The 53,995-nt window shown below is 46.2% G+C and carries 35 protein-coding genes and 2 pseudogenes; 12 read left to right on the top strand and 25 right to left on the bottom strand.

Translation table 11 applies throughout. The features are described from left to right. Positions 1–80: 80 nt before the first annotated feature. The 7 genes from AB4209_RS19240 to AB4209_RS19210 all read right to left on the bottom strand — a co-directional run bounded on the left by AB4209_RS19240 (position 81) and on the right by AB4209_RS19210 (position 7,802). Positions 81–248, bottom strand: a complete 168-nt coding sequence (locus AB4209_RS19240; RefSeq protein ID WP_017068947.1) for a hypothetical protein — start codon at positions 246–248, stop codon at positions 81–83. A gap of 165 nt (positions 249–413) precedes the next feature. After that, on the bottom strand, positions 414–1,847 hold the full coding sequence (gene menE / locus AB4209_RS19235) for an o-succinylbenzoate--CoA ligase (protein WP_372056938.1): 1,434 nt from the start codon (positions 1,845–1,847) through the stop codon (positions 414–416). A 64-nt stretch (positions 1,848–1,911) separates the two neighbouring features. Then, entirely contained in the window at positions 1,912–2,919 is a 1,008-nt protein-coding gene (gene menC / locus AB4209_RS19230) for an o-succinylbenzoate synthase (protein ID WP_017060171.1), read from the bottom strand. Between the two features lie 75 nt (positions 2,920–2,994). Next, complete coding sequence (gene menB / locus AB4209_RS19225; RefSeq protein ID WP_017064079.1) at positions 2,995–3,861, bottom strand: 1,4-dihydroxy-2-naphthoyl-CoA synthase; 867 nt, start codon at positions 3,859–3,861, stop codon at positions 2,995–2,997. Between the two features lie 105 nt (positions 3,862–3,966). Beyond that, complete coding sequence (menH, locus tag AB4209_RS19220; protein ID WP_017065885.1) at positions 3,967–4,764, bottom strand: 2-succinyl-6-hydroxy-2,4-cyclohexadiene-1-carboxylate synthase; 798 nt, start codon at positions 4,762–4,764, stop codon at positions 3,967–3,969. 9 nt (positions 4,765–4,773) lie between these two features. Beyond that, a complete protein-coding gene (menD, locus tag AB4209_RS19215) occupies positions 4,774–6,498 on the bottom strand; it encodes a 2-succinyl-5-enolpyruvyl-6-hydroxy-3-cyclohexene-1-carboxylic-acid synthase (protein WP_017065884.1) in 1,725 nt (574 codons plus the stop codon). Then, the gene (locus AB4209_RS19210) at positions 6,495–7,802 is read right to left on the bottom strand and encodes an isochorismate synthase MenF (protein WP_017060167.1); all 1,308 of its coding nucleotides are present in this window, start codon (positions 7,800–7,802) and stop codon (positions 6,495–6,497) included. Before AB4209_RS19210 ends, menD begins: the two co-directional genes overlap by 4 nt. Positions 7,803–8,098: 296 nt before the next feature. Between AB4209_RS19210 and AB4209_RS19205 the strand changes: the two genes are divergently transcribed. The 3 genes from AB4209_RS19205 to AB4209_RS19195 all read left to right on the top strand — a co-directional run bounded on the left by AB4209_RS19205 (position 8,099) and on the right by AB4209_RS19195 (position 11,646). Continuing rightward, positions 8,099–9,331 carry a pyridoxal phosphate-dependent aminotransferase gene (locus AB4209_RS19205; protein ID WP_017060166.1) on the top strand — a complete coding sequence of 411 codons (1,233 nt, stop codon included), beginning with the start codon at positions 8,099–8,101 and terminating at the stop codon, positions 9,329–9,331. A gap of 331 nt (positions 9,332–9,662) precedes the next feature. Beyond that, entirely contained in the window at positions 9,663–10,247 is a 585-nt protein-coding gene (gene yfbR, locus AB4209_RS19200) for a 5'-deoxynucleotidase (protein ID WP_017060613.1), read from the top strand. A gap of 55 nt (positions 10,248–10,302) precedes the next feature. After that, entirely contained in the window at positions 10,303–11,646 is a 1,344-nt protein-coding gene (locus AB4209_RS19195) for an anti-phage deoxyguanosine triphosphatase (RefSeq protein WP_017060614.1), read from the top strand. Positions 11,647–11,672: 26 nt separating this feature from the next. Here the strand turns inward: AB4209_RS19195 and AB4209_RS19190 are convergent, their stop codons facing one another. Next, positions 11,673–12,272 (bottom strand): tRNA-uridine aminocarboxypropyltransferase, encoded by a 600-nt coding sequence (locus tag AB4209_RS19190; protein ID WP_017060615.1) that lies wholly within the window; start codon positions 12,270–12,272, stop codon positions 11,673–11,675. 9 nt (positions 12,273–12,281) lie between these two features. Between AB4209_RS19190 and rrtA the strand changes: the two genes are divergently transcribed. Further along, positions 12,282–12,830, top strand: coding sequence for a rhombosortase (rrtA, locus tag AB4209_RS19185; RefSeq protein WP_017060616.1), 549 nt, complete (start codon positions 12,282–12,284; stop codon positions 12,828–12,830). Here the strand turns inward: rrtA and AB4209_RS19180 are convergent. The 8 genes and pseudogenes from AB4209_RS19180 to AB4209_RS19145 form a co-directional block, all read right to left on the bottom strand. Further along, positions 12,821–13,120, bottom strand: coding sequence for a helix-hairpin-helix domain-containing protein (locus AB4209_RS19180; RefSeq protein WP_017060617.1), 300 nt, complete (start codon positions 13,118–13,120; stop codon positions 12,821–12,823). The two genes, rrtA and AB4209_RS19180, sit on opposite strands and share 10 nt — an antisense overlap. A gap of 224 nt (positions 13,121–13,344) precedes the next feature. Further along, complete coding sequence (gene ppiD / locus AB4209_RS19175) at positions 13,345–15,210, bottom strand: peptidylprolyl isomerase (RefSeq protein WP_017060618.1); 1,866 nt, start codon at positions 15,208–15,210, stop codon at positions 13,345–13,347. A gap of 218 nt (positions 15,211–15,428) precedes the next feature. Continuing rightward, on the bottom strand, positions 15,429–15,722 hold the full coding sequence (locus AB4209_RS19170) for an HU family DNA-binding protein (protein WP_012604504.1): 294 nt from the start codon (positions 15,720–15,722) through the stop codon (positions 15,429–15,431). Positions 15,723–15,890: 168 nt separating this feature from the next. Then, positions 15,891–18,242 (bottom strand): endopeptidase La, encoded by a 2,352-nt coding sequence (gene lon / locus AB4209_RS19165; protein ID WP_017060619.1) that lies wholly within the window; start codon positions 18,240–18,242, stop codon positions 15,891–15,893. A 132-nt stretch (positions 18,243–18,374) separates the two neighbouring features. Then, complete coding sequence (gene clpX, locus AB4209_RS19160) at positions 18,375–19,655, bottom strand: ATP-dependent protease ATP-binding subunit ClpX (protein WP_009847283.1); 1,281 nt, start codon at positions 19,653–19,655, stop codon at positions 18,375–18,377. Positions 19,656–19,736: 81 nt separating this feature from the next. Continuing rightward, entirely contained in the window at positions 19,737–20,363 is a 627-nt protein-coding gene (gene clpP / locus AB4209_RS19155) for an ATP-dependent Clp endopeptidase proteolytic subunit ClpP (RefSeq protein ID WP_004736080.1), read from the bottom strand. A gap of 105 nt (positions 20,364–20,468) precedes the next feature. Continuing rightward, complete coding sequence (gene tig, locus AB4209_RS19150; RefSeq protein WP_017065881.1) at positions 20,469–21,767, bottom strand: trigger factor; 1,299 nt, start codon at positions 21,765–21,767, stop codon at positions 20,469–20,471. Between the two features lie 294 nt (positions 21,768–22,061). After that, positions 22,062–22,244: pseudogene (locus AB4209_RS19145) on the bottom strand (hypothetical protein); the annotation flags it as partial. Positions 22,245–22,407: 163 nt separating this feature from the next. Here AB4209_RS19145 and AB4209_RS19140 point away from each other — a divergent pair. The 3 genes from AB4209_RS19140 (at position 22,408) to AB4209_RS19130 (ending at position 25,859) form a co-directional block, all read left to right on the top strand. Next, on the top strand, positions 22,408–24,228 hold the full coding sequence (locus AB4209_RS19140; protein WP_102429105.1) for an ATP-binding protein: 1,821 nt from the start codon (positions 22,408–22,410) through the stop codon (positions 24,226–24,228). A 29-nt stretch (positions 24,229–24,257) separates the two neighbouring features. Continuing rightward, positions 24,258–25,607, top strand: a complete 1,350-nt coding sequence (locus AB4209_RS19135; protein WP_372056936.1) for a sigma-54-dependent transcriptional regulator — start codon at positions 24,258–24,260, stop codon at positions 25,605–25,607. Between the two features lie 78 nt (positions 25,608–25,685). After that, the gene (locus AB4209_RS19130) at positions 25,686–25,859 is read left to right on the top strand and encodes a hypothetical protein (RefSeq protein ID WP_017060624.1); all 174 of its coding nucleotides are present in this window, start codon (positions 25,686–25,688) and stop codon (positions 25,857–25,859) included. Between the two features lie 54 nt (positions 25,860–25,913). On the opposite strand, the gene AB4209_RS19125 is transcribed toward AB4209_RS19130, so the two are convergent. The 3 genes from AB4209_RS19125 to AB4209_RS19115 all read right to left on the bottom strand — a co-directional run bounded on the left by AB4209_RS19125 (position 25,914) and on the right by AB4209_RS19115 (position 29,093). Then, positions 25,914–27,275, bottom strand: coding sequence for a TRAP transporter large permease (locus tag AB4209_RS19125; RefSeq protein WP_004736074.1), 1,362 nt, complete (start codon positions 27,273–27,275; stop codon positions 25,914–25,916). Positions 27,276–27,277: 2 nt separating this feature from the next. Further along, entirely contained in the window at positions 27,278–28,033 is a 756-nt protein-coding gene (locus tag AB4209_RS19120) for a TRAP transporter small permease (protein WP_048607896.1), read from the bottom strand. A gap of 64 nt (positions 28,034–28,097) precedes the next feature. Then, positions 28,098–29,093: a TRAP transporter substrate-binding protein gene (locus tag AB4209_RS19115; protein ID WP_016788636.1), complete on the bottom strand. Its 996-nt coding sequence runs from the start codon at positions 29,091–29,093 to the stop codon at positions 28,098–28,100. A 346-nt stretch (positions 29,094–29,439) separates the two neighbouring features. Here AB4209_RS19115 and AB4209_RS19110 point away from each other — a divergent pair, with 346 nt between their 5' ends. Then, positions 29,440–29,847: a thioesterase family protein gene (locus AB4209_RS19110; protein WP_004736070.1), complete on the top strand. Its 408-nt coding sequence runs from the start codon at positions 29,440–29,442 to the stop codon at positions 29,845–29,847. Positions 29,848–29,922: 75 nt separating this feature from the next. Here the strand turns inward: AB4209_RS19110 and AB4209_RS19105 are convergent, their stop codons facing one another. Continuing rightward, complete coding sequence (locus AB4209_RS19105) at positions 29,923–30,735, bottom strand: 4'-phosphopantetheinyl transferase superfamily protein (RefSeq protein WP_017060627.1); 813 nt, start codon at positions 30,733–30,735, stop codon at positions 29,923–29,925. A 721-nt stretch (positions 30,736–31,456) separates the two neighbouring features. Between AB4209_RS19105 and AB4209_RS19100 the strand changes: the two genes are divergently transcribed. Genes AB4209_RS19100 through pfaD form a run of 4 tightly spaced genes read left to right on the top strand, consistent with a single transcriptional unit; the run spans position 31,457 to position 48,914 of the window. After that, the gene (locus AB4209_RS19100; protein WP_372056934.1) at positions 31,457–39,283 is read left to right on the top strand and encodes a phosphopantetheine-binding protein; all 7,827 of its coding nucleotides are present in this window, start codon (positions 31,457–31,459) and stop codon (positions 39,281–39,283) included. Continuing rightward, positions 39,283–41,331 (top strand): PfaB family protein, encoded by a 2,049-nt coding sequence (locus tag AB4209_RS19095; RefSeq protein ID WP_372056932.1) that lies wholly within the window; start codon positions 39,283–39,285, stop codon positions 41,329–41,331. Before AB4209_RS19100 ends, AB4209_RS19095 begins: the two co-directional genes overlap by 1 nt. Further along, on the top strand, positions 41,328–47,246 hold the full coding sequence (locus tag AB4209_RS19090; RefSeq protein WP_372056930.1) for a beta-ketoacyl synthase N-terminal-like domain-containing protein: 5,919 nt from the start codon (positions 41,328–41,330) through the stop codon (positions 47,244–47,246). Before AB4209_RS19095 ends, AB4209_RS19090 begins: the two co-directional genes overlap by 4 nt. Positions 47,247–47,276: 30 nt before the next feature. Then, positions 47,277–48,914, top strand: a complete 1,638-nt coding sequence (pfaD, locus tag AB4209_RS19085) for an eicosapentaenoate synthase subunit PfaD (protein WP_372056928.1) — start codon at positions 47,277–47,279, stop codon at positions 48,912–48,914. Between the two features lie 113 nt (positions 48,915–49,027). On the opposite strand, the gene hflX is transcribed toward pfaD, so the two are convergent. From hflX to AB4209_RS19060, 5 genes and pseudogenes are all read right to left on the bottom strand, one after another. Further along, positions 49,028–50,395 carry a GTPase HflX gene (hflX, locus tag AB4209_RS19080; protein ID WP_136974229.1) on the bottom strand — a complete coding sequence of 456 codons (1,368 nt, stop codon included), beginning with the start codon at positions 50,393–50,395 and terminating at the stop codon, positions 49,028–49,030. 270 nt (positions 50,396–50,665) lie between these two features. Then, positions 50,666–51,778 carry an ABC transporter ATP-binding protein gene (locus tag AB4209_RS19075; protein ID WP_017066148.1) on the bottom strand — a complete coding sequence of 371 codons (1,113 nt, stop codon included), beginning with the start codon at positions 51,776–51,778 and terminating at the stop codon, positions 50,666–50,668. 6 nt (positions 51,779–51,784) lie between these two features. Then, positions 51,785–52,642: a carbohydrate ABC transporter permease gene (locus AB4209_RS19070; RefSeq protein ID WP_372056926.1), complete on the bottom strand. Its 858-nt coding sequence runs from the start codon at positions 52,640–52,642 to the stop codon at positions 51,785–51,787. Beyond that, complete coding sequence (locus AB4209_RS19065) at positions 52,639–53,577, bottom strand: carbohydrate ABC transporter permease (protein WP_372056924.1); 939 nt, start codon at positions 53,575–53,577, stop codon at positions 52,639–52,641. Before AB4209_RS19065 ends, AB4209_RS19070 begins: the two co-directional genes overlap by 4 nt. Positions 53,578–53,758: 181 nt before the next feature. Next, positions 53,759–53,995 (bottom strand): annotated as a pseudogene (locus AB4209_RS19060) (sugar ABC transporter substrate-binding protein); the annotation flags it as partial.

Genomic DNA, 53,995 nt, shown 5'->3' with positions numbered 1-53,995 from the left:
TCGGCGCACAAACAAAAAGGCAAAGCTCCAATGGGCTTTGCCTTTATCGTTTGTGGTAAGGGTATTCTTTGTTGTAACAATCACGAATCAAACAGGGGCTTATCACTCTTCTTGCTCTCTCTTTTCATTAAAACAAGTACCACAACCAACACAAATGCGGTGAGCTCAGCCAACGAACGAGTCAACCCCGATGAGATGATCGCTTGGCCTATCTGCAGTAAAACCGCAATGATGAGGGCAATTTTCATAATAAGACCTTATTCTATAATCCGTTATTTATAGGGCTTATTATGATGGATGGTTATAAAGATAATAAATTCTGTTTTGAACTATCTAATTGCTAAATTAACTAACCGCCTGACAGCTTAGTCACCTAACAACTTCGCAAATAACGTCGAGGTAAGCGCTTACCTTTAACTCCTATGCTGAGACAACCAAGATGCCAATCCAGCGCGTGAGACCTTAATACCATGTTGTTCCTGCTGAGGCATTCGATAATACTCAATAGGAAATTTGAACCGTTCAAGACGACCAGTTAACTGCTCGATAAACCACTCTTTGGTTGGCAACTCAGCACAATCGACAATCGCTGCAGGTCGAAATCCGAACTCATCATCTTCAATGGGAACAATAAAAGCCTGATTAACCTCAGACAATTGATTGAGTACTCGCTCAATTTCTTCGCAATGAATGTTCTCACCACCAGAAATAAACTGGTTGTCGGCACGGCCAATAATCGACACTTGTTCGCCAAGCCACTCACCAAGATCTTTGCTATCAAACCAACCGCTCTTATCAACTAATGGCGTTAAGTTACCTTGATAGTAATACCCGGACGCGAGCGTCTCGCCACCAATAAAGATACGTTGTTCTTCAATTTTTAGCTGGCGATGGTTAAGGACAAAACCGGCGGTGCTGCCGGCATCAACGAGCTTCGCGGTCACGGTTGAAGCCGCTTCAGTCATGCCGTATCCAAGCCATGTTTCGATGCCCATTTGTTGAGCTTCGAGCCCAAGTGCTTCTGGTATATGACTACCACCCAAAAGTACATGCGTTAAAGTAAGTGCTTGCTTACTCTTTAACAATCGATGTAGTTGAGTAGCGACCAATGAAGCATGACTGCATTCTTCTATATCGGTTTCAAGCTGACCTGTGCCTATTTTGATGCAACCACCAGCCGCCAACCAACGATGAACTATCGCCAGCCCCGACACATGGTACATAGGTAAACTCAGTAACCACGTGTCACCTTGTTGATAACGAAACACCTCAAGCAGCCCTGACGCAGAGCATAGGTGCTGCTCAAGTGTATGAACGACCGCTTTTGGGTTTCCGGTAGAACCTGAAGTGAATACGATGCTCGCTAGATTTTGCGGATTGAAATTGGATTCTTGAGGTGTCGTTATCTGTTCATCATCACCATCAAACTTCAGTTCACTTAGGCAAGGCAAGGTCACCAACTGAGTATTCAAATCGGCAGTCTCTGATTGCTCTATTCCGCTATTGCCCAAGAGCCAAAGGTAGCTCTGTTGATCTGCTTGATATAAGGAATCGAGCTTTTGCTTCAGGCGTAAACTAGGCTGAGGCATCGTAAACGCACAAACCACACCCAAATTGAGTGCGGCAAGATAAACAGGGATCACTTCAGCTTGATTCTTACCAACAATCGTCAGTACATCACCTTCAGATAGGCCTTGATAAGATAGCTGTTGTTGGTACTCACTAACCAACACAAACACTTGCTGCCAAGTATAAGTGCGGTGAGTGGTCACTAACGCTGGTTGAAGTGGGTTTTGCTGCGCCCACTTTACCCAGAGCGGGGGATGATTAGATTGTGGGCGCATCATATGATAACCAAAAATAGATTAAGAACTTGTTAAGCTAACTAAATAGCCATTCAAATAGCTCGGTCTAAGAAGACCAAATCAATTGTTGCTTTTCAAGCGTAGAGACAGGCAACTGACAGCCCGGCCAAGAAACCTCTAGCTGCTGCTTGAACAAGCCAATCGTATCCAACCCCGGCACTTCATTTGGCAAATATTGCTGCGCCAGACGAGCAATCTGAGTCAGACCTAGGCTCGACTCAATGCTTGAGCTCAATACAGGTTTCATTCCAAGCTTCTGTGCTCGCTCAATGATTGCCACGCAACGCTCGACAGAACCAATAAGAGTTGGCTTGATCACGACTGCTTTAACACCAGTAAGGTCGCTAAGATCAAATTCCGGGCTGCGCACCGCTTCTTGCAGTGTCTCGTCCCACGCAATCGCCACACCATGGTCAATGGCAAAGGCCAAACTGTCTTCTGGCTTTTGGCAAGGCTCTTCGATAAAGCTTATACGCTGGCGCATTGACGGCGAAATGTATTTAATGAATTGCTTCGCTTTCTCTGGCTTCCACGCACGGTTGGCATCAAGTCTTAGAGTCAAATCAGGGATCGACTCAAGGAATAAGCTAACCAACATGCCATCGCGAATCGCTTCGTAGAGGCCGACTTTCACTTTCGCGACCTTCTCGCCTACCATCTCATTCAATACAGGAATCAGTTCATCTGGATCGCCTGTACACAAAGGCGCCGCTTGGTAGTTACCTTGAGCGTTAAGATCGCCTCGCAATTCCATCATCGCCATTGAAAAGCCAAACGCGACAGAAGGATACAGCTCGTCGAAAGGCGTTTGAGGCTTATTGTGGCTCCAAAGCTCTAATTCATGTTGAAGCTGAATGCCAGCTTGTTCGGCATCTTCTTGGCTAAAACCGGGCAAAGGCGCAACTTCGCCAAAACCAGTTTTACCATCACACTCAAGTTGGATGATATAGCCAACACGTTCGTTCAACTTATTGTCACGAAGAACCACACCACTATCCATAGGTAATTGATAACGGTAAAGTTTAGCGTGACGCTGAGAATTCACTGAGTTCATAAAGTTTCCTAAAAAACGGGGAACATCAAAACAAAACGAGCCGCTATTAGCGACTCATTTTGAAGAGGAGAAAGACTATGGATTACGCGGGAACTTGTCGAAGTCCGGTCGACGTTTCTCGTTGAATGCGTTGCGGCCTTCTTGGCCTTCCTCTGTCATGTAGAACATCATGGTTGCGTTACCAGCCAACTCTTGTAAGCCTGCTTGACCATCACAGTCAGCGTTCAGTGCCGCTTTCAAGCAACGCAGTGCCATTGGGCTGTGTTGAAGCACTTCACGACACCAACGAACTGTCTCTTTTTCTAGGTCAGCAACAGGAACAACGGTGTTTACAAGGCCCATGTCCAGTGCTTCTTGTGCATCGTAGAAGCGGCACAAGAACCAGATTTCACGTGCTTTCTTTTGACCAACGATACGAGCCATGTAAGAAGCACCCCAACCGCCATCGAAAGAACCCACTTTAGGCCCCGTCTGACCGAACTGCGCGTTTTCAGCTGCAATAGTAAGGTCTGCCATCATGTGAAGTACATGACCGCCACCGACTGCCCAACCCGATACCGCTGCGATAACTGGTTTTGGACAAGTACGAATTTGACGTTGGAAATCAAGTACATTCAAGTGGTGCGTACCTGAGTCATCTTGGTAACCGCCGTAGTCACCACGGATACTTTGGTCACCACCAGAACAGAACGCCTTCTCACCAAGACCAGTCAAAATGATTACGCCAACTTTCTCGTCATAACGAGCATCAGCCAGTGCATTGATCATCTCTTTTACGGTTTGTGGACGGAACGCATTGTGCACTTGAGGGCGAGCAATCGTGATTTTCGCAATACCGTCATCAGACTTGTGGTATTGAATATCTTCATATTGACTGCTTTCATCGCGCCAGTTAACGGCTGCGTAAAGTTCTTCTTCTGTGATGCCTACTGTTTTAGCCATGATGATTCCCATTGTTCTATTAGAGAGCGCGACTAGCGTAGAGTCGCGACGGTGTTGCTCTGCTTTCTATAGCGCTTGATACGAGAGGTTCGCTCAGTCAGTTCATCAACGACTGGCGATACATTGGATGATCAGATTTGAAAACATCTCTGGTTGCTCAAAATGAACATTATGACCCGCGTAATCCACCTGACTATATTCAAAGCCACTATTCTCAGCTAGCTCCATGAATTTACGATCTTTTTCTCCACATACATAATGCAATAAATGCTCATGAGATTTCAATGTGGCACGTAAATCCGGTTGCTTAGCTAACGAAGTAGATAACAACATATTTGCTACGGATACTCCAAGGTTACCACTACGCTTTATGACCAAAGTTTGTCTTTGCTCATGATTTAGTGAAGAAAAGACGCTTTGTTGATACCAATCGTCTAAAACATCTTCAATCGACTGCTGTGCAAAGCGAACAGCCCATTGCGTATCGTGTACTAACCTTTGTGCTCTTTCTTCATCACATTCCAAGCCAAAGTTGCCACCTTCAATGATGACTTTCTCTAAGTTAAGAGTTTCGAAGCAAGGGCTTGTTACCCCATACATGGCAAGCCTTCCCCCCATAGAATACCCAATCACCACGATAGGATAATCGACAGGAAGATCGTTGAGAGCCAGCTGAGATGTGATGCACTGAACTATCTTGGTACAGCAATGATCAAAGCCTACAGGGTCGATAAACCGGCTTTGTCCGTGTCCGGGCAAATCTATGCAAAGACGAGGAAAGTCTTCGAGGAAGGGGTGGCATGCACTCCAATCATCCCCGCTTCCGAGTAAACCATGTAAAAAAACAAGCAAAGGTTTGTCAGAAGATTCTTGTACTGCTGGGTAATAATTGGAGTAAAGCATGTAAAGTCCTTAGGCTAATGCCTCGGTGAGCATTGAGCTGAATTGCTTCAGCAAAGTAGACGCTTGTTCGGGAGGCGTCTTAACTTCTACGAGCAAGGTACCCTGACCTTGTTCAAAATGTTGTTCGATGAGCGTTTGATAGCAATTCAAGGTTTCTGGCGCCGCATAACCAAGATGGAATTGCGCAGCAGCATGTTCAAAATTGAAACCATGAGGCATTTGATATAGAGACTGTTTTTGTTGCTCAGGAACCGGCAAAAAATCAAAGATTGCCCCACCATCGTTATTGGTAACCACAATAACCATTGGTGTTGTGCTGTGAGTAAGTAGCGCCAGCGAATTTAGGTCGTACAACAAAGAGGTGTCACCAATCAGCATCATCAAAGGATTCTGGTTGGCTTTTATCACTCCCGCAGCCGTCGCCACCAAGCCATCAATGCCCGATGCACCGCGGTTGCTGTAGACTTGAGTCGCAGAGATTGATGACAGCATATCCACCAGCCTTACCATCAAGCTATTTCCCACAAAAAGCTCTCTGCCCTTAAGTCTAGACGACAAGTCAACGGCAACGCTCAACTCTGTCAGTTGGTCGTTATTAGAGATTTGCGCCAACGCTAACTGCTGAACCGTATTCGCGACTTCCGCCAAAGATGCCGCCCAGCCAGCATGTTCTCCCAACAGCGTTGGTAGATGTTGCTCTGATAACCAATGTTCGATATCAGCGACAATATGAGTTTGAGGCAGATGATCTTGATTAATACGATGTGCATCTGGTGAAACAACGATGTACTGCGATGAACAAAATGTGGCAGCTTGTTCTTTTACCCATTGGTTAAGACGCTTAGATACGATGCGCTCACCAAACTGGATAATAAAATCACACTGACTAAGCTGTGCTTTGGCTGCGTCACTTTGCATCCATAAATCATAGTGTTTCCAGTCACTACTGACACCCGATTGAGGGTCACAGAATACTGGCCAGCCCAAAGCTGTCGCAAACTGCTTGGCTTTAATTGCGGCTTCATTCTCGATAGAACCAATAATCACTGCGCCTTTACGAGCGACATAATCACTTGCTGAGACAGGCTGAGCGATTAAATGACTGGGCAAATAAGTGTTCGAGTAAAGGCAGGTTGAAGCTCTCCAAGCTGCCACGCTCTTTGTATAATCCGCATACATCTCAGCACTACTCTTAGAATAGAGCGGCTCTGGGAACGGACAATTGATATGAATCGCACCGCCAACATTGCGTTGTTTCGCAAGCGCGCTATCAACCGATGTTAGAAGCCAATTCAATGAAATCTGTGTGGTTGGGCTTGGCAGGTTTAAAGCACTTTCTACATGGGAAGAAAAGATACCATGCTGCTGAATCGCTTGATTGGCACCACAGTCGACCAAGTCGATGGGCCTATCAGAGGTTAGCAAGATCAGCTTCTCTCGGGTCAGCCCAGATTCAGCCGTCGCAGGAAGCAAATTCGCCACAGCGGTTCCTGATGTCACAATCACCGCAACCGGTTTGTTGCTAGCCTTTGCTAAGCCTAAAGCTAAAAACCCAAGACCACGCTCATCAAAGTGCGTGTGTAAGGTTAACTTGGAGTTGGCTTCAGCTTCGAGAGTTAGCGGCGTTGAGCGAGAGCCCGGAGCAACACAAACATGTTCAACGCCATTGCGTGCAAGCTCTTCAAGTAACGTGTGACACCAAACTCTATTTAATACGGCTTGGTCGTGATTCATGACGCGACACCCAATGGAGGGTGATCTGAAATTAAGCTAAGCAGAGTAGACATCTTCTTGTTCAGCTCTTGCCATTCATGTTCGGCAACCGATCCCGGCACGATCCCCGCGCCAGCAAACAGTTGTACTTGATCGTTTACAATCAAGGCGCTTCGAATCGCCACGCAGAATTCCGCTCGCTGATGACTGATATAGCCTACAGAGCCTGCATACCAACCTCGTGCAAACGGTTCGTGTTCAAGAATGAAATCCATCGCCTCTTTACGAGGTAAACCCGCCACCGCAGCAGTTGGCTGTAAGGCAGCAAGCAACTGCACACCATTAACGCCATTGTTGAGCTGAGCATGGATATTGCGCTTCAAATGCTGCACCTTACGCAAGCGCACTAGACGCGCATCCTTTTCAACATGGACCGTTTGAGAATGAGGAGTGAGACGCTCAATGATGTCGTCGACCACATACTGGTTCTCATTGAGGTTTTTGCTGTCTTGAGAAAGCCAGTTGGCCAGTTCCATATCCTCAGTAGCGTTCTCTCCGCGACCAATGGTTCCAGCAAGCGCCTCGGTATCAAGCTCCATACCATGTCGGCTATATAAGCGCTCTGGTGTCGAGCCAATGAAACTGTGTTTAGAATCCAGCACCAACATAAAGTGGAAACTGTGGTGATTTTGCAGATAGCTGGCTTTAAGTAATTGAGCTGCGCAGATAGGCGCATCGAGTTGCAGTGTGGTTTTACGTGCTAAAACGACTTTTTTGTACTCTTCATCGCTAATGCCTTGCAGCACTTTATCGACAAGGTTGCCCCACTGCTCTCTTTCTGGAACGTGATTGATCTGTTCAATATGGGCAGACAAAGGCGCCAATATCGCGGCTTCTACAGAAAGCTTATTCAAAGCATTAATAGAAGAAACGCGATCAGGGGACAAATTAACCGCCAGCGACCAAGTATTGTCAAAGCGGATCAATTCAACCTGAGGAAGGAAGAAAAACGACTCCATGCAGCGACGGTTCTTTGCGGTGTGCCCATCAAACGAGCGTCCACCCCAGATTCGTTGGTCTTCACCAAGAATAGCGTACGCGGGTGCAGGATCTGAAAACGTATGTAACTGTCCGAGCGCAACAACCTCTTCACGAGTGTCGCGTGACTGCCAGTAGAACTTAGGAAAGAGCGGTTGAGCATGAAGCCATTCTATAAATGCAAACGATGGTTTTTGCGTTAGAACTTCAACACAACGAACTTCGCTTGCTTGGGCATTTTGTACTCGCTCAATCAAAGCGGAGATAGTTTGCTGGAAATGTGACAAATCGACCTCGTTCACATCTAAATTATTATTATATTAGTTTGATACTTTATGGGCAGTACCCACTTAGATCAAGAATGTACTATATCTTTTCAACATTCCTGTGATTTTAAGCGATCCCGCCCCTTTATTCATCTTAGCCAATAACCAAGAAAGCGATTAATTAAAATTTAGAAAAGAGTGACAACAAAAAGGCTAAACGTGACACTGAAATGCGACATTCATCAGATTTTTATTCTATCAAACGCCATTTTGCGGTACTTTAATAAAGTATTTAAATTAATTTCAGGAAATCGGCAATGCAAAATATCGGGATGTCGTCAAAACTCAACAGCGTATGCTACGAAATCAGGGGGCCTGTACTCAAACATGCTAAGCGCATGGAAGAAGAAGGGCATAAAATACTGAAGCTTAATATTGGTAACCCCGCCCCATTTGGTTTTGACGCCCCTGATGAAATCCTTGTTGACGTAATCCGTAACCTACCGACATCTCAAGGTTACTGCGACTCAAAAGGCATCTATTCAGCCCGCAAAGCGGTTGTTCAGCACTACCAGAAAAAAGGCCTACGTAACCTTGATGTAGAAGACGTTTACATTGGTAACGGCGCATCAGAGCTTATCGTTATGTCTATGCAAGCGCTACTGGATAACGGTGATGAAATCTTAGTTCCCGCTCCGGATTACCCACTATGGACAGCGTCTGTTGCGCTTTCTGGTGGTACACCGGTTCACTACATGTGTGATGAAGATGCTGATTGGTATCCAGATTTAGACGACATGCGCGCGAAGATCTCACCAAAGACGCGCGGCATCGTTCTTATCAACCCGAACAACCCAACAGGCGCGGTATACAGCCGTGATTTCCTATTACAAGTGGTTGAGATTGCTCGTGAGCACGGTTTGATCATCTTCGCCGATGAAATCTACGACAAAGTACTTTACGACGGTGCGGTACACACTTCAGTGGCAACGCTTGCTGAAGACGTATTAATGGTCACGTTCAACGGCCTATCTAAAGCTTACCGTGTATGTGGTTTCCGTGGTGGTTGGATGTTCTTAACAGGCCCTAAACACCTAGCGAAAGGCTATGTAGAAGGGCTAGAAATGCTGGCCTCAATGCGTTTGTGTGCCAACGTTCCGATGCAACACGCTATCCAAACCGCACTCGGTGGCTATCAGAGTATCAATGAGCTGATTCTTCCAGGCGGTCGACTGCTTGAACAGCGTGACCGTGCATGGGAACTGATCAACAAGATCCCTGGCGTTTCTTGTGTGAAACCGAAAGGTGCAATGTACCTGTTCCCTAAAATCGACACCAACATGTACAACATCAAAGACGATCAGAAGTTTGTACTCGACTTCCTTAAGCAAGAGAAGGTGCTATTGGTTCAAGGTACGGGCTTCAATTGGCCGAAACCGGATCACTTCCGTATCGTGACTCTGCCGCACATCGAAGATCTAGAAATCGCAATTGGTCGTTTAGAGCGCTTCTTACAGACTTACAGCCAAGACGACCTCATCGAAGGTTAATGAGCACAAAGAAAGATGGCTACAATTTGCTGTTTTAAAAGACTTTAACTTGTATTCATTCACTTCTATGCTTAAAAGGCTCCTGTTTAGGAGCCTTTTTTGTATCCGCTGTCTCGTATCCCTGTGCAAACACAAGATACGAGTGGAGTATTGTTTATACCAATCACAGTAAGTAAGTGTTCAGAAATAGCGTAGGGAAAAAGCTTGAGAACAAGGCAGAATTTTTCGATAAGTAGTTATTCTACAATCAAAAATTCTAACATAGTTATCGAGTTTTTTAACAAGCTAGGATGACCAGTTATTTACTACGATTGGTACTATAAGGACATTTATGAAACAGAGCCATTTCTTTGCCCATCTCGCACGCATGAAGCTAATTCAACGCTGGCCCCTGATGCGTTCGGTATCAAGCGAGAACATTTCAGAACATAGCCTACAGGTTGCTTTCGTGGCACACGCCTTGGCACTGATCAAAAACAAGAAGTTTGATGGTCAGCTTAACCCCGAGCACATTGCTCTGCTTGGCATGTACCACGACACCAGTGAGGTACTGACGGGTGATTTGCCAACGCCAGTTAAATACTACAACCCGGATATTGCACAAGAGTATAAGAAGATAGAAGCCGCGGCAGAACAAAGACTGCTTTCGATGTTGCCAGAAGAGTTCAGAGACGACTTCGCCCCCTTCTTAATATCTGGTACTGCGAGTAAAGAAGAGCAAAGCATCGTCAAGCAGGCAGATACTATCTGTGCGTACCTGAAATGCTTGGAAGAGCTCAGTGCGGGCAATCATGAATACGAGCAAGCCAAGCGCCGATTGGAAGAGACACTCGAACAACGCAAAAGCCCAGAAATGGACTACTTTCTCACCACATTCGCACCGAGCTTTGAATTATCACTAGACGAGATAAGCTAGCTGGGTATAAGTTGTTTTTAATTAGCTAAATAAAATCAATTTGATAGGTGCTATTTTGAATTCTCAACTCGAACCACCCTTTGTACTCGAACAAGAATGGCAGCATCGAAATGACGATGAACATAAAATAAGACGGGATGACCACCGCAGCCCGTATCAGCGTGACCGTGCGCGCGTGCTTCACTCTGCTGCTTTCCGTCGCTTACAAGCGAAAACCCAGATCCATGGCACCACGGTCAACGACTTTCACCGAACGCGCCTTACCCACTCTCTTGAGGCCGCTCAGCTTGGCACCGGTATCGTCGCTCAACTGAAGAAAAAGCAGCCCGAATTTCGAGACCTATTACCCTCAGACAGTTTGATTGATTCACTGTGTTTGGCTCACGACATCGGTCATCCACCCTATGGACATGGCGGCGAAGTCGCACTCAACTACATGATGCGCGACCACGGCGGCTTTGAGGGCAACGCTCAAACGTTTCGCATAGTCACACAGCTAGAACCTTACACTGAACATCACGGGATGAACCTATCTCGACGCACTTTGTTAGGTCTAATTAAGTACCCTTCTCTGCTGAGTGAGGTTCAAGCTAAATTGCAGTCTGAACCCGTTAAGCATCAACGACAACTCCGAGCTAAAGATTGGATGCCAGCAAAAGGCATCTACGATCATGATGAAGAGTTGTTTAACTGGGTGCTTGAACCGCTTTCAAGCAGCGACCAACAGCTCCTAAAACAGAAAAGAAAAACGCATACCGAGCCACTTGAGCACAACAAGACCAAATATAAGTCACTGGATTGTTCGATCATGGAACTTGCTGACGACATCGCGTATGGCGTGCACGATTTAGAAGATGCGATTGTGCTTGGCTCTGTGACCAAAGCTCAGTGGGTCGAATCGGCTTACCCTCAACTGAAAGAGATGGCCGACCCATGGATTTGTGAACACCTAGATTCAATTACAGAGATGCTTTTCTCTGGTGAACAGTATCGTCGAAAGGATGCGATTGGTGGGATAGTCAACGCACTGTTGACCAGTATCTCGATTAAGCGAGTGGAGGCTAACTTTGAGAATGTACTGTTGGCTTACAATGCGGTGCTCGAGCCGAGCATGGACGGCACACTCGATAAGCTGAAACACTTTGTCAGCGAGTTCGTTATTCAAGTGCCACAGGTTCAGGTCATCGAATACAAAGGTCAACAGATCATCATGGATATGTTTGAAGCATTCAGCGCAGATCCTGAACGCTTGCTGCCACTGCCCATCAAGAAGCAATGGCTACAACATCAAGATGAGTCTCGAAAAATGCGCGTGATAGCCGATTACATTTCATCGATGACTGATGATCTTGCGCAGAAAATGCATCAGCAACTGTTCTCAGCTCATACCGAGTTTTAATTCCTGACTCACTTTACTAAAACGGCTTAATCTAAGTAGTTTTTCTCAAACACGCCCGGCGGCATTTGATTGATTTGAAACTGAATCATTTGGTCAAATGCCGTTAGCAAAGGGCTAAAGTCGCCATCACGCTCTAACAAGCTAAGTAAATGATAGCCAGCTTCAACGGTTGAAAGGCTATTTTCACTGGGTGCTTTGCGAATTCGGTAATTACCCTTGAGATCTTTCGGTAAATGAACCGTGTTCAACGCATGCAAATTACTCGATACTTGCCACATCTTGAATGCTTTCTTCCACGTGCCATCCAATAAAATCACACGCAGCTTCTTATTGGGAGATGTCGCCGACTCAACTGAAACAGAGTTTTCGCTTGGGTATAAAATCACATGTTGATACTGTTCATCGCACAACAATGCGTTGAGTTGTTCGTTGTCTGAAAAGTCTTCGCCAACAAACGTCACGCTGTTATTAAGAGATAACGAGAGAATACGCGCTGTTCCCATCGGACGATGCTCTTCTGATGGGTGCTGAAGAATGATAAGCTCAACATTCGATTCGAGTGGTGTAACCCACTGACAAATACAAGCTTTCAAAGCCTTGCTGCATTGGGGGCAATAACGAGACATGGATTTAATGTGTACCCTGTTTTAATTTTCATTTCACTTTTATGCGTCTTATTCCAATTTGAGCCAATACAAGCTTGGGTCGTTTGGGATAGCAATGCGATTGCCGATGGGCAATGGTGGCGAATCCTAACAGGAAACTTTTCACATACCAACTACTCGCATCTTCTGATGAATCTAGCAGGCTTGTGGATCATCAGCTACCTGTTTCAACCGAGTAAAAAACAGCTTGTTGTTGCTTTGCTTGTGATCAGTTTAGTGACTGGCGTCGCTCTGTTGTTTTCAAGTATTCAGATCTACGTTGGCCTATCGGGCACTTTGCATGGGTTGTTTGGCTTATTCGCGCTCAGAGAGGCTTTAAACGGCAGGAAGTCTAGTTGGCTGTTAGTATTCGGATTAGTCGCTAAAATCGCTTGGGAGCAGCTTATTGGCCCTTCTAGCACGACTGGTGAACTGATTAATGCTCGTATCGCGATTGAAGCCCACCTAGCGGGTGCATTGGCCGGAGGCTTCATATCTATCGCTTCATTTCTAACAAGTAGAAAAACGGGTCAAAGTTGAATTCTTTCGCGGTTCTTTTCAACCGTCGCTTCACCTATCCCTTTGACACTCACCAAATCATCAGCAGTAGTAAATGCCCCGTTCTGATCTCTGTAATCGACGATTTCTTTGGCTTTCTTGTCACCCACGCCAACCAATAGTGCTGAAAGTTCTTCTGCCGTCGCGGTATTGATGTTGACCGTAATCTCAATGCCTTCGTAAAGCTCAGCCTTGGTTGGGCTGTCTGCAAACACGGCAGGGCTTAAGAGCATCAGAAATGAAAGAATTAGTGTTGAATATATCGTGCGCATAAATAGTTCCTTTGTTCAAAAAACGTAACTTATGCATTTGCCGCGCTAGATAACACAATCACCAGATAAAAATAAAGCGGATCACCTAAGTGACCCGCTTCGTTATACATCTTATTTTCATCAGCTTGTTTGTTGGCTCACAAATCTGAATTAAAGCCTAACAATCACGTGTTGATTTCAGTAGTAAGCTCTAACTTGAGCTTGCTACTGAGGTAATCAAACGCTTACTGACCTTGACCCACTACGTAGTATTCAACGTCTGCGTTTTTACGAAGTACGTTTAATACGTTAGTCAGGTCTTGCTGGTTACCAACTCGCTCCAACTGTGCACCAATTTGAGTGCTGTAGGCTGGGTTGATCTCAGCCGTTACTTTAGAAAGCTCAACAACAACGATATTACCGTCTTGGTCTTTAGATTGACCGAACACAGCTTGACCTGCTTCTGGTTTCGCTAGAGCGAATACAGATGCCGCTAATGGCGAGTTACGGTCAATCGTTTCAAGTTCAGTGAACTCAAGGTTGTTGTCCGCTAGTACTGCTTCATTGCCTTGCTCAAGTTCGTTCACTAGAGAAACACCTAGCTCAACCGCTTGCTGCTCTGCTTGTACAGCAGACAGTGCAGCGACAACTTGATCTTTCACTTCAGCTAGAGGAAGAACTGTCTCATCACGAGTCTCTTCTACACGAACAACAATTACGTGCTCAGGTGCAACTTCGATAACTTCCGAGTTTAGACCGTCTTCTTTCACTTCAGGGCTCAAGATAGCTTGCATAACTGCAGGCGTCATCAGAACTTCTGGAGCGTCAACTTGAGAGATGAAATCTGTCGTTGTGATCTTCGCGTTGATAGCTTCTGCAGAATCATCTAGAGAATCTGGGAATTCAAACGCTACTTTTTCTAGCTCAGTTTGTTGCTCGTAGAACTGATCAACTGCGTGTTGGTCTAGAAGCTCTGTCTTAATCTCTGCCGCTACTTCAGTGTAAGGCTGAGCTTGAGACGCTTTTAGTTCGTCTAGCTTGATGATGTGGTAGCCGAAATCAGATTTAACTAGGCCAGTAGTATCGCCAATATTCTCAAGAGCGAAAGCCGCGTCTTCGAATGCAGGGTCCATAACATCGCGCTCAATCCAACCTAGGTCACCGCCAACGTCTGCACTACCGAAGTCGTCAGATTTCTCTTCCGCTAGCGTAGCAAAATCAGCGCCTGCATTTAGCTCGTCTAGGATTGCCTGAGCTTTCGCTTCGTCATCGCCTTGAACTAGGATGTGGCTAACTTTACGTTGCTCTTCCGTTGAGTACTTGTCTAGGTGCTCTTGGTAGTATTTCTGTGCTTCTTCATCGCTTACTTCAAGCTGAGACTTAAGCGCTTCAGCAGAAAGCTCAATGTAAGATACCTTAGCTTGCTCTGGACGAGTGTAAGCTGCTGGGTTCTCTTGGTAGTACTGTTCGATTTGCTCGTCAGTTAACTCGATGTCTTTTGCAAGGTCAGCAACAGACAGTGTCACTGTGCGAATGTCACGAGTTTGTGCGATAAGCTTGCTCTGAGTATCGATTTCGCCCTGAAGAACGAATTCACTGCCTTGAAGTGCAGTCACAAGCTGGTTGCGCATAAGGTCACGACGCATGTATTCAGCGAAGCTCTCTGCGCTGAAACCTGCACGACGTAGTGCCGATTGGTAAACTTCTTGGTCGAATTGACCCGCCGTTTGGAACTGAGGCATTTCTAGAATCATGGTGCGGATTTGAGAATCACTGATTCGTAGGCCTAGAGACTCAGCTTGCTGCTCAAGCAGTACGTCATTGATCATGCGATCAAGTACTGATTTACGGAAAGACTCTACGTAAGCAGGGTCTGCAAGCATTTGCGCGAAGTAATCGCCAAGTTGAGACTGCATACGATTACGTTCGTTTTGGTAAGCCTGTTCGAACTCACCACGAGCAATTTCTGTGTTGCCAACTTTAGCTGCTGCGTTGTTACCGCCACCGGTGATGTAGCTGCCTACACCTGCGAATACGAATGACAGGATAATCAACCCAAGGATAATTTTTACCGCGATGCTATTCACGCCTTCGCGTAATCGATCCATCATAATTTAAGTGCTCTCCGGATATGAAGCATTGGCTTCAAAATAAAAATCTATTCACGCGATATTATCAGAAAAAGAAATGCGCATCAGTAGGATGCGCATAATTTAAATAAGTTCAATGTGCTTTGTACACATACTGTTTAAGAATGAAACATCATTTTTCAAACAGTAAACGCATTTTACTGCCTTCCCCTCTTAAATGGAGGTTTCAGCAGTGAAAATTAGTTACATGCGTCTTTAAGTGCTTTACCCGCTTTGAAGCCAGGTACTTTAGCTTCTGCGATTTGGATCTCTTCACCAGTTTTTGGGTTACGACCTGTACGAGCAGCACGAGTACGAACACTGAAAGTACCAAAGCCAACAAGTGCAACTTGGTCACCAGATTGTAGCGTTGTGCCAACTGCTTCGATGAATGCGTCTAGAGCGCGGCCAGCTGAAGCTTTAGAGATGTCTGCGTTTTCTGCGATTGATTCTACTAGTTGTGTTTTATTCACTGTTTTTCCCCTATGTGTCATCTGTGACTACTTCTGATGACTGTACGTTCCATTTTGGTTTTAATTTAGCCGCAAGCCTTATTGCAAAAGGGCTGCCGCTTTGATCAATAACTTAGCGTCCAAAAAAAACGCTGACAAGCCTTTTCGGGCCTATCAGCGTAATTCTTTACTTATTTTTGCTATGCATCACTATTTTTTCACGTCAAACTCGACCCCTGACGGATCTCGTTCTAGCGCGACTTTGAGTACTTCATCAATCCACTGAACCGGGATCACCTTCAAGTCAGCGATTACGTTGTCTGGAATCTCTTCCAAATCACGCTCATTGTCTTTAGGGATCAGTACAGTTTTGATGCCGCCACGGTGTGCAGCAAGCAGTTTTTCTTTCAAGCCACCGATAGGTAAAACTTCACCACGAAGGGTAATTTCACCTGTCATACCGACCTCTGCTTTAACCGGGTTACCCGTCAAGCTAGAGACAAGTGCAGTACACATTGCGATACCCGCACTCGGGCCATCTTTCGGTGTAGCACCTTCTGGTACGTGAACGTGAATGTCACGTTTTTCGTAGAAATCTGAGTTGATACCCAGTTTTTCAGCACGAGAACGAACCACTGTCATTGCCGCTTGAATCGACTCTTTCATCACGTCGCCAAGTGAGCCAGTTTGCGTTAGCTTACCTTTGCCCGGCATTGCTTCGGTCTCGATAGTCAGTAGATCACCACCCACTTGAGTCCACGCTAGGCCTGTTACTTGACCGATACGGTTGCTTTCATCCGCTTTACCGAAGTCGTGGCGTTGAACACCTAAGTACTCTTTCAGGTTATCAATGTTAACCGTTACAGACTTAAGATCGCTGTCTAGCAAGATGTTCTTCACTGCTTTACGACAGATCTTTGAGATTTCACGCTCTAGGCTACGTACACCCGCTTCACGCGTGTAGTAACGAATGATGCCGATGATTGCAGAGTCTTCAATCTCAATTTCATGAGGCTTAAGACCGTTGCGTTGAACTTGCTTGTCCAGTAAATGGCTCTTAGCAATGTTCAGCTTCTCATCTTCTGTGTAACCAGATAGACGAATCACTTCCATACGGTCCAGTAGAGGCCCAGGAATGTCCATCGAGTTCGATGTTGCCACGAACATAACATCTGACAGATCGTAATCTACTTCTAGGTAGTGATCGTTAAATGCGTTGTTTTGTTCTGGATCTAGAACTTCTAGAAGTGCTGAAGATGGGTCGCCACGCATATCAGAAGACATCTTATCGATCTCATCTAATAGGAACAGTGGGTTCTTAACACCAACTTTAGACATCTTCTGGATCAGTTTACCCGGAAGTGAACCGATGTACGTACGACGGTGACCACGAATCTCAGCTTCATCACGAACGCCACCAAGTGCCATACGCGTGTACTTACGACCCGTTGCCGCAGCAATCGAACGACCTAGCGAGGTTTTACCTACACCAGGAGGACCAACAAGACAAAGGATTGGGCCTTTTAGCTTGTTGATACGGTTTTGTACTGCCAAGTATTCAAGAATACGTTCTTTAACACGCTCTAAGCCGTAGTGGTCTTCGTTTAAGATCTCTTCCGCTTTCGCTAGATTCTTTTTCACTTTTGAACGCTTAGCCCAAGGAACGCCCACCATCCAATCAATGTAGCTACGTACTACTGTTGCTTCAGCAGACATTGGCGACATCATTTTCAGTTTTTGCAGTTCTTGCTCGGTTTTTTCACGAGCTTCTTGAGGCATCTTAGAGTCTTCGATCTTCTTCTTCAGAGTCTCGAATTCATCAGGAGCGTCGTCCATCTCGCCAAGTTCTTTCTGAATCGCTTTCATTTGCTCATTCAGGTAGTACTCACGCTGAGATTTTTCCATTTGCTTCTTAACGCGGCCACGAATGCGTTTTTCAACTTGCAAGATGTCAATTTCTGACTCCATTTGGCCCATCAAGAATTCCAGACGTTCAGTCACATCTAAGATTTCTAGAACGTGCTGCTTGTCTACCAGTTTAAGTGGCATGTGTGCAGCAATCGTATCAGCAAGGCGAGCTGCCTCATCAATACCGTTCAGAGATGTTAGAACTTCTGGTGGAATCTTTTTGTTCAGCTTAATAAAGCCTTCGAATTGATTGATCGCGCTGCGAACAACCACTTCTTGTTCTTTTTCGTCAAGTTCTGAGGTTACAACGTATTCTGCGTCCGCTAAGAAAAACTCACTTTCTTTGAATTGGTGAATTTTTGCACGCTGCTGACCTTCGACAAGCACTTTAACAGTACCATCAGGGAGCTTTAGTAACTGAAGAATGGTAGCGACAGTTCCTACTTTAAATAGGTCGTCAATTGAAGGCTCATCAGTGTCCGCTTCTTTCTGCGCTACAAGTAGTACTTGTTTGTTAGCTTCCATTGCCGATTCAAGGCAAGTAATCGATTTTTCACGACCAACAAACAATGGAATAACCATGTGTGGGTAAACCACTACATCACGTAGAGGTAGCACGGGGATTTCGATACGCTCGGAACGTTCCAAGTTCATATATTTCTCTCTTCCGCTTTAACTTATAAAGCAGTATATGGGGCTTAAACGACTGGATTCAATGGAAGAATAAAAAAAAGGAGGTAATTGCTTACCTCCTTTTTCAATTTGAGTGACTTGTCTAAAAAAGACCTACTCTGCAACAGCTGCTTGGTTATCTGAGTTGCTGTAAATTAATAGTGGTTCTGACTCACCATTAATTACCGACTCATCAATCACAACCTTGCTTACATCAGTTGAAGATGGCAGTTCGTACATAGTTTCTAGTAGAACACCCTCCAAGATAGAACGTAGACCACGAGCACCTGTTTTACGGTTCATTGCTTTCTTAGCAATGGCACGTAAAGCATCTTCACGGAATTCTAGCTCTGTATCCTCAAGCTCAAATAATGCTGCGTACTGTTTTGTAAGTGCATTCTTTGGCTCACATAGGATTTGGATTAGCGCTTCTTCATCAAGCTCTGTCAGTGTTGTTGTCACAGGTAGACGACCAATGAATTCTGGAATCAGACCATATTTCACTAGATCTTCAGGTTCTACTTGAGTGAACAATTCACCGATAGTTTTGGTTTCATCTTTTGAACGCACTTCTGCGCCAAAGCCGATACCTGAACCTGTTTCTACACGCTGTTCAATCACTTTATCTAGGCCTGCAAACGCACCACCACAGATAAATAAGATCTTAGACGTGTCCACTTGCAAGAACTCTTGCTGTGGATGCTTACGACCACCTTGAGGTGGAACTGAAGCTACTGTACCTTCAACAAGTTTTAGTAGAGCTTGCTGTACACCTTCACCAGACACGTCACGCGTGATTGATGGGTTTTCAGCTTTACGAGAAATCTTGTCGATTTCATCGATGTAAACAATGCCGCGTTCCGCTTTCGCTACGTCGTAATCACATTTCTGAAGCAACTTCTGGATGATGTTTTCAACATCTTCGCCCACGTAACCCGCTTCGGTTAGTGTTGTTGCGTCTGCCATTGTGAAAGGAACGTCTAGGAAACGAGCCAATGTTTCAGCCAGTAGTGTTTTACCACTACCAGTAGGACCGATAAGAAGAATGTTACTCTTACCTAGCTCTACGCCTTCAGCTGTCGTATCACCATTACGTAAACGCTTGTAGTGGTTATAAACTGCAACTGCTAGCACTTTCTTCGCGTATTCTTGACCGATTACATAGTCGTCAAGATGCTCACGAATCTCACGCGGCGTTGGCAGCGATTCCGATTCTTTCTTAGGAAGAACATCTTTAATTTCTTCACGAATAATGTCGTTACAAAGATCGACACATTCATCACAAATGTAAACAGAAGGACCTGCGATTAACTTGCGAACTTCGTGTTGGCTTTTGCCACAGAAAGAGCAGTAAAGCAGTTTACCGCTACCACCCTCTTTGCTTTTATCTGTCATTCGCTAACCTCTTAGCCTTAACTTTCTATGCTTGAGTGTATATCAATTTGAATCACTTTGCGTTAAACAATTGCCCTGCAATTATTGACCGCGGTGATTAAGAACTGAATCCACCAAGCCGTATTCTACTGCTTGATCAGCAGACATGAAGTTATCACGATCTGTATCGCGCTCAACAACTTCTAGAGGCTGACCTGTGTGCTCTGCCAATAGTTTGTTTAGCTTTTGTTTGATCGTTAGGATCTCTTGCGCGTGAATTTGAATATCAGACGCTTGGCCTTGGAAACCGCCAAGTGGCTGGTGAATCATTACACGTGAGTTTGGAAGCACGTGACGCTTACCAGGAGTACCACCCGCTAGTAAGAATGCACCCATAGAGCAAGCTTGACCCATACATACTGTGCTCACGTTTGGCTTGATGAACTGCATTGTGTCGTAGATAGACATGCCTGCTGTTACGCTACCGCCAGGTGAGTTGATGTAAAGATAGATATCTTTGTCTGGGTTTTCTGATTCCAAGAAAAGCAGTTGAGCCACGACAAGATTTGCCATGTGGTCTTCCACTTGACCTGTTAAGAAAATGATACGTTCTTTTAATAGACGAGAATAAATATCGTAAGAACGTTCACCACGGGAAGTCTGTTCAACCACCATAGGAACTAGTGCGTCCATAATCGATGGCATTGTATTTTTTTCTTGGTAGCTCATATTCTTATGTCCCTAAAATAAATGGCCCGAATGATTAAATCATACGGACCATTGTTAGCAGAATTGTTGACCGTACGTCAACCTTCTACGTCAGATATTACTATATTAAGCAGGTTGCTGATTCATTAGCTCGTTGAAGCTAACTTCTTTATCAGAAACTTGAGCTTTAGCGATGATTGCATCAATAGCTTGCTCTTCTAGAGCAACGTTGCGCATGTTGTTCATCATTTGCTCGTTTTGCTCGTAGTAAGCAATAACTTCTGTTGGATCTTCGTATGCTGTAGCCATCTCTTCGATGATAGCTTTAACTTTCTCGTCGTCAGCTTTTAGCTCTTCAGTCTTGATTACTTCACCAAGTAGAAGACCTACAACTACGCGACGTTTAGCTTGCTCTTCGAACAGCTCACGTGGAAGTTGGTCAGCAGCTTCAGTGTTGCCACCGAAACGTTGAGCAGCTTGTTGACGTAGAACACCGATCTCTTGATCGATTAGAGCAGAAGGTACGTCGATGTTGTTTTCGTTAACTAGACCGTCGATAGCTTGCTCTTTGATGCGGTTCTTAACAGCTTGCTTAAGCTCACGCTCCATGTTCTTACGAACTTCAGCTTTAAGACCTTCAACGCCGTCAGTTGCGCCGAACTTAGCAACGAATTCTTCGTTTAGTTCTGGAAGTTCACGAGCTTCAACTTTGTTCAGCTTGATAGAGAACTTAGCTGCTTTACCTTTTAGGTTTTCAGCGTGGTAATCTTCTGGGAAGTTTACGTCGATTTCGAATTCCATACCTGCTGTTTTACCAACGATACCGTCTTCGAAGCCAGGGATCATGCGACCAGCGCCCATCTCTAGTGGGAAGTTCTCAGCTTTGCCGCCTTCAAACTCTTCACCGTCGATAGAACCAACGAAGTCGATAGTTGCACGAGAACCAGCGTCAGCAGCAGCTTCAACTTCAGTCCAAGTTGCTTGTTGCTTACGTAGAGTTTCGATCATCTCTTCAACGTCAGCTTCTTTAACTTCTACTGCTGGTTTCTCAACAGTGATGTTTTCTAGACCTTTCAGCTCAACTTCTGGGTAAACTTCAAAAGTTGCGTTGAATACTAGGTCAGCGCCTTCGTTGTTTTCAACTGGTGCGAAAGTAGGTGCGCCAGCTGGGTTGATTTTCTCTTTAACGATCGCTTCGATGAAGTGACGTTGCATTACTTCGCCCATCACGTCTTGACGTACTGCTTTGCCGTACATTTTAGCAACCATCTTCATTGGCACTTTGCCTTTACGGAAACCATCGAAACGACGGTTTTTCGCGATGTTGCGTAGTTCAGCTGTAACTGCATCTTCGATGTTAGCAGCAGGAACAGTAATATTAAGACGGCGCTCTAGGCCTTCTAGCGTTTCAACAGTAACTTGCATTATATAAACCTCAAAACTGGCTCAGTAATCTGAGCATATGAGCCGTAACTTAGCTTTAATTCAAAAGCAGACGTTGTTGGCTGCATCCTTGTGTAGTGCTCTATCCGAACACCTAATTTAAAATCGAGCATTGATGTCTGAATTGATTATTCAACCAAACACCAGACTAATCAGCGATATCTTCGTTCTTCACACGTCGATTAAAACGCAATAAAGCTTGTTTTCAGAAACAAGAAAGGTATCTCCGATTAGCCTCAGGACAGAAATTTTAGACGCGACATTCTAGCGATCTGTTTAATCTCTGTCGAGCCGTTCACCTCTGCATGATGATGAATGCTCTAAATTCGTCCAACTAAGTGATACAAAAACGATCAAATCATCACTTAGCACAACAGAAATGGGGACAATAGCGACTTTTTCAAGGGAATCGAGGGCTTTTTTTGCTAAAAACCTTAAAAAGAGATCTTGCTCTTGTTTTACCCCTCAGAGTCGATAACTTTTTCAACAATCCCCGTTACAAACCCTTAACCTACATCCATCTGTTCACTCTCTGCTTTCAGCAAAAACTACCGCTATTTGCTACCATAAACGAGAGAAGACAGGCTTGATTGTTTACCAAAGAAATCAGCGGAGAGCCTTCATGTTTCAAGCTTTTAAAATCCCAATACTGTTAATGGTCACATACAGTTTACTGATGGTGTTTGGCGGTCATTGGGTGTGGAGCACGAGCCATGAAAGTTTGTTAAATGATCATCAATCTAAGCTGGACCGCTTTTCTGTTCATATTTCAAGCCAATTGGATAAGTTCGCGCACATTCCCGAGCTGCTTTCAAAAGACAAAGAGCTGGTCGATGCCCTGCACTCTCCAAGTAACTCTGCGCAAATCGAACTCACTAATCGTTATCTAGAGCACGTAAACTCGGTGATTCAAGCATCCGACACCTACCTACTAGACAGTATCGGCACCACCATTGCAGCCAGTAACTGGAATCAACCGCGTTCTTTTATTCGTCGTAACTTTGCTTTCCGCCCCTACTTTCAAGAAGCGATTATTGGCAATGAAAATCAATATTTTGCGCTAGGTTCAACCTCTGGAAAGCGAGGCTATTATTATTCTTACCCCGTCTCCTATGCCGCCGAGATTATTGGCGTCATTGTCGTAAAGATGGATTTATCGCTGATTGAAGCAAGTTGGAAAGGCAAACAGAGTTTTTTTGTTGCTGACGATAAAGATCAAATTGTATTTATGTCGAGTAACCCTGAGTGGCTGTTCAAAAGCCTTCAGCCGCTAAGCGAAGTACAACACACTCGAATTCAAGAAAGCAGGCAGTATCTCGATACAAAAATAGAAAGCCTGCACTTCTCCGGCGATTTAGACAGTGCCACCAGTCGTATTGAGTCGCCACACAAACTCGTCCAAGAGCAGTTCTTTAGTTCTTCGCGTTTCCTAGCCGAACCAAGACTCACCATACGGGTATTTTCTCCAACCCACTTAGTTTGGTGGGACTTGGTTGCTTACCTTGTTGTTTTGAGCCTAATCTTTGCGATTATTTATCTAACAATGCAGCTCAACCACCATAGACAACAAAGACGAGCACAGATAGACAGGCTGCAATCCGAAGCCAAGCAAAAACTCGAATTTCAAGTGCTTGAACGTACATCGGAGTTACATGTTGAGATCAAACACCGTATCGAAACCGAGCATGTTCTGAGGCAAACCCAAGACGAGCTCATCCAAGCCGCCAAACTAGCAGTGCTAGGGCAGATGTCAGCGAGCATCAGTCACGAACTGAATAACCCGCTTGCCGCGATTCGCAGTTATGCCGACAACGGCCGATTGTTTCTTGCCAAAGAAAAAACCGATCGTGTCGATGACAATCTATCGCGAATCTCGGCACTCACTGATCGTATGGCGAAAATCAGCCACCAGCTTCGCTCGTTCGCCAAAAAATCTACTGCGGAAGAGCTACACACCTTACAAATACTCCCAGTTTTACATTCATCGAAAGAGCTGATGAAGCCACAACTCAAGAGCGAGCGAGTTAAGGTCAACGAACTCCCTGAGACCTTTGATGCTTGCGTGCTCGCCAACGCCATTCAACTGGAACAGGTGATCATTAACCTGCTGACCAACGCGATTCAGGCGGTGGAACAACAAGATGACAAACAATTAGCTATTCTGTTAGAGATTAGAGAGTCCGACCATCAACAGGCCAATACCTTGTTGATTCATGTCGATGATAACGGCCCCGGCTTCACCTCCCCTTCGAACGGAAACTTTTTTGAACCCTTTCATACCACCAAGAAAAACGGACTTGGACTTGGACTATCGATTTCTCAACAAATAATCAGCGGAATAAATGGCAAGCTCGTTACCGGTAGTAGCCCTCAAGGCGGTGCTCGATTCAGCATAGAGCTGCCCCTTGTTGAACAAGAACAGCAAGCAAAAACTCAGCAATAACCAGAATACAAAGAAGTAAAGGAATCACTATGTGTCACGTCTATTTCATTGATGATGAATCCGACCTAAGAATGGCGATAGAACAGAGCTTCGAGCTCGCCAACATTGATGCCGAATTCTTTCCCGACGCGGAGTCTGCTCTGCTCGCGATTCAAGAAAACGGCTTACCTCACGTGATCATCACTGATATCTGTTTACCGGGTCTATCCGGGCATGATCTGCTCAACACCGTAATGCACAAAGACAAAGAGATCCCTGTGATCATGATTACTGGTCACGGCGATATTTCAATGGCCGTTCAAGCCATCCAATACGGCGCCTATGACTTCATTGAAAAACCTTTCGCTAATGAACGCCTAGTCGAAACCACTAAGCGAGCGATAGAAAAACGTCAGCTCACACTAGAGAACCTTGAGTTAAAACGTTCACTCAAAGCCAGCCAAGCGCTCGGCCCTAGAATCATTGGTGATACGCAATCCATGACTGAGCTGCGCTCCATCATCACCCATATTGCCGACACCAATGCCGATATATTATTGTTTGGCGAGACAGGTACAGGTAAAGAGTTAGTAGCACGTTCTCTGCATGAACAAAGCAGCCGTCGAGAGCAAAACTTTGTCGCGGTCAACTGTGGTGCTGTTCCTGAAAACCTGATTGAGAGTGAACTGTATGGCCATGAAAAAGGGGCATTCACGGGCGCAGAAAGCAAGCGAGTGGGTAAATTCGAGTTTGCTCAAGGCGGAACTCTATTCTTAGATGAAGTTGAATCCATGCCGATGCAGGCACAAATTCGCCTATTACGCGTCTTACAAGAACGCGTTATTGAGCGAGTTGGTTCAAACGGTTTAGTGCCACTAGATATTCGAGTGATAGCAGCAACCAAAGTCGACCTAAAGAAAGCCGCTGAAGAAGGCACTTTCCGCCAAGACCTCTATTATCGACTCAATGTTGTGACCTTAGATTTACCGCCGTTAAGAAGCCGACAAGAAGATATCCCAGCACTCTTCCACCACTTCCTACTGGTCGCTGCGGCGCGTTATGGCAAGACTGCCCCTGCCCTTCCACAAAAGGAGCTGCACGCACTTTTGGCTCATGATTGGCCGGGAAATGTACGAGAATTGCGTAATACAGCTGAGCGGTTTGTACTTTTAGGTAAGCTTTCTCACTTATCAGACAACACCAATCAAGTCACTCAAGAACTGTCTTTGGCAGAACTGGTGTCTGACTTTGAAAAAAACACGTTGAAGCAGGCACTTATTGAATGCAATGGCAGTATAAAAGAGACCATGGAGAGGCTGCAATTACCGAGGAAAACCCTCTACGATAAGATGCAAAAGCACCAGCTAACGAAAGAATCTTATAAGGTAGAACCAAACTAAATTAGATTTGGGAGCAAGATCACCTATACTTATTTCGACAACAGGATGTTATGCAATAAATATAATAAGGAAGTGGTTATGGGTGAGAAAACAAAAGTGCCATCGATTACCGATACTTTCGAGATAGATGGTATTTTTTATGCTGACAATCATGTCGATCTACACACGCCAGAATTAGAGGCAAAACGCGCTTTGTATGAGCAGATAAAGCCTCATTCAAATCGTGGCAGAAATATAGATGAGGAGGTCTAGCGACCTCCTCATTTTTTATGGATTAAATTCCATGTCAGTGAATGACTCAAATAGCTACTTGGTTATGATCTCTGGCCCCATCAACGTGGTTGGTAACCATGTTGATACCCAAGGTACGTAAGTTACGATAATCAGGAATAAGAACATCACGCCTACCCAAGGCAATGCCGCTTTCACCACGTTCATCATCGACATCTTGGCGACACCTGCTGTCACAAACAGATTGAGCCCGACAGGCGGCGTTATCATCCCTATCTCCATGTTCACCACCATCATGATACCTAGGTGAATAGGGTCGATGCCAAGTGCAATTGCAATTGGGAATACCAAAGGTGCTACGATGATCAGCAAGCCTGATGGCTCCATGAACTGCCCACCAATCAAGAGTAGAACGTTCACCACAATCAAGAAGGTGATCGGACCTAAGCCTGCAGAAAGCATAGACTCAGTGATCATCTGAGGAATGCGTTCCTCTGTCAGTACATGCTTAAGAATCAGAGCATTGGCAATGATAAACAGCAGCATGATCGTCAACTTGCCGGCATCATAGAGCGTGTCTTTGGTATCTTTATGGAAGAAGGTTTGGAACACCTTAACCAAAGCAGGCTTTGTATTCTTCTTGTCAGCGAAAGGCCCCATATCTTTATAGATAAAGTTGGCAATAAAGAACGCGTATACCGCTGCAACAGCCGCCGCTTCCGTCGGTGTAAAGATACCGCCGTAGATACCACCCAAAATGATGACAATCAGTAGCAGACCCCAACTTGCGTCTTTTGCTGCTGCGAACATCTCACCCCAGCCCACAAAAGGCTGTGCAGGAATCTTCTTAATACGTGCTGCAATGTAGATAGCAATCATCAACATCACACCTGCCAACAGACCAGGAATCACGCCACCGAGGAACATACGACCTACAGATACATCCGTCGCCGCAGCGTAAACTACCATCACGATTGACGGTGGAATCAAGATACCCAAAGTACCCGCATTACAGATAACCCCTGCCGCGAACTCTTTTGTGTAGCCGTTTTTGATCATACCAGCGATAACAATACTACCGATTGCCACTACCGTTGCTGGAGACGATCCAGATAACGCTGCGAACATCATACATGCCACAACCGACGCCATCGCTAAACCGCCGCGGAACCAGCCGACCATTGCGATAGCAAAACGGATAATACGTTTCGCCACACCACCTGTAGACATGAAACTAGAGGCCAAGATAAAGAAAGGGATCGCTAAGAGTGTGTAGTGGCCTGCAAATGCATTAAACAGCGTTTGTGCGACTGAAGCTAATGACGCATCTGAGTGCATCAATAAGAATATTACGCTCGATAAACCGAGGGAAATTGCAATTGGTACACCGACCAACATGAAAGCAATTACCATTAAAAATAGAAATAACATTGCCATGATTAGTCTTCCTTACCGTTAGATTTTGTACTCGACTCATTCGCTTTGTTCTGCGGAGTCGAATTCAATACCGCTGTCGCATCTTCGTCAGAGCCCGCTAGCACGTCTGCTTTCAACGCATCCAGCTCTTCTTCGGCTTCGTGTCCTGCAATCATGCGGTCAAGCTTGCCTGTTACGACTTGGTAAGCAACTTGAGCAAAACGGAACGTTAGCATTGCCATACCAATCGGCAGCGCCATATAAGGAATAAAACGTGGCAGTTTCTCGTATCGCTCGCCTTCATTCAGCCAGTCAGCAAGAAACTGAAGCATCTCTGGCATTGGAATATCGTCGGTCTCGTACCATGCGCGATCGGTCGCGAATGGGTACCAATAATTCCAAGAACCGATAAGAAGTAAGATTGAAAATGCTAGGCAGCTTGTCACGGCGATGAGCGCATACACTTTGCGTAGCTTTTCTGGGGCAAGGTTGATGATCACATCAACACCAATGTGGAAGTGTTTTTTAACGCCATAAGATGCGCCCACTAACACCATCCAAGCAAACATGAACACGGTCAGTTCCAGTGCCCATAAGATGTTGTCATTGAATGCGTATCGAAATACCACGTTGGCAAAAGTAAGTAGCGTCATTGCGCCAAGGAAAAATGCGATTAGTGACTCTTCAATCACATCCGTAACTCTTCCGACTTTGGAAAAAAGAGAGGTTTCCAGTGCTGATTCGCTAGAATTTGGTTGTTCCATTTGAGGCTTTTCCATAATTGACTCCGCTTATAATTGTTTTAATAAGGAGTGACGAATACTCGCCACTCCCTTAGCGGTGTTATTGGTTTGAAGCTAACGCTGCATCGATAAGGTCTGAACCGATGTCTTTTTCAAACTTCTTCCATACTGGTTGAAGTGCAGCTACCCATGCTTCACGCTGTTCAGGCGTAAGCGTACGAACCTCACCACCCGCTTCGATGATGTTATTTTTGTTCGCTAGGTTAACTTTTGAAGATTCTGCGTTACGAGTCTCAGACACTTCTTGAACGATTGTGCCAAGTTGCGTACGTACATCTTCAGGTAGGTCTTTCCAGAAGTCGTTCGACGTTACTACCAGGTAATCAAGGATACCGTGATTAGTTTCGGTCACGCCGTCTTGTACTTCAAAGAACTTCTTACCGTAGATGTTTGACCATGTGTTCTCTTGGCCATCGATAACCTTAGTTTGTAGGCCACCGTATACTTCTTTGAAAGACATCTTCTGTGGGTTAGCACCCAGTTGTTCAAACTGAGCCACCAATACATCCGATGCTTGAACACGGAATTTCAAACCTTTTGCATCTTCAGGGCTGATAAGAGGTTTGTTCGCCGACATCTGTTTCATGCCATTGTGCCAAAACGCAAGACCTTGCAGGCCACGACGCTTCATCGCGTTCTTCAGCTTTTCACCAGATTCTGAGTTTTGGAAACGGTCAACGGCTTCTACGTCTTCAAATAGGAAAGGAAGGTCAAAAATGCGGTATTTCTTAGTGAACTTCTCAAATTTTGACAGCGATGGCGCCGCCATTTGAACATCACCATTTAACAGGGCTTCCAGTACCTTATTATCATCGTAAAGTGTTGAGTTAGGGAAAACTTGCATACAAGCTTTTCCATTCATTTCTGTGTTTACTCGCTCTTCCAGTAAAGAAGCGGCGATGCCTTTCGGGTGCTTATCGGTATTGGTTACATGACTGAATTTAATCACGATTTCACCAGGGTCACAGTTTGCAGCAGCATTAAAACTTGTGAGCGCCAGAGCAGATACAGACAGCAGGGTAAGAGGCTTAAACATTATTATTCTCCTTAGTAAACAAAGCAGCCCTTCAATGGGAACTGCGTGCTTTCACTAAGGCAATTAGCGCGCCACATTGACACAATCCATTAACAAGCCTTTAACCGCAAGGCTTCATCAGATCTGCCTGCAGTTGCCGCTAACTCGCTACAAAAATTAATGGGTGGAAAATGACACATAGAATATTTGTAAATGGGTGGAAGCTGACCAATGTAATAGTAATGAATGAGGTCTGACCAAAAGCCACATTACCGATGATGCCTTGAAGTAATTTCGACCTATCCTGTAGAGTGCTGCACAACTTAGCCAGATTTACTGTCCCACTACTTACCAAGAGTTGATACCCATGAGTCAGATCTACCATCACCCAGTACAGATTTACTACGAAGATACCGATCACTCAGGTGTGGTTTATCACCCTAACTTTCTTAAATACTTTGAGCGTGCGCGCGAGCATGTGTTGGGCAGCGATAAACTGGCAGAGTTGTGGAATGAACATGGACTGGGGTTTGCGGTGTATAAAGCCAATATGACCTTTCAAGACGGCGTTGAGTTCGCAGAGATCTGCGATATCCGAACCTCTTTTGAGCTCGATGGCAAATACAAAACCTTATGGCGACAAGAGGTATGGCGTAAAGATGCAACCAAACCTGCCGTGATTGGTGATATCGAGATGGTTTGCCTAGATAAAGACAAACAACTTCAGCCTGTACCCGCAGAAGTATTAAAAGCGATGCTTGGCGAAACGAGTTAGCCAATATTACGAATGGCTGAGAGCGAGCCGTGTTCAAGATTAGAAGCTAAAGGTTCTAGTGTAACGAACGTAAACTCAGCCAAGTAGCTTCGATTTGGGGAAGCACTTAATCTCTAATTGCATAGGAAGCGTTGCACCACCAAGCGTCACGGCAAATCGAAACTGGTTATCCAGCCTTCCTAAACTGCATTGCCAATCTGTTGAAGTATTGTCATTTTCAGCAGCATCCAACCCTACACCGTTATGGACAATGATTCCTCCATGTAACTCTGGTCGTAAACCCGACGAATGAACTGGCAGCGTTTGTTGAGTTAGATTGGAAAAATCGAACGAAAAACTTTTCAATGATGTGGCCAACCCCTTACCTGTCGCTTTGATGTACGACTCTTTCAGTGCCCACAAATCAAAAAAACGTTCTCTTTGAGATACCTCATCCAGCTCGAGTAAATCGTTAATCTCAAATTCCGAAAAGTAATGCTTCATGATCGCCGCGATGTTGGTCGAGCTTCTTGCATGTTCTATATCCACCCCAAGCTGTAGTGGTTGCCCTTTCGTTCGGCAGACAGCAATCAGTAAATGATCTTGACTGTGGCTAATATTGAAATTCAGTCCGGTTTTGTGTTGCTGCTCTGCAATCAAGCTTGGTTTGCCTTTTTCACCATACTCAAATCGCCACTCTTCAGCCGTCAAATCAGAGTAGATCGACAGAACCTCTCGTAAGTAGTTACGAACATAGAGCGCTTGGATCTGAGATGAAGGCATTCGATAACGCTCAACCTTAGCGACTTCATCGTCGGTCAGTTTCTGTTTAAGGCACGACACATGATCAGTACCTTCATCCAAATTGCTTAGAGAACAAAGCCACAAATCAACGACTGGTGTTTCCATCTTTTGAGCACTCACTTCTTAAAAATCACTATTCATAAAGCCATCAATAAAACATCAAAACGAACAAATTTAACTCACCTATGTTTTGAGAGAAACATAGAGAATTTGGGCAGGAAACACCCTTCATATGCGGACTTAAAACTAATTTTTCAAATAATAACAAATTAAAACACAGATCACACTTAGCCTTACGGAACAAGCATCTATTAAATGTTACTTACAAAAATCTGACATAGATCTCACCAAGTCAAAAAATAGAGCATAAACACTAAAAAACTACTCATATCCATTAATTATCAATAAGTTAATTGCATTAAAAATACAAAAAACAAAAGTTCAGTAAAATCATCTGGTCTGAACAGATCATAGTGGCCTCTGGGAGCATTGTATCGGCCACTCACCTCGGGTAGCCTGCTCAACCATTAAACAAATTCACACGTTTTTATTGCGGATACCTGCTTTGCATAAAGCAGTACTTTGGACAGGATTTAAATGGACATTAACCTCACATTCGAATACCCCCTTCACGCATGAAACACGTTCTCAACGTCTGCAAGTCAATGAACTTCGCACCCCCTATTTCAGTCAGGTGGCCAACTTTCGGCAGCCTTACTCTTCAGCTGCGTTTGCCCAAATCTGTTTCAGATTTATTTTCGATTCAATTAAAAGCGCAGCCTCAAAACACGACATCGCCCTCAGTGATTTCAAGTGGAGACTCATAATGAGCCAACCCGAAAAAAATACACCGGAATCAGTCGACGACACTCGACTTAATAAACGTCTTAAAGACATGCCTATTGCTATCGTTGGTATGGCAAGCATGTTTGCGAACTCTCGCTACCTAAACAAATTCTGGGATTTGATCAGCGAAAAGATCGATGCAATTACCGAAGTGCCTGATACACACTGGCGCCCAGAAGATTACTACGATTCAGATCGTACTACGCCAGACAAATCTTACTGTAAGCGCGGTGGCTTCATCCCAGAAGTTGACTTCAACCCTATGGAATTCGGCCTTCCGCCAAATATCCTAGAACTGACTGATACGTCACAGCTGCTATCTCTGATCGTGGCAAAAGAAGTACTTGAAGATGCGAAACTTCCTGAAGGTTACGATCGCGATAAGATCGGTATTACACTCGGTGTAGGCGGTGGTCAGAAGCTCGCTCAAAGCTTGAATGCTCGTCTTCAATACCCTGTTTTGAAAAAAGTCTTCAAGAGCAGTGGCATCAACGACGAAGACAGCGAAATGCTGATCAAAAAATTCCAAGACCAATACATCCACTGGGAAGAGAACTCATTCCCTGGTTCATTAGGTAACGTAATTTCAGGTCGTATCGCTAACCGCTTTGACCTTGGTGGCATCAACTGTGTGGTAGATGCTGCGTGTGCAGGTTCTCTAGCCGCAATGCGCATGGCTCTTAGTGAGCTGGTTGAAGGCCGCAGTGAAATGATGATCACAGGTGGTGTGTGTACTGATAACTCACCAACCATGTACATGAGCTTCTCTAAAACTCCAGCATTCACTACTAATGAAACCATTCAACCTTTCGACATCGACTCAAAAGGCATGATGATTGGTGAAGGCATCGGCATGGTTGCTCTTAAGCGCCTTGAAGATGCTGAACGCGACGGCGACAGAATCTACTCAGTGATTAAAGGGGTGGGTTCTTCTTCGGATGGTAAGTTCAAGAGTATTTACGCACCTCGCCCTGAAGGACAAGCAAAAGCACTGAAACGAGCTTACGATGATGCAGGTTTCGCACCGCATACACTTGGCCTTTTAGAAGCGCACGGCACAGGTACAGCAGCGGGTGATGTTGCTGAATTTGGTGGCTTAAACTCAGTATTCAGCGAGAACAATGAGGAGAAGCAACACATTGCGTTAGGCTCTGTGAAATCTCAGATTGGCCACACCAAATCAACTGCGGGTACCGCAGGTTTAATCAAAGCTGCACTGGCACTGCACCATAAGGTACTGCCGCCAACGATCAACGTATCGGCTCCAAATCCTAAACTTGATATCGAGAATTCACCGTTCTACCTAAACACACAAACTCGTCCTTGGATGAAACATGTCGACGGCACACCACGCCGTGCAGGTATTAGCTCATTTGGTTTTGGTAGCACTAACTTCCACGTTGTATTGGAAGAGTACACGCCAGAGCACGCTCGCGGTGACAAATACCGTCAACGCCAAGTGCCGCAAACTCTGTTATTCAGCGCAGAATCTCGTCAAGCATTGATCAATGAATTGAAGCAGGTTTCTACTCAAGTTACCGATGCTGCGTTCAAATTAGAAGCGCTTGCTGAGCAACACGCTCTACGCGAAGTTAACGCTAAGCATGCTCGTATTGGTTTAGTTGTAACTGACCAAGCAGACCTTCAAGCTCAACTGACTCAAGCGGTTTCTATGCTTGAGAGCCAAACCAAAACACATTGGCAGATGCCAAACGGTACTAGCTACCGTGAGTCGGCACTAATTGCTGAAAACGGCACTGGTAAAGTAGCAGCGCTATTTGCAGGTCAAGGTTCGCAATATCTAAACATGGGTCGGGAGCTTGCTTGTCATTACCCAGAGATGCGCCAACAGCTTGCTCAAGCGGATCAAGTATTTGGTCAGCACAAGAAAACGGCTCTGTCCCAAATTCTGTTCCCAATTCCAACCTTCACACCAGAAGCAACCAAAGCTCAAGAAGCTGTGTTAACCAACACGGCCAATGCGCAAAGTGCAATTGGTACTGTATCTATGGGTCAGTTCGACATCATGACTCAAGCTGGCTTCAGAGCAGACATGGTCGCAGGCCACAGCTTTGGTGAACTAAGCGCACTATGTGCTTCGGGTGTTATCTCGCAGGACGATTACTACCAGCTAGCTTTCGCTCGTGGCGATGCGATGGCTGCGACAACTGAACAAGGCGACAGCGGTACTATGTTTGCGGTCATCTTAGACGCAGACAAGCTTCCAGCCGTTGAAAGCTGCATCAGCCAATTTGAAGGCGTGAGTATTGCCAACTACAACGCTCCGACTCAACTGGTTATTGCAGGTCCAACTGCGACGGTTCAACAAGCAGCACAAGCGCTAACTGAACAAGGCTTCAAAGCGATTACTCTGCCAGTGTCTGGTGCTTTCCACACACAGCTTGTTGCTCACGCTCAAAAACCATTTGCTGCTGCAATTGATAAAGCTTCATTCAGCGCTCCAACGCTGCCGCTTTACTCAAACGCAACGGGCAAACTGCACAGCAAAGACGCTAAAGCAATCAAGAAAGCATTCAAACAGCACATGCTGCAATCGGTTCGTTTCAGCGAGCAAATTGAAGCGATGTATGAAGCAGGCGCGCGTGTATTCGTTGAGTTCGGTCCAAAGAACATTCTTCAAAAGCTGGTTGAAAAAACACTGGCTGATAAGAACGAAGAACTTTACGCAATCAGCATCAACCCAAGCCCTAAAGGCGACAGTGACCAACAGCTTCGTTTAGCTGCGGTTCAACTTTGCGTAGCAGGTGTTTCATTAGACAACATTGACCCTTACCAAGCTGACATTGCTGAACCTGCGAAGGCATCACCAATGAACATCAAGCTGAATGCAACCAACTACATCAGCCCTGCTACTCGTAAGAAAATGGATCAATCATTGGCTTCGGGCAACGTCACCGAAAAGACTGAGATTGTTGAAGTGAAAGTTGAAGTCGAGAAAATCGTGGAAAAAGAAGTGATTAAAACAGAAATCGTTGAAGTACCTGTGGCTGCTCCTCAAGCTTCAAATGTACAACAGTCAGCTGCTCCAGCACCAAGTGCACAAGTAGTAACAGCAGCTCAACAGCCACAAGTGGTTCAAACAGCCCCAGCGACTAGTCAGCCTGCAGCTTCAGTAACCGTTGATGAGTCTTCACGGCAATCGTTCTTCAATGCTCAACAACAAGCAGCAGAAGTACATCAGCAATTCTTGGCGATTCCTCAGCAATACGGTGACACATTCAACACCCTAATGTCTGAGCAAGCGAAAATGGCAACAGCAGGCGTAGCAATTCCTGAGAACCTACAGCGTTCTATGGAGATGTTCCACCAGCACCAAGCTGAAACGCTAAAAGCTCACGCTCATTACCTAGAGATGCAAGCACACAGCAACAATTCAGCACTTAATATGCTGACGCAAGGTTCAGTACAAACGGCACAACCAACCTTCGTTGCTTCTGTAAATGCTAAGCCAGCGATTCAAGCTACTTCAGCAGCTATCGTTCAACAGCCTGTAGTTCAAGTGCAAGCTGCTCCTGTTCAAGCTGCGCCGGTTCAAGCTGCACCGCTTCAAAAGACAGCAGCTCAACAAGCTCCGGTACAGAAAGCCGCTCCTGCCCCACAAGTAGCGGCTCAAGCGGCAGCACCTGTTGCAGCTCAGCCTGTGCCAGTTAAAGCGCAACCAGCTCCTGTGGCTGCTCCAGTAGCAGTACAATCAGCCGATGCTGAAAAAGTGATGCTAGAAGTGGTCGCTGAGAAAACCGGTTACCCAACGGAAATGCTTGATCTAGAAATGGACATGGAAGCAGACCTTGGTATCGACTCAATCAAGCGCGTAGAGATCCTTGGTACCGTTCAAGACGAAATGCCAAACCTACCTGAGCTGAACCCTGAAGATCTAGCTGAGTGTCGTACTCTTGGTGAAATCGTTACTTACATGAACAGCAAGATGCCTGCATCTGCGCCTGTTGCAGGACAGCCAAGCGCAACCGCTCCTGTTCAAACAGCTAACGGTCTTGATGCAAAAGTCGTTCAACAAACCATGCTAGAAGTAGTTGCTGAGAAGACAGGTTACCCAACGGAAATGCTTGATCTAGAAATGGATATGGAAGCAGACCTTGGTATCGATTCAATTAAACGTGTTGAGATTCTTGGTACGGTTCAAGATGAACTGCCTACTCTTCCAGAGCTAAACCCTGAAGACTTAGCTGAGTGTCGTACTCTTGGCGAAATCGTTGCTTACATGAACAGCAAGCTTCCGGCTTCTGCTCCTGTAGTCGCTCAAACTGCAGCAACTTCAGTTCAAGCAGCTAGCGGTTTAGATGCCGCTGTCGTTCAGAAGACGATGCTAGAAGTGGTAGCAGAAAAGACGGGCTACCCGACTGAAATGCTAGACCTAGCAATGGACATGGAAGCTGACCTTGGTATCGACTCAATCAAGCGTGTTGAAATTCTAGGTACGGTTCAAGACGAACTACCGACTCTTCCAGAGCTAAACCCTGAAGACTTGGCTGAATGTCGCACTCTAGGCGAAATCGTAGCCTACATGAACAGCAAGCTTCCTGCTTCTGCTCCAGTAGCGGCTCAAGTATCAGCAATATCAAACGGTTTAAACGCAGAACAAGTTCAAAGCACAATGCTGAGCGTAGTAGCGGATAAAACGGGCTACCCAACAGAAATGCTCGACCTAGCAATGGACATGGAAGCTGACCTTGGCATCGACTCAATCAAACGTGTTGAGATCCTTGGTACGGTTCAAGACCAACTACCAACCTTGCCAGAGCTAAACCCTGAAGACCTAGCTGAGTGTCGTACTCTGGGTGAAATTGTAGACTACATGAACAGCAAGCTAGCTCCGAATTCGGAAGCAGCGACAGTAGCTCCTGCTCCAGAAGCCGCTGTAGAAAGCACGAGCAACGACCTAAACCCTGCTCACGTTCAATCAACTATGATGGAAGTGGTTGCCGACAAAACAGGCTACCCAGCAGAAATGCTCGACCTAGCGATGGACATGGAAGCTGACCTTGGTATCGATTCGATTAAACGCGTTGAGATCTTGGGTACGGTTCAAGACCAGCTACCAACGCTGCCAGAGCTAAACCCTGAAGACTTAGCTGAGTGTCGTACTCTTGGTGAAATCGTTACCTACATGCAAAGCAAGCTATCCGTTGCTGCACCTGTAGCGACTGCTAAAGCTGAATCAGTAACGCCTATCGCAGAAACAGCGACAGCGGAACTTCCTCCACACAATGAGGTAGCGCTAAAAAAGCTACCAGCGGCAGATAAACTCGTCGATTGTTTCTCAAAAGACGCTTGTGTCGTGATCACAGATGATGGTCACAACGCCGGTGTTCTAGCAGAAAAGTTGACCGCTAACGGCATTCAAGTTGCTGTAGTGCGTAGTGCTCTTTCTACCGCGTCACCTTTAAACAGTGAAATCGCAAGCTACACACTCAACAGCGTCGATGATGCTGGTGTGACTGCAGTTATTAACGACATCGAAGCAGACCTTAAAACGTCGAACAAAGTGATTGCTGGCTTCATTCACCTACAAGCTATCGTTGATGCTAAACAAAGCAACGAGCAAGCGGTTAACTTGAATGCAGACTCAAGAGCTTCACTGACGACAGCGTTCTTATTCGCCAAGCACCTAAATGGCCAACTGAATGCCGTTTCTGGTCGTAGCGTGTTCTTCACACTAAGCCGTATCGATGGTGGCTTTGGTTACCTAGATACTAAGCAATTAGCGAATGCAGAACTTAACCAAGCGGCTCTATCTGGTCTAACTAAGACACTGAGCCATGAATGGTCAAACGTATTCTGCCGTGCATTGGATGCTGACGCTTCTATTGATGCTCGTCACCTAGCTGAAGCTATCACAGGTGAACTGTTCGATATCGATACCAACACGGTTGAAATCGGCCTTAGCCATACGGAAAACGGTGAATCTGGTCGTGCAACACTGATTGCGACAACACCAGGCGCTGCACAAACTAAAAACACAGGCGCTCAACTCACCAAGAGCGACAAAGTTCTCGTAACTGGTGGCGCTAAAGGCGTGACGTTTGAATGTGCACTGACGCTTGCTAAGCAATGTAAATCTCATTTCGTTCTTGCAGGTCGTAGTAAGCATATTACTTCAGTTGAGCTACCTCAGTGGGCACAAGGTAAGCAAGAGAAAGAGCTAAAACCAGCGGCTATCGCTCACCTACAAGCAACAGGTGACAAACCAACGCCGAAGAAAGTAGATGCCTTGCTAAAACCTGTATTGAGCAGCCTTGAAATCAACGCAGCACTTGCCGCTTTCAATGAGATCGGCGCGAGCGCTGAATACCTAAGCCTAGATGTATCGAACCATGAGTCAGTAGCAAAAACACTGGCAAACTTCGAAGGCATCACAGGTCTTATCCACGGTGCAGGTGTACTGGCTGACAAGCATATTCAAGACAAAACGCTTGATGAACTGAACATGGTTTACGGCACCAAAGTGGGCGGACTAGAAGCGGTTCTTGGTGGTCTTGATAGCAGCAAGCTAAAACTGATTGCGATGTTCTCTTCGGCGGCGGGTTTCTACGGAAACACAGGCCAAAGCGATTACTCAATGTCCAACGAGATCCTGAACAAAGCGGCTCTACAGCTGTCTGCTCGTAACCCTCAAGCGAAAGTGATGAGCTTCAACTGGGGACCGTGGGACGGTGGCATGGTCAACGCAGCACTGAAACGTATGTTTACAGAGCGCGGTGTGTACGTAATTCCTCTTCAGGCGGGTGCAGAGCTATTTAGTTCTCAACTACTGAACGAAACTGGCATTCAACTGCTGGTTGGTACGAGCATGCAAGGTTCTGACAACAAGGAAGCTGCTGTAAAAAAGCTTAATGCGGAGTCTGTGCACCTTGCAGAGAGTCCGCTGAATACAAGCATTACTGTGACACGTCATCTTGATCCAAAGGCATTGCCTTTCATTCAAGATCACTGCATTGCCGGTAACCCAGTGTTACCGACAGTGTGTGCCATCCAATGGATGCGTGAAGTCGCAGAGCAACTGTTAGGGGTGAACGTTAGCGTTCACAACTACAAACTGCTGAAAGGTGTGATTTTTGATACTGATGAAGTGAAAGAGCTGAAACTGGTTCTTTCCTCTGATGCTAAATCAAAAGATCAGCTAAAAGCAGTAATCAGCTGCCAAGGACGACCACAGTATCAAGCTCAGTTGCAAGTTGCCTCTGTGCAAATGTCTGAAGATGTTCAACAAGCGTCGACAAAACGCTTTGAAGCCAGCACTTCAGCACCTGTAACAACGGCACAAGCTCTATACAGTGACGGCACTCTGTTTCATGGACCAAGATTGCAAGGTATTACCTCAGTTGAGCGCTTTGACGACTTAGGCTTATTGGCTCAGTGCCAGTTGCCTCAGATTGAAAACAGCGACTGCGGATCATTTATTCCTAAGCAAGGCTTTGGCGATAGCCAACCATTTGCTGAAGATTATCTGTTGCAAGCAATGTTGGTATGGGCTCGATTGAAATACGGCGCGGCAAGCCTACCGTCTGCAATCGGTGAGTTTGTGTGTTACGCACCGATGCACAATGGTGACCAAGGTTGGCTAGAACTGAGCGTGATAAAAAGCACGACTCGTTCACTGCAAGCTGATATCTCGCTTTACCACCAAGATGGTCGTTTAAGCGCAGTAATGAAAGGTGCCAAAGTCACCATCAGCAAGAGCTTAAATGACGCATTTTTGCCAAAATCTAGCTCAGCAGTGCCGAAGAAAGAAGCGACTAAGAACCCAGAAAAGGAGCAATTGTCATAGTGACTGTTCCTACTAATAAAGCGATGCCATTGCGCATCGCTCTTTTAGCTCAGCCAGCAAACGCGGCTGAGCTTTCTGCCGACTTATTTCCCTCGTTCCCAGAGATGATAACTGTTGTGGTTGATGGCAATTTTAATCAAGCACTTGCTCACGCCATCGAGACAGTCAATCAAGGTAATGTCGTTAAGCTCTGTTTGGATCATCACTCACCATCATTGTTGATGTTAAGTGCGCTGAATGCTGCTCAGAATAAGATTCACCCACACGCGAATTTGGCGAGCTTTGTAGATACAGCTACCGGAAATAGCATTCAGCTAGCTCTGGATATTGCACGCCGCCCCGCTTCAGATTTAAGTCATCAACAGCAACACTCTGACTTATCGGCTTCGCAGCAGTTTGATGAATTGTTGAATATAGTTAATGCGATATCGAGCCGTTCATTACCGAGCCATTCATTACCTAACCATTACTGGTTCACTGAGCCAAACAAAGCACGTGTTGCTGCGTTAACTTTCAGTGACGATAGCCCAAAAGCCACCAGCCTGATATTGACTCAAGCGACCGGTTTGCACGAGCCAAAGCCATTGCTATCTAGCGAGCGTTTGATGTTTGTGGTTTCTGGCAATGACCAAGCTGAATTAGTTTCTCAGTTAACCTCGTTAAGAGAAGAGCTTAAATGCGTTAGCGATTCGGCGGACAGCGAACTTGCTATCGCCAGCTTGATGCATTCAAACCTAAACCACTTTCAAAGCGTTCAGCACAATGCTGGCCTTAGCGCGAACATCGTGATTCAGGCGGCTTCAATTGAGGCTGCACTACAAGAAATCACTGCGCTAGAAAATACGTTGCCAAAAGTAATGGCTGACAATAGCCACTACAAAACGCCAGCAGGCAGTTGTTTCTCACCGATGCCTCAAAGCAAAGGTGGTGTTGCATTTGTTTACCCTGGTGTTGGCACGGTTTATCCCGGTATGTTGCGTGAATTTCACCACCATTTCCCACAGTTATTTGCTCGTTTAGAACGTGAAGGTAACTTGAAAGAGATGCTGCAGGCTGACAAAACCTATGCTGAAGACGCGCAAGAAATGTCGCTCAGTGAACTGGCAATTGCCGGTGTGGGCAGTAGTTATCTGTTAACACAACTGCTGTGTGATGAATTCAAAGTGCAGCCAGACTTCGCTTTGGGTTACTCCAAGGGTGAGGCTTCCATGTGGGCCAGCTTAAATGTTTGGAAAAACCCACATGCGCTGATTGAGATGACTCAAACTAGCCCTATTTTCACCACGGCAATTTCTGGCGAACTCACTGCAGTGCGTCAAGATTGGCAGCTGAACGGCGACGAAAGCATCCAATGGAACAGCTTTGTGGTTCGCAGTGATGCGCAAGCGATTGAGGCTCTGTTACCAGAGTTTCCACGCGCTTATCTCGCTATCATCCAAGGTGACACTTGCGTACTGGCAGGTTGTGAAAGCACATGTCGTGCATTGCTCAAAAAACTGGGTAAACGTGGCATTGCCGCGAATCGTGTTACCGCAATGCACACCACACCAGCATTGAGCCAACATAGCCAAGTGCGTAAGTTTTACACGCAACCACTGTTCGACGAATTGCCAAAGCATATCCGCTTTATCAGCGCAGCAGGTCTAACGACGGGCGCACCAATCAATATCGACAGCGACAGCATCGCCCTTTCAATTGCCGATACTTTCTGTTCGACGCTGGATTTCACCGCGTTGATCCAGAGTGTGCGTCAGCAAGGTGCTCGTCTGTTTGTCGAAGTAGGTGCCGATCGTCAAACCAGCACGTTGATCGACAAGATCAATCGTAGCGACAACGTAGCCGACCAGTACTGCACAATCGCTTCCAATGCCAAGGGTGGTGACGATATTGTCACGCTCATCAAGTGTATTGGCCAGCTCATTACTCATCAAATTCCACTGTCTGTCGAGCCACTTATTCAAGGGCTAGAACAACAGATCACCGCCGCTAAGCAATTACGTGGTGTGCCTCAAGGCAGCGCAGTGAATCATCAAGGAGAGCTAGTATGAGTTCTCAATCGAACCAGTATCAGGCTCAAACTAAGAATAAGCAGCAAGTGAAGTGCAATAAGATCGCGATTGTTGGTATTGCTAACCAGTATCCAGAAGCGGATACGCCAAAAGACTTTTGGCAAAACTTGCTAGATAAAAAAGATTCTCGCACCACATTAAGCGCTGAAAAGTTAGGTGCTAAACCTGAAAGCTATCAGGGCGTGCAAGGCGAATCAGACCGCTTTTACTGTGATAAAGGCGGCTACATCGAAAACTTCAATTTCGACAGCAATGGCTACCGCTTAACAGCTGAGTCATTCAACGGTGTTGACCAAAGTTTCCTATGGGCTTTGGACACCAGTCGTAAGGCTTTAGTCGACGCTGGCATTGATCTGAATGCCGATGTTTTAGAGCGCACAGGCGTGATCATGGGTGCCCTTTCGTTCCCAACCACACGCTCAAACGATCTGTTTCTGCCGATGTATCACTCGGTGGTCGAGAAAGCACTACAAGCTAAATTGGCTAATGACCAGTTTTCACTGCTGCCAACCAATGAAACCGTGCAAGACCTCAACCCGATCAACGGTGCGGCAGCACACAACGCCTCTAAGTTAGTGGCTGATGCATTGGGTTTAGGCAACGTCCAACTTAGCCTAGATGCCGCATGTGCAAGTTCCGTGTATTCATTGAAGTTAGCGTGTGATTACTTGAACACGGGCAAAGCCGACATGATGTTGGCGGGCGCAGTATCCGGTGCTGACCCATTCTTTATCAACATGGGTTTTTCCATCTTCCACGCTTACCCTGACCACAGTGTGTCGGTTCCGTTTGATAGCAACAGTAAAGGTCTATTTGCTGGCGAAGGTGCCGGTGTTTTAGTCCTAAAACGTTTGGCTGATGCAGAGCGTGATGGCGACAACATCTACGCAGTCGTCAGTGGAATCGGCTTGTCGAACGATGGCCGTGGTCAGTTCGTATTAAGCCCAAATAGCAAAGGACAAGTCCAAGCCTTTGAACGCGCTTACGAAGCTTCTAACCTAACACCAGACAGCATCGAAGTAATTGAGTGTCACGCAACCGGCACACCGTTAGGTGACAAGGTTGAGCTAACCTCAATGGAACGTTTCTTTGCTGACAAACTGAATGGTTCTAACCCGCCATTGATTGGCTCTGCGAAGTCCAACCTCGGTCACTTACTGACTGCGGCGGGTATGCCGGGGATCATGAAGATGATTTTTGCGATGAAAGAAGGTGTTCTTCCGCCAAGTATTAATTTGGACAAGCCGCTATCGTCGCCAGAAGGTTTATTTGGCTCACAGACGCTACCAACGCAAGTTCAACCTTGGCCAAGTAAAGCGGGCAACTCAGAGCGCTGTTCGGGTGTTTCTGTATTTGGTTTCGGTGGTTGTAACGCACACTTACTGCTTGAAGCGTACTCAGATAAGAGTCATGTAAACCAGACTCTAGAGTCGGCATCTCCAAGCCTACAGCCGTCTAATTTAAGCATTACTGGCCTAGCGTCTCACTTCGGTTCTCTGCAAAGCATCAACGCGCTGAGCACTGCGATTGAAACCAACAACGATGCTTTCATTGCTTTGCCTAAGAAGCGCTGGAAAGGTTTAGACCAACATCCAGAACTGCTGAATCAGTTTGGTTTACACGGCATTCCGAACGGGGCTTACATCGATCAATTCGACCTCGATTTCCTACGCTTCAAAGTACCGCCGAATGAAGATGACCGTTTGATCTCTCAGCAGTTGCTACTGATGAAAGTTGCAGACGAAGCGATCAAAGATGCCAAGCTTGTGGCAGGCCAAAAGGTTGCAGTACTGGTAGCGATGGAAACTGAGCTTGAGATGCACCAATTCCGTGGACGCGTAAACCTGCATAGCCAATTGGCTGACAGCTTTGCCAACATGGGTATTGAGCTAACACAAGACGAATACCAATTGCTAGAAACCATCGCGATGGACAGTGTGATGGACGCAGCCAAACTGAACCAATACACCAGTTTCATCGGCAATATCATGGCTTCGCGCATCTCTTCATTATGGGACTTTAATGGCCCTGCCTTTACGATTTCAGCCGCTGAACAGTCAGTTGCTCGTTGTGTCGATGTCGCGCAAAACCTGATGTCGCAAGAATCCATGGATGCAGTCGTGATTGCAGCCGTCGACCTAAGCGGCAGTGCGGAACATGTGATTCTGAAGAACAGCGTGAGCCCAGTGTCGCTTGATCCAAAATTCGGACAACCGCAAGACGGCAGTTGGAATGTGGGCGAAGGCGCAGGTGCAATTGTTCTTGTGGAAGAAGGTCGAGTAGCGAGCAACCAAGACACAGCTTACGGCAGCATTAACGCCTTGGCCTTTGGCTCAAGCGAGCGTAACAACGCCGTTGTTGATGAGTTACTGACTCAAGTCGGTATGAGCTCAAACGATGTTTCTCTGCTTGAGCTTAACCATGCACCTGAGTCTTTGTCACACGAGCTTGTATCTCTCAACTTAGAAGTTACCAAGACCACTCAAGCGAGCCAACGTGTTGGTCACTGCTCTGCAGCTTCTGGCATGGCAAGCCTGCTACACGGTCTCCTCAACCTGAACCTTGAGTCTCTGAATCCAAATATCAGCTCTAAGAGCGCGATTGTTGCCAACATCAGCGAAGGACAATGTTCACAGCTGCTACTAAGCCAGTCGAGTGTTGAATCTCAGTCACTTTCCGTTCGTTTAAGCAATGAACTGGCGAGCGATGCTAAACGTCAATTGGTTAAGCAAGTGACTCTTGGTGGTCGCGATATCTATCAACATATTGCCCAAACCCCAGTGACTAACTTGGCAACGATTCAGCAGAAAGCTTCTGGCAAACAAGCAGCAAAAGTGGCGTCGATTCCAACGACAGCAAACATCAAAGCAGCCCTTGCGCAAAAAGAGTTAGAGAAGAAGGCATTAGCGCAGAACGCGGTAGAGCCAGTCATCGAAACTCCTACATCAGTATCCCCTACTCTGGCGCCAACTCGCCACAGTCAGCTAACAGGTAACCACAGCAATATGACTCATGTCCTATCCGCTAAAAATGGCGTATCAAATATCGACGCTAATACGGATGCAGCATCACAGCCGTCTGTAACACCACACAACCAAGCTTTTGCTCAAAATCAGCAAGCAGCTCAACAGGTACACAAAGCATTCCTGCACACTCGAGCCCAAGGCATGCAGATGGCTGATGCGCTATTAAAAGCACAGTTAAACGCAATTACGTCTGGTTTAGATAGCTCAGCCGAAACATCAACTCAGCCTGTGCAAGCTCAACCAGCTCAAGTTCAGTCAGAGCCAGTAAATGTACTTGCGACACCAGCACCAGTAAAACCTATCCGTAAGCCTTGCATTTGGGATTACGATGATCTGGTTGAATACGCGGAAGGCGATATTGCCAATGTATTTGGCCCTGACTACGCGATCATCGATAGCTACTCGCGCCGCGTTCGCCTACCAACCACAGACTACCTATTGGTATCTCGTGTAACCAAGCTCAACGCGACAGTGAACGAATACAAGCCAAGCACCATGACCACAGAGTACGACATCCCAGTTGATGCGCCGTATCTTGTTGATGGTCAAATCCCTTGGGCTGTAGCGGTAGAATCTGGTCAGTGTGACCTAATGCTGATCAGCTACTTAGGCATTGATTTCGAAAACAAAGGCAAGCGTGTTTATCGCCTGCTTGATTGTACACTGACCTTCCTTGGCGACTTGCCTCGTGGTGGCGATACGCTGCGTTACGACATCTCAATCAACAGCTTTGCTCGCAATGGCGACACGCTACTGTTCTTCTTCTCGTACGAATGTTTCGTTGGCGACAAGATGATCCTGAAAATGAATAACGGCTGTGCGGGCTTCTTCACTGATGAAGAGCTAGCCGATGGCAAGGGCGTGATTCACACTGAAGATGAAATCAAGGCTCGTAAGCTTGCAACTAAGCAACGCTTCGACCCTATGTTGCACTGCCCTAAAACCCAGTTTAACCACCAAGAATTACGTCATCTACTGACTGCTAACATTGCAGAGTGTTTTGGCCCAACTCACCAATCTAATCGCCACCAGCCTTCTTTGTGCTTCAGCTCAGAGAAGTTCATGATGATCGAAAAGGTTAGCCGTGTTGAACCGCAAGGCGGCACGTGGGGACTTGGTCTGATTGAAGGTCACAAGCAGCTAGAGCCTGAGCACTGGTACTTCCCTTGTCACTTCAAAGATGACTCAGTAATGGCTGGTTCTTTGATGGCAGAAGGTTGTGGTCAACTGCTTCAGTTCTTCATGATGCACCTTGGCATGCACACGCTTGTTCAAAATGGGCGTTTCCAACCGCTTGAAAATGCCCCTCAACAAGTACGCTGTCGTGGTCAAGTTCTACCACAATCGGCAGAACTGACTTACCGCATGGAAGTGACTGAGATTGGTCTAAGCCCTCGTCCATACGCGAAAGCCAACATCGATATCTTGCTCAACGGCAAAGTGATTGTTGATTTCCAAAACTTAGGTGTGATGATCAAAGAAGACGACGAATGTACTCGTTACCTGCCCTCTTTAGAAACAGCTGTCGCGACCCCTGTTATCGAAAACTTGGACAATGAAAGCTTGGGCCATACGCCAGCAGTGAACCAACAAGCTTCAGCCAATGCGCCATTGATGGCTCAAATTGAAGACCTAGAAACTGCACCAAACAAAGGTGTGATTCCACTTCAACACGTTGAAGCGCCGGTTACGCCAGATTACCCAAATCGCACACCCGATACGGTTCCGTTCACGCCTTACCACATGTTCGAATTCGCAACGGGCGATATCGAGAAATGTTTCGGCCCTGACTTCTCAATCTACCGTGGAATGATCCCACCACGTACTCCGTGTGGCGATCTACAGCTAACCACTCGTGTCGTAGAGATTGATGGCAAGCGTGGCGACTTCAAGAAGCCTTCATCGTGTATCGCAGAATACGAAGTGCCAGAAAATGCATGGTACTTTGATGAGAACAGCCACCACACATTGATGCCTTATTCGGTATTGATGGAGATTTCACTGCAGCCAAACGGCTTCATCTCTGGCTACATGGGCACCACTCTGGGCTTCCCAGGTGAAGAACTGTTTTTCCGTAACCTAGACGGCAGCGGCAAAATGCTGCGTAACGTCGACTTGCGTGGCAAAACGATCACCAATGATTCTCGCCTGCTTTCAACCGTAATGATGGGCACTAACATCGTACAGAGCTTTAGCTTCGAACTGAGCACTGACGGCGTGCCTTTCTACGAAGGTACAGCGGTATTTGGTTACTTCAAAGGCGCTGCTCTGAAAGACCAACTAGGTTTGGATAACGGTAAGGTGACTCATCCTTGGCACGTTGATAACAACCGCACGCCGGATGTAAACATCAACCTGCTAGACAAAACGACTCGTTACTTCAATGCACCTGTTTCTGCTACTGGTGAAGTGCAAGAGCATTACCAACTGGCTGGCGGTCGCTTGAACTTTATCGATACTGTGCAGATCACCAGCGATGGTGGTAAAGACGGTCTAGGTTACTTATACGCTGAGCGTACGATTGACCCAAGCGATTGGTTCTTCCAGTTCCACTTCCATCAAGATCCAGTAATGCCAGGTTCTCTAGGTGTCGAAGCGATCATCGAACTGATGCAAACCTACGCGCTAAACAAAGACCTTGGTGCTGGCTTCCGCAATCCGAAGTTTGGTCAGATCCAATCGGAAGTGAAATGGAAATACCGTGGTCAGATCAACCCTTTGAACAAACAGATGTCTCTGGATGTACACATCACTGCGATTAAAGACGAAGATGGCAAACGCATCATCGTTGGCGACGCAAACCTGAGCAAAGATGGTCTGCGTATTTACGAAGTGAAAGACATCGCAATTTGTATCGAAGAAGCATAAGCCTGACACGGTTCTAGGAATGAAATAATTATGACAACTCAAACCACTATCAATAACGAAAAGCTATCTCCGTGGCCTTGGCAGATCGAAGAGAGCACAACTCGCTTTGATAACGCGGCAATGTCGACAATATTAAAAGACTTAAGCCTTGCTTGTTACGTCGTGAACCACCCAGAAAAAGGGTTAGGTGTTAGCCAACAAGCGGAAATTACATCGGGCGATTCAGCAAGTTCAGCGAACAACCAACCTGTTAGCGCCTTTGCTCCAGCTCTTGGTACACAAAGCCTAGGCGACGAAGATTTTCGTCGCTGCCACGGTGTGAAATACGCGTACTACGCAGGCGCAATGGCAAACGGCATTTCATCTGAAGAGTTAGTGATTGCGCTTGGTCAGGCTGGCATTCTTTGTTCATTTGGCGCAGCGGGTTTAATCCCGTCTCGTGTTGAGCAAGCGATTAACCGCATTCAAGCAGCACTGCCAAACGGCCCTTACGCGTTTAACCTGATTCACAGCCCAAGCGAACCCGCACTAGAGCGCGGCAGTGTTGAGCTGTTTTTGAAGCACAAAGTGAAAACCGTTGAGGCTTCAGCCTTCTTAGGTTTAACACCGCAAATCATTCACTACCGTGCAGCTGGCCTTAGCCGCGATGCACAAGGTGAGATTCAGATTAGTAACAAGGTTATTGCTAAGGTAAGCCGTACTGAAGTTGCAAGTAAGTTCATGCAACCTGCTCCTGTGAAAATGCTGCAAGCTTTGGTTGATGGAGGTCGAATCACAGCAGAACAGATGGAGCTAGCACAGTTGGTTCCAATGGCGGATGACATTACTGCAGAAGCGGATTCTGGTGGTCACACCGATAACCGCCCTCTAGTTACCCTGTTACCAACGATTCTTGCGTTGAAAGAACAGATCCAAGCTCAGTACCAATTCAAAACACCGCTGCGTGTTGGTTGTGGTGGTGGCGTCGGCACGCCTGACGCAGCTCTAGCAACGTTTAACATGGGCGCGGCATACATTGTTACTGGTTCTATTAACCAAGCCTGTGTTGAAGCTGGCGCGAGCGAACACACACGTAAGCTGCTTTCGACAACTGAAATGGCTGACGTGACTATGGCTCCGGCAGCAGACATGTTCGAAATGGGCGTGAAGCTGCAAGTGGTTAAGCGCGGTACCTTGTTCCCAATGCGTGCAAACAAGCTTTACGAGATCTACACACGCTACGACTCCATTGAAGCGATTCCAGTTGAAGAACGTCAAAAGCTAGAGAAGCAGGTATTCCGTTCAACATTGGATGACATCTGGGCAGGTACTGTTGCTCACTTTAACGAGCGCGACCCTAAACAGATCGAACGCGCTGAAGGCAACCCGAAGCGTAAAATGGCGTTGATTTTCCGCTGGTACTTGGGGCTTTCTAGCCGCTGGTCAAACACGGGCGAACAAGGTCGTGAAATGGATTATCAAGTATGGGCTGGCCCTGCACTTGGCGCATTCAACGCGTGGGCAAAAGACAGCTACCTAGATGATTACCAGCAGCGTAATGCGGTCGACCTTGCTAAGCACCTGATGCACGGTGCGGCTTACTTAGCACGTGTTAACCTGCTGACTTCGCAAGGCATCAAGCTTGATCCAGAACTAGCACGATGGAAGCCAACTCAAAGAATGGCGTAAATGACCTAAATGGACTGGTTGACGAGTAACTAATTACTCAGCGACAGGAAACAAAAAAGCGACCTTATCGGGTCGCTTTTCTTTTGGTTGTTCTTGCCAGGCTCGCTACAAAATTAAGACTTCTGCATACGCTTTTTCAAGCGCGCTAAATCAATTGCACTTGAGCGTACAGTAAGCTTGATGCATTCGTAGTCGTATTCTTCCTTCACCACACTCATGTTTGAGCGAATCTCACCGATAATGCCTTGTCCAGAATAAGGAATCGTGATCTCTTCTTCGATCATGCCTTGTTCAGCCACACCCACGATGTACTTGTGTAGTTTGGTGATATCGAGCGGGTCACGAGTCGAGGTCAGCATTGCATCTGGGAATTCTTCAATCAGCTCTAACTGTTCTTCTTCGCTCAATCTATCGCACTTGTTCAGTACCAATAGTTTTTCGCTGCCTTCAACGCCCACTTGCGCTAATACTTCGTGTACCACATCAAGCTGTGCGCGGAATGAAACGTCAGAAGCATCAACCACATAAAGCAGTAGTGACGCGTCGTGTGCTTCTGCAAGCGTTGAGTGGAATGAAGCAACCAGATCATGTGGCAGCTTCTTGATGAAACCCACCGTATCTGACACTAAGATACGCGGCTGAGTGATCGGCTGAAGTGCACGAACCGTGGTATCTAGGGTTGCGAACAGCTTGTCTTCACCACTCACTTCGGTTGCGGTCATTGCACGCATCATCGAAGATTTACCCGCGTTGGTGTAACCAACCAGAGCAACAGTGAAAAGTTCCGAACGCTGTGTGCGTCGGTTCTTCATTTCATCTTGTACGCTAACCAGCTCACGCTTAAGCGCAGCAATTTGGTCACGTACTTTACGACGGTCAAGCTCTAGTGAGGTTTCACCAGCACCCTGACCCATTTGACGTTCTTTGTCACCGTCTGCTGTTTCACGAAGTCGAGGTACTAAGTAGTTTAGGCGAGCAATTTCTACTTGCAGACGTGCGGTACGAGTGCGAGCGTGGCGACTGAAAATTTCGATGATGATACCGGTGCGGTCAAACACTTCGACACCTAAGTGAGCCTCAACATTGCGCAGTTGAGAAGGGCTCAAATCACAGTCAAATACCACAACATCAGCAGTACCAAACTCCACATCTTCAGATGGAAGATCATCAAAATCTAATTCATCGATACTAGCGCGAAAATCAAAAGATTCATCGATAAAATCTTCATCTTCTGCTTCTTCAATCGAACCTTGGTAACCGGTGAGGTGTGCAATTTCTGCAAGCTTACCTGCGCCCAACACGTTTTGTCGTTGTGTTGAACTGTGGTGCTGTGATTGTGTACCGACCACTTTAAACCCTAGGGTTGTTACTAAGCGAGCAAGTTCGGCAAGAGACTCTTTTGCTTCGTCACCTTTGAAGTCCGGTGTCGTAATAGAAATAAGTAAAGCGTTACTAGCTGAGGGTTTTGCTGTTAGTTTCATGTATTCTTCTGTTTATGCACTAATGTGCAACCTAGTATTTGGTCTAAAGTAGCGCGATCCTACGCTGTTCTCGGTCAGCTTTATAGAGCTAACGGAGGCTATTTGGCGATATTATTGCAGTTAATCCATTTATCTCGTTTATCCCTCTGTTTTCGTGAGGAAATAAAACAGGCTAAAACAACAAAAAAGACAGCATCACGTTACTTATTAGTAATTAGTGATACTGCCTTTGCTTAAGCTTAGACTCTCATTGAGCTACTGTCTCAAAAACTAAAAATCAATTCTCGCTTCAGTCTGAGCATCAAAGAATACCGCCTTTGATAAGTCAAAATGCAGCGGCGCCATTTGCCCAACTGACACTTCAAATTCTGGCGACAAGCGACATGCCACTTCTTGGTCGTTCACTTTCACCATCGCAATCGTATCTGGCCCTGTTGGTTCTAGCACTTCTAACTGCAAGTCTAGCTTGGTCGTTGCCGACACATCTTCACTTTCCTGCTCGGTAATATGTTCAGGGCGCAGGCCAATCACCACTTCTTTGCCATCTTGCTCACGCATGCTTTGTGGTAATCGAATGTGGTGCTCTTGCTCAGCTGTACCCGTTACTTTGATGATCGGATTCTGCTCATCATCCAAATCCACCATGGTCTTAATGAAGTTCATAGATGGTGAACCCATAAAGCCCGCCACGAACATGTTATTTGGCTTGGTGTAGATCTCTTGCGGCGTACCGAGTTGCTGCAGTTCACCATCTTTCATCACCGCAATACGGTCAGCCAAGGTCATCGCCTCGATTTGGTCATGGGTCACGTAGACAATGGTGGTGTTCAGCTTTTGGTGCAGACGTTTGATCTGGTGTCGCATCTCGACACGTAGCTTGGCATCCAAGTTAGAAAGCGGCTCATCGAACAGATACAGCTTAGGACGACGCGCCAAAGCGCGCCCCATAGCGACACGTTGACGCTGACCACCAGATAGCTGCGATGGTTTACGATCAAGCAGTTGTTCGATTTGTAGCATTTCAGCGACGCGATTCACTTCTGCGTCGATTTCGTCTTGTGGCATCTTGCGGATCTTCAAGCCGAAGGCGATATTGCCGCGTACCGTCATGTTTGGGTAAAGTGCGTACGACTGGAATACCATCGCGATGTCGCGGTCTTTAGGTTCAACCTGGGCCACGTCAACACCATCAATCACGATTTCACCCGAGCTAATATTTTCTAGCCCAGCAATGGTGTTCATTAGGGTGGATTTTCCACACCCCGAAGGGCCGACAAGTATCAAGAACTCCCCCGAATCGATACTGATGTCGATGCCCTTTAACGTTTCGTTGTCCGCGTTGCGATAGGTTTTACGGATCTGTTTTAAATCTAATGTTGCCATGGGTAATTATCCTTTTACTGATCCTGCCGTTAGGCCACGAACAAAATATTTTCCTGCGAAGACATACACCAACAGCGTTGGCAGCGCGGCGATGATCGCGGCAGCCATATCAACGTTGTATTCTTTAACGCCCGTGCTGGTGTTGACTAAGTTATTTAATGCTACGGTGATTGGCTGAGTCTCTGAGCCGGAATACACCACCCCGAACAAGAAATCGTTCCAGATTGCGGTGAACTGCCAGATCACCGTCACCATGATGATAGGCGTAGAGATCGGTAATAAGATCTTGAAGAAAATGGTAAAGAAGCCTGCACCATCCAGTTTTGCTGCTTTGATCAATTCATCCGGAATCGAGATGTAGAAGTTACGGAAAAACAGAGTTGTAAACGCCATGCCGTAGATAACGTGCACAATCACCAAGCCGATGGTTGTGTTCGCTAGCCCCATCTTGCCGAGCATGGTTGCCATTGGTAGTAGCACCACTTGGAACGGAATGAAGCAACCAAACAACAGTAAGCTGAAGAACAGATTCGAGCCTCGTAATTGCCATTTCGTCACTACATAACCATTGAATGCACCGAGCAATGTTGAAATCGCAACCGCAGGAATCACCATTTGGAACGAGTTCCAGAAGTAGCCTTTGATGCCTTCACATTTCACGCCCGTACAGGCGGTGTCCCACGCTTTATACCAAGCATCAAACACCCACTCTTTCGGTAAGCTCATCAAGTTACCTGCCTTGATGTCTGGCAGAGTTTTGAATGAGGTCAGCGCCATGACAAACAATGGCATTAGATACACCAAGCAGAAGAAAAGCAGTGCTGAATAAATAAAGATTCGAGCAAAATTGATGTTATTCATCATGACTTTTTCTCCCTAAGTTCAGAGTAAAGATAAGGCACGAGAATCGCTAAGATACCAGCAAGCATCATCATGGCACTGGCAGCACCAAGGCCGATTTGTCCACGCGTAAATGAGTGTGCGTACATGAATAGCGCAGGAAGATCCGATGAATAACCTGGGCCACCCGCGGTCATCGCGGTCACAAGGTCGAAACTCTTAATCGCAATGTGTGAGGTGATGATCACCGCGCTGAAAACCACAGGGCGCAAGCAAGGTAGAATGATTTTCAGATAAATAGTGGGTAAGCTTGCCCCATCAATTTGAGCCGCTTTGATGATTGAAGAATCAATGCCACGAAGGCCGGCTAAGAACATCGCCATCACGAAGCCTGACGACTGCCAAAGTGCTGCGATAACCAAGGTATAGACCGACATTTCAGAGTCGACTAGCCAATCAAATTTGAAGTCACTGAATCCCCAATCTTGCATCAGCTTTTCAATACCAAGACCTGTATTGAGAATCCATTTCCACGCCGTACCTGTCACGATGAATGACAACGCCATTGGGTAGAGATAGATAGTACGAATCGCTCCTTCTTGACGGATGTTCTGGTCAAGCAATACCGCTAAACCAACACCAAGCAAGATAGCTATCGCCATGAATAGAAAGCCAAACACACCGAGGTTAGTGATTGAGGTGATCCAACGATCGTTATCCATCAGCTTTTCATATTGGGTTAAACCAACGAAATTAAAGCTCGGCAGAAATCGAGAGTTGGTGAACGACAGCGCTGCCGTCCAAAAAATGTAGCCGTAGATACACACCACGGTCACTAACGCAGTCGGCGCCAGTACAATTTTAGGTAACCAATGTTGTAACCTGTCAGCAAAACTCGGTTTCGGTGCAGGCTGGCTCCTTGTGGGTTTTGGAGTCGACTCAGTCAAAACATGCTCCATAACTTATCCTTGTTGCACAATCGAGCCAATGGCTTACCTTTCGGCACCACATCAGCATCACGCATATCAGAATTGGGAGTGAAGAGTAGATAGGCTCCCTACGAGCCTACCCACCCTGGGGGTTTGGTAAAGCAACACAACCCGTCACTCACGTGCGTTGTGTGTCGCTTATCAAGTTATATTAGATAGCCGCTTTCACAGCTTTCGCTAACTTAGCCGCCGCTTGTTTTGGATCGGCATCTTTTTCGTTGAAGAAGTTGGTTACCACGTCGTAAATCGCACCTTGAGCGTAGCTTGTTGTCGCTAGGCCGTGAGCCATACTCGGAACAAGATCGCCAGATTTCGCACTCGCTTTGAAGGTTGCCATTGAATCCAACGCACATTGGTCGAACTTAGACATGTCCGTGCGACCTGAAGT

The organism is Vibrio sp. 10N.286.48.C11, from assembly GCF_041469805.1.
In the GTDB taxonomy this organism is placed as follows: Bacteria; Pseudomonadota; Gammaproteobacteria; order Enterobacterales; family Vibrionaceae; genus Vibrio; species Vibrio crassostreae_C.
This window is presented reverse-complemented; position numbering and strand designations above follow the sequence as displayed.

Excerpts from the sequence above, each read along its gene's own strand:
- AB4209_RS19240 (WP_017068947.1), bottom strand. The coding sequence starts at position 248 with ATGAAAATTGCCCTCATCATTGCGGTTTTACTGCAGATAGGCCAAGCG.
- menE (WP_372056938.1), bottom strand. The coding sequence starts at position 1,847 with ATGATGCGCCCACAATCTAATCATCCCCCGCTCTGGGTAAAGTGGGCG.
- menC (WP_017060171.1), bottom strand. The coding sequence starts at position 2,919 with ATGAACTCAGTGAATTCTCAGCGTCACGCTAAACTTTACCGTTATCAA.
- menB (WP_017064079.1), bottom strand. The coding sequence starts at position 3,861 with ATGGCTAAAACAGTAGGCATCACAGAAGAAGAACTTTACGCAGCCGTT.
- menH (WP_017065885.1), bottom strand. The coding sequence starts at position 4,764 with ATGCTTTACTCCAATTATTACCCAGCAGTACAAGAATCTTCTGACAAA.
- menD (WP_017065884.1), bottom strand. The coding sequence starts at position 6,498 with ATGAATCACGACCAAGCCGTATTAAATAGAGTTTGGTGTCACACGTTA.
- AB4209_RS19205 (WP_017060166.1), top strand. The coding sequence starts at position 8,099 with ATGCAAAATATCGGGATGTCGTCAAAACTCAACAGCGTATGCTACGAA.
- yfbR (WP_017060613.1), top strand. The coding sequence starts at position 9,663 with ATGAAACAGAGCCATTTCTTTGCCCATCTCGCACGCATGAAGCTAATT.
- AB4209_RS19190 (WP_017060615.1), bottom strand. The coding sequence starts at position 12,272 with ATGTCTCGTTATTGCCCCCAATGCAGCAAGGCTTTGAAAGCTTGTATT.
- AB4209_RS19180 (WP_017060617.1), bottom strand. The coding sequence starts at position 13,120 with ATGCGCACGATATATTCAACACTAATTCTTTCATTTCTGATGCTCTTA.
- ppiD (WP_017060618.1), bottom strand. The coding sequence starts at position 15,210 with ATGATGGATCGATTACGCGAAGGCGTGAATAGCATCGCGGTAAAAATT.
- AB4209_RS19170 (WP_012604504.1), bottom strand. The coding sequence starts at position 15,722 with ATGACACATAGGGGAAAAACAGTGAATAAAACACAACTAGTAGAATCA.
- lon (WP_017060619.1), bottom strand. The coding sequence starts at position 18,242 with ATGAACTTGGAACGTTCCGAGCGTATCGAAATCCCCGTGCTACCTCTA.
- clpX (WP_009847283.1), bottom strand. The coding sequence starts at position 19,655 with ATGACAGATAAAAGCAAAGAGGGTGGTAGCGGTAAACTGCTTTACTGC.
- clpP (WP_004736080.1), bottom strand. The coding sequence starts at position 20,363 with ATGAGCTACCAAGAAAAAAATACAATGCCATCGATTATGGACGCACTA.
- tig (WP_017065881.1), bottom strand. The coding sequence starts at position 21,767 with ATGCAAGTTACTGTTGAAACGCTAGAAGGCCTAGAGCGCCGTCTTAAT.
- AB4209_RS19140 (WP_102429105.1), top strand. The coding sequence starts at position 22,408 with ATGTTTCAAGCTTTTAAAATCCCAATACTGTTAATGGTCACATACAGT.
- AB4209_RS19135 (WP_372056936.1), top strand. The coding sequence starts at position 24,258 with ATGTGTCACGTCTATTTCATTGATGATGAATCCGACCTAAGAATGGCG.
- AB4209_RS19130 (WP_017060624.1), top strand. The coding sequence starts at position 25,686 with ATGGGTGAGAAAACAAAAGTGCCATCGATTACCGATACTTTCGAGATA.
- AB4209_RS19125 (WP_004736074.1), bottom strand. The coding sequence starts at position 27,275 with ATGGCAATGTTATTTCTATTTTTAATGGTAATTGCTTTCATGTTGGTC.
- AB4209_RS19120 (WP_048607896.1), bottom strand. The coding sequence starts at position 28,033 with ATGGAAAAGCCTCAAATGGAACAACCAAATTCTAGCGAATCAGCACTG.
- AB4209_RS19115 (WP_016788636.1), bottom strand. The coding sequence starts at position 29,093 with ATGTTTAAGCCTCTTACCCTGCTGTCTGTATCTGCTCTGGCGCTCACA.
- AB4209_RS19110 (WP_004736070.1), top strand. The coding sequence starts at position 29,440 with ATGAGTCAGATCTACCATCACCCAGTACAGATTTACTACGAAGATACC.
- AB4209_RS19105 (WP_017060627.1), bottom strand. The coding sequence starts at position 30,735 with ATGGAAACACCAGTCGTTGATTTGTGGCTTTGTTCTCTAAGCAATTTG.
- AB4209_RS19100 (WP_372056934.1), top strand. The coding sequence starts at position 31,457 with ATGAGCCAACCCGAAAAAAATACACCGGAATCAGTCGACGACACTCGA.
- AB4209_RS19090 (WP_372056930.1), top strand. The coding sequence starts at position 41,328 with ATGAGTTCTCAATCGAACCAGTATCAGGCTCAAACTAAGAATAAGCAG.
- pfaD (WP_372056928.1), top strand. The coding sequence starts at position 47,277 with ATGACAACTCAAACCACTATCAATAACGAAAAGCTATCTCCGTGGCCT.
- hflX (WP_136974229.1), bottom strand. The coding sequence starts at position 50,395 with ATGAAACTAACAGCAAAACCCTCAGCTAGTAACGCTTTACTTATTTCT.
- AB4209_RS19075 (WP_017066148.1), bottom strand. The coding sequence starts at position 51,778 with ATGGCAACATTAGATTTAAAACAGATCCGTAAAACCTATCGCAACGCG.
- AB4209_RS19070 (WP_372056926.1), bottom strand. The coding sequence starts at position 52,642 with ATGATGAATAACATCAATTTTGCTCGAATCTTTATTTATTCAGCACTG.
- AB4209_RS19065 (WP_372056924.1), bottom strand. The coding sequence starts at position 53,577 with ATGGAGCATGTTTTGACTGAGTCGACTCCAAAACCCACAAGGAGCCAG.